At 72.7% G+C, this 55,023-nt stretch carries 61 protein-coding genes and 2 pseudogenes (1 of these 63 only partly in view); 23 read left to right on the top strand and 40 right to left on the bottom strand.

Going from position 1 to position 55,023, the window contains the following annotated elements:
• The 6 genes from OM076_RS35720 to OM076_RS35695 form a co-directional block, all read right to left on the bottom strand.
• Positions 1 to 1,207, bottom strand: partial view of a phytoene desaturase family protein gene (locus OM076_RS35720; protein ID WP_270044954.1) — the 5' portion only. It extends 200 nt beyond the left edge of the window; the window shows 1,207 of its 1,407 coding nt (coding positions 1-1,207); the start codon lies at positions 1,205 to 1,207; the stop codon falls past the left edge of the window.
• A gap of 64 nt (positions 1,208 to 1,271) precedes the next feature.
• Positions 1,272 to 1,994 (bottom strand): carotenoid biosynthesis protein, encoded by a 723-nt coding sequence (locus OM076_RS35715; protein WP_270044953.1) that lies wholly within the window; start codon positions 1,992 to 1,994, stop codon positions 1,272 to 1,274.
• Positions 1,982 to 2,803: a phytoene/squalene synthase family protein gene (locus tag OM076_RS35710; RefSeq protein WP_270044952.1), complete on the bottom strand. Its 822-nt coding sequence runs from the start codon at positions 2,801 to 2,803 to the stop codon at positions 1,982 to 1,984. Before OM076_RS35710 ends, OM076_RS35715 begins: the two co-directional genes overlap by 13 nt.
• Positions 2,800 to 4,260, bottom strand: coding sequence for a phytoene desaturase family protein (crtI, locus tag OM076_RS35705; protein WP_270044951.1), 1,461 nt, complete (start codon positions 4,258 to 4,260; stop codon positions 2,800 to 2,802). Before crtI ends, OM076_RS35710 begins: the two co-directional genes overlap by 4 nt.
• An 81-nt stretch (positions 4,261 to 4,341) precedes the next feature.
• Complete coding sequence (locus OM076_RS35700) at positions 4,342 to 5,010, bottom strand: response regulator transcription factor (protein WP_270044950.1); 669 nt, start codon at positions 5,008 to 5,010, stop codon at positions 4,342 to 4,344.
• An 86-nt stretch (positions 5,011 to 5,096) separates the two neighbouring features.
• Complete coding sequence (locus OM076_RS35695; RefSeq protein WP_270044949.1) at positions 5,097 to 5,258, bottom strand: hypothetical protein; 162 nt, start codon at positions 5,256 to 5,258, stop codon at positions 5,097 to 5,099.
• Positions 5,259 to 5,469: 211 nt separating this feature from the next.
• Here OM076_RS35695 and OM076_RS35690 point away from each other — a divergent pair, with 211 nt between their 5' ends.
• Positions 5,470 to 6,711, top strand: coding sequence for an acetyl-CoA C-acetyltransferase (locus tag OM076_RS35690; RefSeq protein ID WP_270044948.1), 1,242 nt, complete (start codon positions 5,470 to 5,472; stop codon positions 6,709 to 6,711).
• A 19-nt stretch (positions 6,712 to 6,730) separates the two neighbouring features.
• On the opposite strand, the gene OM076_RS35685 is transcribed toward OM076_RS35690, so the two are convergent.
• The 12 genes from OM076_RS35685 to OM076_RS35630 form a co-directional block, all read right to left on the bottom strand.
• Positions 6,731 to 7,444, bottom strand: a complete 714-nt coding sequence (locus OM076_RS35685; protein WP_270044947.1) for a hypothetical protein — start codon at positions 7,442 to 7,444, stop codon at positions 6,731 to 6,733.
• 407 nt (positions 7,445 to 7,851) lie between these two features.
• Positions 7,852 to 8,160 carry a gas vesicle protein K gene (locus tag OM076_RS35680; protein WP_272598838.1) on the bottom strand — a complete coding sequence of 103 codons (309 nt, stop codon included), beginning with the start codon at positions 8,158 to 8,160 and terminating at the stop codon, positions 7,852 to 7,854.
• Between the two features lie 41 nt (positions 8,161 to 8,201).
• Positions 8,202 to 8,813 (bottom strand): GvpL/GvpF family gas vesicle protein, encoded by a 612-nt coding sequence (locus tag OM076_RS35675; RefSeq protein WP_270044945.1) that lies wholly within the window; start codon positions 8,811 to 8,813, stop codon positions 8,202 to 8,204.
• Entirely contained in the window at positions 8,810 to 8,980 is a 171-nt protein-coding gene (gene gvpJ, locus OM076_RS35670) for a gas vesicle protein GvpJ (protein WP_270044944.1), read from the bottom strand. The genes OM076_RS35675 and gvpJ (OM076_RS35670) overlap by 4 nt, the downstream gene beginning before the upstream one ends.
• Positions 8,977 to 9,699: a GvpL/GvpF family gas vesicle protein gene (locus tag OM076_RS35665; protein ID WP_270044943.1), complete on the bottom strand. Its 723-nt coding sequence runs from the start codon at positions 9,697 to 9,699 to the stop codon at positions 8,977 to 8,979. The genes gvpJ (OM076_RS35670) and OM076_RS35665 overlap by 4 nt, the downstream gene beginning before the upstream one ends.
• Positions 9,692 to 10,021, bottom strand: a complete 330-nt coding sequence (locus tag OM076_RS35660; RefSeq protein ID WP_270044942.1) for a gas vesicle protein — start codon at positions 10,019 to 10,021, stop codon at positions 9,692 to 9,694. The genes OM076_RS35665 and OM076_RS35660 overlap by 8 nt, the downstream gene beginning before the upstream one ends.
• A gap of 1 nt (position 10,022) precedes the next feature.
• Positions 10,023 to 10,283 (bottom strand): gas vesicle protein GvpO, encoded by a 261-nt coding sequence (gene gvpO, locus OM076_RS35655; protein WP_270044941.1) that lies wholly within the window; start codon positions 10,281 to 10,283, stop codon positions 10,023 to 10,025.
• A 1-nt stretch (position 10,284) separates the two neighbouring features.
• Positions 10,285 to 10,530 carry a gas vesicle protein GvpG gene (locus OM076_RS35650; RefSeq protein ID WP_270044940.1) on the bottom strand — a complete coding sequence of 82 codons (246 nt, stop codon included), beginning with the start codon at positions 10,528 to 10,530 and terminating at the stop codon, positions 10,285 to 10,287.
• Complete coding sequence (locus tag OM076_RS35645) at positions 10,531 to 11,304, bottom strand: GvpL/GvpF family gas vesicle protein (RefSeq protein ID WP_270044939.1); 774 nt, start codon at positions 11,302 to 11,304, stop codon at positions 10,531 to 10,533.
• Positions 11,301 to 11,600: a gas vesicle protein GvpJ gene (gene gvpJ, locus OM076_RS35640; protein WP_372518120.1), complete on the bottom strand. Its 300-nt coding sequence runs from the start codon at positions 11,598 to 11,600 to the stop codon at positions 11,301 to 11,303. The genes OM076_RS35645 and gvpJ (OM076_RS35640) overlap by 4 nt, the downstream gene beginning before the upstream one ends.
• Positions 11,573 to 11,785, bottom strand: coding sequence for a hypothetical protein (locus tag OM076_RS35635; RefSeq protein WP_270044937.1), 213 nt, complete (start codon positions 11,783 to 11,785; stop codon positions 11,573 to 11,575). The genes gvpJ (OM076_RS35640) and OM076_RS35635 overlap by 28 nt, the downstream gene beginning before the upstream one ends.
• Positions 11,786 to 11,827: 42 nt before the next feature.
• Positions 11,828 to 12,082, bottom strand: coding sequence for a GlsB/YeaQ/YmgE family stress response membrane protein (locus OM076_RS35630; RefSeq protein ID WP_270044936.1), 255 nt, complete (start codon positions 12,080 to 12,082; stop codon positions 11,828 to 11,830).
• 160 nt (positions 12,083 to 12,242) lie between these two features.
• Between OM076_RS35630 and OM076_RS35625 the strand changes: the two genes are divergently transcribed.
• Positions 12,243 to 14,351 (top strand): GAF domain-containing sensor histidine kinase, encoded by a 2,109-nt coding sequence (locus OM076_RS35625; protein ID WP_270044935.1) that lies wholly within the window; start codon positions 12,243 to 12,245, stop codon positions 14,349 to 14,351.
• Between the two features lie 72 nt (positions 14,352 to 14,423).
• Entirely contained in the window at positions 14,424 to 15,395 is a 972-nt protein-coding gene (locus OM076_RS35620) for a zinc-binding dehydrogenase (RefSeq protein ID WP_270044934.1), read from the top strand.
• A gap of 7 nt (positions 15,396 to 15,402) precedes the next feature.
• Here OM076_RS35620 and OM076_RS35615 read toward each other — a convergent pair whose 3' ends face one another.
• The 7 genes from OM076_RS35615 to OM076_RS35585 form a co-directional block, all read right to left on the bottom strand.
• A complete protein-coding gene (locus tag OM076_RS35615; protein ID WP_270044933.1) occupies positions 15,403 to 15,945 on the bottom strand; it encodes a dihydrofolate reductase family protein in 543 nt (180 codons plus the stop codon).
• A 10-nt stretch (positions 15,946 to 15,955) separates the two neighbouring features.
• The gene (locus OM076_RS35610; RefSeq protein ID WP_270044932.1) at positions 15,956 to 16,450 is read right to left on the bottom strand and encodes an SRPBCC family protein; all 495 of its coding nucleotides are present in this window, start codon (positions 16,448 to 16,450) and stop codon (positions 15,956 to 15,958) included.
• Positions 16,447 to 16,806 carry an ArsR/SmtB family transcription factor gene (locus tag OM076_RS35605; protein ID WP_270044931.1) on the bottom strand — a complete coding sequence of 120 codons (360 nt, stop codon included), beginning with the start codon at positions 16,804 to 16,806 and terminating at the stop codon, positions 16,447 to 16,449. The genes OM076_RS35610 and OM076_RS35605 overlap by 4 nt, the downstream gene beginning before the upstream one ends.
• A 52-nt stretch (positions 16,807 to 16,858) precedes the next feature.
• Positions 16,859 to 18,100, bottom strand: coding sequence for a GAF domain-containing sensor histidine kinase (locus OM076_RS35600; RefSeq protein ID WP_270044930.1), 1,242 nt, complete (start codon positions 18,098 to 18,100; stop codon positions 16,859 to 16,861).
• 25 nt (positions 18,101 to 18,125) lie between these two features.
• Positions 18,126 to 18,860: a class I SAM-dependent methyltransferase gene (locus OM076_RS35595; protein ID WP_270044929.1), complete on the bottom strand. Its 735-nt coding sequence runs from the start codon at positions 18,858 to 18,860 to the stop codon at positions 18,126 to 18,128.
• Between the two features lie 257 nt (positions 18,861 to 19,117).
• Positions 19,118 to 19,381: a hypothetical protein gene (locus OM076_RS35590; RefSeq protein WP_270044928.1), complete on the bottom strand. Its 264-nt coding sequence runs from the start codon at positions 19,379 to 19,381 to the stop codon at positions 19,118 to 19,120.
• Between the two features lie 142 nt (positions 19,382 to 19,523).
• Positions 19,524 to 20,414: a patatin-like phospholipase family protein gene (locus tag OM076_RS35585; protein ID WP_270044927.1), complete on the bottom strand. Its 891-nt coding sequence runs from the start codon at positions 20,412 to 20,414 to the stop codon at positions 19,524 to 19,526.
• 378 nt (positions 20,415 to 20,792) lie between these two features.
• Between OM076_RS35585 and OM076_RS35580 the strand changes: the two genes are divergently transcribed.
• A complete protein-coding gene (locus OM076_RS35580; protein ID WP_270044926.1) occupies positions 20,793 to 21,581 on the top strand; it encodes a hypothetical protein in 789 nt (262 codons plus the stop codon).
• Between the two features lie 129 nt (positions 21,582 to 21,710).
• Complete coding sequence (locus OM076_RS35575; RefSeq protein WP_270044925.1) at positions 21,711 to 21,935, top strand: hypothetical protein; 225 nt, start codon at positions 21,711 to 21,713, stop codon at positions 21,933 to 21,935.
• Positions 21,936 to 21,940: 5 nt separating this feature from the next.
• On the opposite strand, the gene OM076_RS35570 is transcribed toward OM076_RS35575, so the two are convergent.
• Positions 21,941 to 22,591 carry a response regulator transcription factor gene (locus tag OM076_RS35570; protein WP_372518119.1) on the bottom strand — a complete coding sequence of 217 codons (651 nt, stop codon included), beginning with the start codon at positions 22,589 to 22,591 and terminating at the stop codon, positions 21,941 to 21,943.
• Between the two features lie 182 nt (positions 22,592 to 22,773).
• Positions 22,774 to 23,481: pseudogene (locus tag OM076_RS35565) on the bottom strand (LuxR C-terminal-related transcriptional regulator); the annotation flags it as partial.
• 183 nt (positions 23,482 to 23,664) lie between these two features.
• Here OM076_RS35565 and OM076_RS35560 point away from each other — a divergent pair.
• Complete coding sequence (locus tag OM076_RS35560) at positions 23,665 to 24,021, top strand: response regulator (protein WP_270044923.1); 357 nt, start codon at positions 23,665 to 23,667, stop codon at positions 24,019 to 24,021.
• A gap of 3 nt (positions 24,022 to 24,024) precedes the next feature.
• Here the strand turns inward: OM076_RS35560 and OM076_RS35555 are convergent, their stop codons facing one another.
• Together OM076_RS35555 and OM076_RS35550 are read right to left on the bottom strand one after the other, a co-directional pair.
• Positions 24,025 to 24,471 (bottom strand): hypothetical protein, encoded by a 447-nt coding sequence (locus OM076_RS35555; RefSeq protein ID WP_270044922.1) that lies wholly within the window; start codon positions 24,469 to 24,471, stop codon positions 24,025 to 24,027.
• 493 nt (positions 24,472 to 24,964) lie between these two features.
• Positions 24,965 to 26,209: a PucR family transcriptional regulator gene (locus OM076_RS35550; RefSeq protein ID WP_270044921.1), complete on the bottom strand. Its 1,245-nt coding sequence runs from the start codon at positions 26,207 to 26,209 to the stop codon at positions 24,965 to 24,967.
• A gap of 126 nt (positions 26,210 to 26,335) precedes the next feature.
• On the opposite strand from OM076_RS35550, the gene OM076_RS35545 reads away from it, so the two are divergent.
• The 13 genes from OM076_RS35545 to OM076_RS35485 all read left to right on the top strand — a co-directional run bounded on the left by OM076_RS35545 (position 26,336) and on the right by OM076_RS35485 (position 38,289).
• Positions 26,336 to 27,502, top strand: a complete 1,167-nt coding sequence (locus tag OM076_RS35545) for an extracellular catalytic domain type 1 short-chain-length polyhydroxyalkanoate depolymerase (RefSeq protein ID WP_270044920.1) — start codon at positions 26,336 to 26,338, stop codon at positions 27,500 to 27,502.
• A gap of 280 nt (positions 27,503 to 27,782) precedes the next feature.
• On the top strand, positions 27,783 to 28,652 hold the full coding sequence (locus OM076_RS35540; RefSeq protein ID WP_270044919.1) for a conjugal transfer protein: 870 nt from the start codon (positions 27,783 to 27,785) through the stop codon (positions 28,650 to 28,652).
• Positions 28,653 to 28,654: 2 nt separating this feature from the next.
• Positions 28,655 to 28,957: a hypothetical protein gene (locus OM076_RS35535; protein ID WP_270044918.1), complete on the top strand. Its 303-nt coding sequence runs from the start codon at positions 28,655 to 28,657 to the stop codon at positions 28,955 to 28,957.
• A complete protein-coding gene (locus OM076_RS35530; RefSeq protein WP_270044917.1) occupies positions 28,947 to 29,513 on the top strand; it encodes a TcpE family conjugal transfer membrane protein in 567 nt (188 codons plus the stop codon). Before OM076_RS35535 ends, OM076_RS35530 begins: the two co-directional genes overlap by 11 nt.
• A complete protein-coding gene (locus tag OM076_RS46500) occupies positions 29,510 to 31,924 on the top strand; it encodes an ATP-binding protein (protein ID WP_270044916.1) in 2,415 nt (804 codons plus the stop codon). The genes OM076_RS35530 and OM076_RS46500 overlap by 4 nt, the downstream gene beginning before the upstream one ends.
• Entirely contained in the window at positions 31,921 to 34,005 is a 2,085-nt protein-coding gene (locus tag OM076_RS35520; RefSeq protein WP_270044915.1) for a type IV secretion system protein, read from the top strand. The genes OM076_RS46500 and OM076_RS35520 overlap by 4 nt, the downstream gene beginning before the upstream one ends.
• On the top strand, positions 33,998 to 34,594 hold the full coding sequence (locus OM076_RS35515) for a hypothetical protein (protein WP_270044914.1): 597 nt from the start codon (positions 33,998 to 34,000) through the stop codon (positions 34,592 to 34,594). The genes OM076_RS35520 and OM076_RS35515 overlap by 8 nt, the downstream gene beginning before the upstream one ends.
• Before the next feature lie 3 nt (positions 34,595 to 34,597).
• Positions 34,598 to 35,647: a lytic transglycosylase domain-containing protein gene (locus tag OM076_RS35510; protein ID WP_270044913.1), complete on the top strand. Its 1,050-nt coding sequence runs from the start codon at positions 34,598 to 34,600 to the stop codon at positions 35,645 to 35,647.
• Positions 35,648 to 35,710: 63 nt separating this feature from the next.
• Entirely contained in the window at positions 35,711 to 36,925 is a 1,215-nt protein-coding gene (locus tag OM076_RS35505) for a cytochrome P450 (protein WP_270044912.1), read from the top strand.
• Between the two features lie 17 nt (positions 36,926 to 36,942).
• Complete coding sequence (locus OM076_RS35500; RefSeq protein ID WP_270044911.1) at positions 36,943 to 37,137, top strand: ferredoxin; 195 nt, start codon at positions 36,943 to 36,945, stop codon at positions 37,135 to 37,137.
• Between the two features lie 122 nt (positions 37,138 to 37,259).
• Positions 37,260 to 37,613, top strand: coding sequence for a hypothetical protein (locus OM076_RS35495; RefSeq protein WP_270044910.1), 354 nt, complete (start codon positions 37,260 to 37,262; stop codon positions 37,611 to 37,613).
• A 113-nt stretch (positions 37,614 to 37,726) separates the two neighbouring features.
• Entirely contained in the window at positions 37,727 to 38,026 is a 300-nt protein-coding gene (locus OM076_RS35490; RefSeq protein ID WP_270044909.1) for a hypothetical protein, read from the top strand.
• On the top strand, positions 38,023 to 38,289 hold the full coding sequence (locus tag OM076_RS35485) for a hypothetical protein (protein ID WP_270044908.1): 267 nt from the start codon (positions 38,023 to 38,025) through the stop codon (positions 38,287 to 38,289). Before OM076_RS35490 ends, OM076_RS35485 begins: the two co-directional genes overlap by 4 nt.
• 78 nt (positions 38,290 to 38,367) lie before the next feature.
• On the opposite strand, the gene OM076_RS35480 is transcribed toward OM076_RS35485, so the two are convergent.
• The 4 genes from OM076_RS35480 to OM076_RS35465 are packed head-to-tail and all read right to left on the bottom strand — an operon-like array spanning position 38,368 to position 41,600.
• On the bottom strand, positions 38,368 to 39,135 hold the full coding sequence (locus OM076_RS35480) for a hypothetical protein (RefSeq protein ID WP_270044907.1): 768 nt from the start codon (positions 39,133 to 39,135) through the stop codon (positions 38,368 to 38,370).
• 36 nt (positions 39,136 to 39,171) lie between these two features.
• Complete coding sequence (locus OM076_RS35475; protein WP_270044906.1) at positions 39,172 to 39,981, bottom strand: ABC transporter permease; 810 nt, start codon at positions 39,979 to 39,981, stop codon at positions 39,172 to 39,174.
• Positions 39,978 to 40,961 carry an ATP-binding cassette domain-containing protein gene (locus OM076_RS35470; protein ID WP_270044905.1) on the bottom strand — a complete coding sequence of 328 codons (984 nt, stop codon included), beginning with the start codon at positions 40,959 to 40,961 and terminating at the stop codon, positions 39,978 to 39,980. The genes OM076_RS35475 and OM076_RS35470 overlap by 4 nt, the downstream gene beginning before the upstream one ends.
• Positions 40,962 to 40,979: 18 nt before the next feature.
• Positions 40,980 to 41,600, bottom strand: a complete 621-nt coding sequence (locus OM076_RS35465; RefSeq protein WP_270044904.1) for a hypothetical protein — start codon at positions 41,598 to 41,600, stop codon at positions 40,980 to 40,982.
• Between the two features lie 265 nt (positions 41,601 to 41,865).
• On the opposite strand from OM076_RS35465, the gene asnB reads away from it, so the two are divergent.
• On the top strand, positions 41,866 to 43,701 hold the full coding sequence (gene asnB, locus OM076_RS35460; RefSeq protein WP_270044903.1) for an asparagine synthase (glutamine-hydrolyzing): 1,836 nt from the start codon (positions 41,866 to 41,868) through the stop codon (positions 43,699 to 43,701).
• Between the two features lie 725 nt (positions 43,702 to 44,426).
• Here the strand turns inward: asnB and fabG are convergent.
• From fabG to OM076_RS35440, 4 genes are read right to left on the bottom strand one after another with little or no spacing between them, the layout of a single operon-like run.
• Positions 44,427 to 45,236, bottom strand: a complete 810-nt coding sequence (gene fabG / locus OM076_RS35455) for a 3-oxoacyl-ACP reductase FabG (RefSeq protein ID WP_270044902.1) — start codon at positions 45,234 to 45,236, stop codon at positions 44,427 to 44,429.
• Positions 45,237 to 45,241: 5 nt separating this feature from the next.
• Positions 45,242 to 45,511, bottom strand: coding sequence for a hypothetical protein (locus OM076_RS35450; RefSeq protein WP_270044901.1), 270 nt, complete (start codon positions 45,509 to 45,511; stop codon positions 45,242 to 45,244).
• A 16-nt stretch (positions 45,512 to 45,527) separates the two neighbouring features.
• On the bottom strand, positions 45,528 to 46,211 hold the full coding sequence (locus tag OM076_RS35445; RefSeq protein ID WP_270044900.1) for a response regulator transcription factor: 684 nt from the start codon (positions 46,209 to 46,211) through the stop codon (positions 45,528 to 45,530).
• Positions 46,212 to 46,216: 5 nt separating this feature from the next.
• Positions 46,217 to 47,095 (bottom strand): SDR family oxidoreductase, encoded by an 879-nt coding sequence (locus OM076_RS35440; RefSeq protein WP_270044899.1) that lies wholly within the window; start codon positions 47,093 to 47,095, stop codon positions 46,217 to 46,219.
• 252 nt (positions 47,096 to 47,347) lie between these two features.
• On the opposite strand from OM076_RS35440, the gene OM076_RS35435 reads away from it, so the two are divergent.
• Together OM076_RS35435 and OM076_RS35430 are read left to right on the top strand one after the other, a co-directional pair.
• The gene (locus OM076_RS35435; protein WP_270044898.1) at positions 47,348 to 48,511 is read left to right on the top strand and encodes a hypothetical protein; all 1,164 of its coding nucleotides are present in this window, start codon (positions 47,348 to 47,350) and stop codon (positions 48,509 to 48,511) included.
• A gap of 169 nt (positions 48,512 to 48,680) precedes the next feature.
• Complete coding sequence (locus tag OM076_RS35430) at positions 48,681 to 49,868, top strand: S1 family peptidase (protein WP_270044897.1); 1,188 nt, start codon at positions 48,681 to 48,683, stop codon at positions 49,866 to 49,868.
• Between the two features lie 4 nt (positions 49,869 to 49,872).
• Here OM076_RS35430 and OM076_RS35425 read toward each other — a convergent pair whose 3' ends face one another.
• Both OM076_RS35425 and OM076_RS35420 read right to left on the bottom strand, forming a co-directional pair.
• Entirely contained in the window at positions 49,873 to 50,373 is a 501-nt protein-coding gene (locus OM076_RS35425; protein WP_270044896.1) for a CAP domain-containing protein, read from the bottom strand.
• 51 nt (positions 50,374 to 50,424) lie between these two features.
• On the bottom strand, positions 50,425 to 52,065 hold the full coding sequence (locus OM076_RS35420) for a hypothetical protein (protein ID WP_270044895.1): 1,641 nt from the start codon (positions 52,063 to 52,065) through the stop codon (positions 50,425 to 50,427).
• A gap of 109 nt (positions 52,066 to 52,174) precedes the next feature.
• Between OM076_RS35420 and OM076_RS35415 the strand changes: the two genes are divergently transcribed.
• Positions 52,175 to 53,479: an acetyl-CoA C-acetyltransferase gene (locus OM076_RS35415; RefSeq protein ID WP_270044894.1), complete on the top strand. Its 1,305-nt coding sequence runs from the start codon at positions 52,175 to 52,177 to the stop codon at positions 53,477 to 53,479.
• A 215-nt stretch (positions 53,480 to 53,694) separates the two neighbouring features.
• On the opposite strand, the pseudogene OM076_RS35410 reads toward OM076_RS35415, so the two are convergent.
• Positions 53,695 to 55,023 (bottom strand): annotated as a pseudogene (locus OM076_RS35410) (hypothetical protein); the annotation flags it as partial.

Genomic DNA, 55,023 nt, shown 5'->3' with positions numbered 1-55,023 from the left:
CGAGGTCGGCGGGTGAGCGGCGAAGGCATTCGACGAGTCTGTCCCGCACGGACAGGCGGTCGAGCAGCGCCGACTCGGCGTCCTCCCAGTCGCCGGCCGCACCGATCGCGGGCGCGTTGACCAGGACGAACCAGGCCTCATCGCCCGGCGGCGCGTCCCCGGGATCCGTCACACCCGGCGCGCAGACGTAGATCGTCGGGTCGCGGACCGGGCGCCGGTGGACGAAGAGGTCGTCGAGCTCGGCGTCGGGGTCGGCCGGAAACCGGATCGCATGATGGGTCACGCCCGGGGTGGCGCCGCGCAGGCCGAGCAGCAGCGCGAGGCCGGACACCGAGCGAGCGGTGCTCCGGGCGGCCGGCAGCGCGAGCAGGGACCCGCGCACCACCGCACGGTCGACGTCCGTGATCACCGCGTCCGCGGGCACGCTGCCCGCCGAGGTGTGCACGGCCCGTACGCGCCCGTCGCGCACGGCGATGCGTTCGACGTGCGTGCCGAGGCGCAGCTCGCCGCCGACCGCGGCCAGCCGGCGCGTGAGCGCGAGCACGAGCTCGTTCATCCCGCCCCGCGGATGCCAGGCGCCGAACGCGTGCTCGACGTACCCGGCGACGGCCAGCGCCGCCGGCATCCGGCGGGGATCGCCGCCGGCGTAGCTCGCGAACCGCTCGATGATCATGCGCAGACGCGGGTCGCGGGCGTGGACGCGGGCGAAGTCGCGCAGCGTGCGCGACGGCCGGATGCGCGCGGCGGCGGCCGGGTCGGGCCGCGCGCCGCTGCGCCATGGCGGGTGACCGCTCAGGAACGCCTCCGACGCCGGCCAGATCGCGGCGCAGGTGGCGAGGTACCGCGCCCAGTCGGCACCGGCACCGCGCGACCACGTCTCCAACGCCTCGAGCGCGCGCGGCAGGTCCGCGGAGAGCTCCACGCTTGAGCCGTCGGCGAACGTGTAGCGGGTCACGGGCTCCACGCGCAGCAGCTCGAGCTCCTCTTCCAACGGCGCGCCGGTGGCGGCGAAGAGCGCGCGGAACACGTGTGGCAGCGTGAGCAGCGACGGGCCCGCGTCCCACCGGAACGGCCCGCGGACGACCCGCGCGCACTTGCCGCCCGGCACGTCGCGGCGCTCGAGCACCGTGACGTGGTGCCCGAGATGGGCGAGTTCGACCGCGGCGGCCAGACCGCCGACGCCCGCGCCGACGACGGCGATCCTCACCCTCGCCACCTCGCCCAGCGGGCCGGCCCACCGGTGCCATACGGGTGCCGCCCGAGCGCGGCGATCACGCGCGATACCTCGCATGCAGCGCCGGCGCGGCGATCGCGCCCATCGCCAAGGCGCCCGCCACCGCGACGCGCCGCCGACGCCAGAGCACCGCGTTGGCGACCGACTCGCCCACCCACGTCCAGGCGTACAGCGCCAGCGCGCCGTCGTCGCGCGCGTCCGGCGGCGCGTCGTCGAGCACGGCGACGAGCGTGAACGCGGCGAGCCCGCAGGCGAACCAGCCGGCGAAGTTCGAGGCGGGGATGCCCTCGTAGGCGCCGCCGTCGCGCCAGGTCCAGTAGCCCTCGCGCACCATCCGCGGGTCGAGGAAGACGTCCCACGCGGTCAGCGCCGCGGCGGCGAGCGGCACGCGCACCGCCGGGCGCGCGTCCACCCAGCCGGCGGCGACCCAGGCGGGACGACCGAGCAGCGCCCACGCGGCCGCGGCCAGCAGCGGCACCCCGCGCACACGCGGGCCGAGGCGGCTCGAGTACGCGTACCGACCGAACGGCCGCCCCGTCGCCACGCCGACGAGCTCGGCGCCGAAGCCGACCGTGCCGCAGATCGCCCCCACGAGTACGCCGCGCCGCCCGCGTGCCTGCTTCGCCTCGATCGTCGAGAGCGCGAACATCGCCAGCACCAGCGCGCGCGTCTGGGCGGGCGAGCGTGGTTCCGGCGCGCGGCCATAGGCCACCTGCGCGGCGGCCACGGCGGCGAGCAGCGCGGTCGTCAGCCGCGGCATGCCGCGCGCCCGGCGACGGCGAGCTTGCGTGGCGTGGGGACGCTCGAGCGACCTGCGCTCACGCCGTAGCCATCGCGCTCGAGTTGGCGCAGGATCTCGCGGTACGCCGCGCCGGCGGCGGCGATCGCGCGCCGCCCGCGCCCGAGGGCATCGACGCCGGCGAGCCCGACCTCGTAGAGGCGGTCGGCGTACGCGATCTGCTCGCGCAGCAGCGCGGAGCGCCGGCCGGGCAGCAGCGATCCGTGCCGCTCCAGCGCTTCCTGGGACACGTAGATGCGCCCCCGCGCGAGGTCCTCGTCGATGTCACGAAGGATGTTCGTCCGCTGCATCGCCATCCCGAGGGCCACGGCCGCGGGTCCTGCCCGCCGCTCGTCGCGCGCGCCGAGCACGGCGGTCATCAGCAGCCCCACGGTCCCGGCCACCCGGTAGCAGTAGCGATCGACGTCGGCCTCACCGGCGAACGTCGCGCGCGCGAGATCCTGGTGCATGCCGGTGCAGAAGTCCGCGACGGCCCGGCGCGGGAGCGGGTGACGGGCGGCGAGGGCGTCGAGGATCGCCACCTCGCGGGTACCCGGACCCACTTGGCCCGCCGCCCAGGCGGCGACCGCGTCGACGCGGGCGCTCGCCTCCATATGGCCGTCGTCCACCAGGTCGTCGAGGGTCCGTAGGACGAGGTAGAGCAGGTACACGTCATCGCGCACGGCGCGCGGGAGCAGCCGGCAGGCGAGCGCGAACGTGCCGGCGACGCGTCGCGTCGTGGCCCGCGCCTCGCGCAGGTCGGCGCGCGGCGCGGCCGCGGCGCCGGTCACGCCCGGCCTCCACCGCGCCGGCGGGCGTCGGCCAGCACGAGCTCCGAGGTGATGGCGGCGCCGATCAGGACGCCGGGGATGCCCGCACCCGGGTGCGTGCCCGCGCCCACGTGGTACATCCCGGCGACGCCGGCCACGCGATTGGGCGGTCTGAACGCCGCCGATTGCAGCAGCGTCGGCTCGAGCGAGAACGCGTTGCCGTCGACGGCGCCGAGCTCGTGCGCGAAGTCCGGCGGCGTCATCCGGTGCTCGACGGTGACCGCGGCGTCGAGTCCGGGAAGCCCGAAGGAGCGCTCCAGATCGGCGACGAACGCGGCTCGCAACCCGTCGGCCTCGCGCTCCCAGTCGAAGCCGGCGCGCAGGTTGGCGACCGGGAGCAGGAAGCTCAGCGCGTCCGCGCCGGGCGGGGCCATCGACGGCTGCGTCCGGGCCGGGGCGTGCACGTACGCGCAGAAGGTCCGCGGCGGCCGGCGCCCCTGCGTGACGCTCTGCACGAAGTCGCGGTAGTCGGGCCCGACCAGCAGCGTGTGGTGCGCCAGTTCCTCGAACCGGCGGTCGAGCCCGAGGTGGAGCAGAAAGCACGACATCGTCGAGCGCCGCGCCCGGCCGGACGCCGGGCGGTCCAGCAGCGCGTCCGTCCGGAGCACGTCGGCGTTGGAGACCACCACGTCGGCCGCGATCCGCTCGCCATCCTCGAGCCGGACACCGCGCACGCGGCCGCCCGCCGTCTCCACCGCGACGACCCGCGCGCCGCAGCGGACGTCGAGGCGGCGGGCGATCGGCTCGACCAGCGAGAGGACGCCGCCGTCGGCGTACCAGCCGCCGTCGAGGACCTGCAGGTACACCAGCGAGGCGTAGATGGCCGGCACGCGAAACGGATCGCCGCCGATGAACAGCGAGTGGAACGAGAACGCCTCGCGGACGCGCGGGTGGTGGAAGAAGTGCGAGACGAAGCGGTGCAGCGGCATGAGCGCGTCGAGCCGGAGCAGCGCGGGCAGCTTCGGGGTGAGCGTGCGCAGGTCGCCGCAGGGGCGCCGCCCGACGTCGAGCACCGCGTGCTCGTAGATCCGGCCCGCCGCCTCGAGGAAGTCGCCGACGCGCCGGGCGTCGCGCGAGGAGAACTTCGCCACCTCCTCGCGCAGCCGCTCCGCGCAGTCGGCGAAGTGAAACGTCCGCGGATCGCTGGCCCAGCGCAGCCGGTAGAGCGGATCCAGGCGCCGCAGCGAGACCTCGCTGTGCAGGTCGATCCCGCCGGCGGCGAACGTCTCCTCGAGCAGCCAGGGCATCGTGATCAACGACGCGCCGGTGTCCCACGTGTAGCCGGCGTCCTGCAGGCGACCGATCCGGCCGCCCGGGACCCCGCGCTGCTCGAGCACGGTGACCTCGCAGCCGGCCGCCTGCAGGCGCAGCGCCAGCGCCAGGCCGCCCAGGCCCGCTCCGATCACGGCGATCCTCATCGCCACCACCTTGCGAGGACGCGCGGAGGCGAACGACTGTCCCGGCGCAGCGATCGCGCCGTCCTTTCGGCGCGGGGCGGATCAGGCGGCGCGGCGCTGCAGCTGCTCCACCGGGAGCTCCGCGGGCCATTGCGGCTCGGAGACCTCGGGTGCCAACACCCCGAGCCGCTGCGCGCGATGGACGGCGGCGGCCCGGTTGCTGACTTCGAGCCGCCGATAGATCGCGGTCGTGTGGTGCTTGACCATGTCGACGGAGAGGTCGAGCGTCCGGGCGATCTTGCTGTTGGTCGCGCCGCGCGCCATCAACTCGAGGATCTCCTGCTGGCGCGGCGAGAGCGCACCGTGCACCGGCTCCGGCTGCCGCGTGAACCGGGTCTCACCGCTGGCCGCGCTCCGCAGCGCGTTCAGCAGGTCCCAGACCGAGCCGTCCTTCGGGACGAAGCCCGCCGCCCCGGCGGCGCGCGCGGCGTCCTGCGTGAGCGAACGCCCACTCGAGGTCAGCAGTACCTGTACCGCGGGTGCCGCGTGCCGGATCGCGACGCAGATCTCGGTTCCGAATTCCTCGCCCACGAACAGGTCGACGAGTGCGACGCGCGGCTGGTGGCGCACGGCGAGCATGATCGCGTCCGAGCGTTGTCGCGCTCCGATGATGCGCGTCACCCAGTCCTGGCGCTGCAGCACGAGCCGGAGGCCGATGTGGACCAGATCCTGATTGTCGACCAGCAGCACGCTGCCCCGCACCGTCGGCACAGGCGTCTCCCTTCGCTAGGACCGTTGCCCGGGTCGGCACCGGGCAACGTGAAGGTACTTTTGGGGCCGCCCGAAGGTGGCTGTACCTAGGGTCGGCCGGACCTGTACCAGCGACGGGGGGCGAGCGTACGTAGGGCCGCGTCCGGCTGGTGCGCGTGGATCTGCTTGATCGCGTCGCGGAAGCGGCGGCGCCGCTCGGCGAGTTCGTCGGTGTTCGGGCCGGCGGGCGGCTCCGTCTGGCGGGTCATCGGCAACTCCTCGTTTCGGGACTCCAAGCGCTCCGACAATCGATGCGATGGCGCACCACCGGAAGTGGACCGAGGCCTAGCCCTGCCCGTTCCGGGGGACACCCGCCGGGCGCCGCTCGCCGTCGCCCGTCACCGACTGGCCCGACGACCGGCCACGCTGCGCGCGCCCGGACAGAGGTGGGCGCCGGAGGCCGCACTTAACGTGCGCCAGATGGATCAGCCCGTCATCGTCAGCGCCCTGCGCACGCCCATCGGCGTGTTCGGCGGCGCGTTCAAGGACATTCCCGCCCCGCAGCTCGCCGCGCGCGCCGTCCGCGGCGCGCTCGATCGTGTGGGCCTACCCGCCGACGCGGTGGACGAGGTCATCCTCGGCTGCGTGCTGCAGGCCGGCCTCGGGCAGAACCCCGCGCGCCAGGCGGCGCTCGCGGCCGGCATCCCGCAACAGGTGCCGGCGACGACGATCAACATGCTGTGCGGCTCGGGCCTGAAGGCGGTGGCGCTGGCCGCGCAGGCGATCCGCGCGGGCGACGCGGACATCGTGGTGGCCGGCGGCATGGAGAGCATGTCGCGCGCGCCGTACCTCTCACCGGCGGCGCGCTTCGGCGCGCGCATCGGGCACGCCGCGCTGGTCGACTCCGTGCTGCACGACGGTCTCACGTGCGCGTTCGAAGACGTCCATATGGGGATCACCGCCGAGAACGTCGCCGAGCAGTTCGCGATCACGCGCTCCGAGCAGGACGCCTTCGCCGCCGCGAGCCAGCAGAAGGCCGAGCGCGCGCTCGCCAAGGGGGTGTTCCGCGACGAGATCGTGCCGGTCGAGGTGCCCGACAAGCGCGGCACGCGCATCGTCGACGCCGACGAAGGGCCGCGGCCGGGCACCACGGTGACGGCCCTGTCGAAGCTGCGCACCGCGTTCCGGCGCGACGGCGGCACGGTGACGGCGGGCAACGCGTCGACGATCAACGACGGCGCGGCCGCGGTGATCCTGATGTCGGCCCGGCGCGCGGCCGAGCTCGGGCTCGAGCCGCTCGGTGTGGTCGAGAGCCATGCCTCCGTCGGCGTCGACCCGGCGATCATGGGCACGGGCCCGATCCCCGCTGTGGCATCCGCGCTCGCGAAGGCCGGCCTCCAGCTCGACGACATCGACGTGTTCGAGCTCAACGAGGCCTTCGCCGCCCAGGCGCTCGCGGTGAACCGCGCGCTCGGCGTCGCCGACGAGCGCGTGAACCCGCACGGAGGCGCGATCGCGCTCGGGCACCCGATCGGCGCGAGCGGCGCGCGGATCCTCGTCACGCTGCTGCATCAGATGCGCCGCACGAACGCCCGGCGCGGCGTTGCGGCGCTGTGCGTCGGCGGCGGCCAGGGCCAGGCCGCGGTGATCCGCAGCACCGCGACCCATGCCCTGGCCTCCCGCGTCGGCGCCCGCGACGCAGCGCTCGCGCACGCCGCCTGACACATCGCTTCCGACGGCCTCAGCTCTTCGTGAGCGAGGCCTTCGGCCCAGCAATATGCGCGGTTGCGCCCGTGACCGCGTCGGGCACGGTGACTACGGGCGTGATCGTGACCGGGCCGTTGTCGAGGGTGCCCAGCTGCACCGTTGCACTCCAGGTGCCGTTCGCGGCCGGCGTGGCCTGCACCGCCGGAGTGGTGTGTGCCCCGTCGGTCGCCGTGAGCGCGACTTGGGTGGCGAACTTCTGTGCGACGCCGTTGAGCACGACCGACGCGCCGGCGGTGGCCGGGGGATTGAGGATGGCGTTGCGCGCCCACGGCGCGAGCGCGCTGCATACCGGGACGGGACCGGGCGATCCCACCGGCGCGCCCACCGTGATCGTCGTCCGGGGCGGCTGGCCGAAGATCGCCGTACCGACGAACGCCAGCTTGTCGCCGGTCTGCAGGTCCGGCGTCAGCGCCGACGACCACGCGCTCTTCTGCCAGCAGTCGCCCGTCGGCTTGAGCAACGTCGGAGCGGACGTGTTGATCGTGAACGGCTGGAACGTCATCGCCGACGCGGCGAACGTGCCGACCGCGACCGGCGCGCCGGTCACCGCGTCAGCGCGCGTCGCAGTCACCGTCGTGCGCCCGAACGGCAGGCCCGAAGCGATCACCGAGTCGCCGATCACGGTGATCGTCGGTGGGGCCGAGGGGAACGGGAACTGCGCGTGCGCGGCGGCTGGTAAGGCGGCCATGGATACGGCGACCAGCATCGTGAGCGTGAGTCCGTACGCCGCCCGCCGCCGGCGCGCTGCATGAGGGTGCTGACGCACTTCTGTGCCTCCTCGCAACTTGAATTCAGGGGCGACTAACTATTTCTCTCGCGCCGAGGACCGCGATAGCGGCCGTCGGGTCAGGCGCGCCTGGTCCTGGGACCGGCGACGGCCCATACGGGAGTAGGGCAAACCCCCGGGTGAGGGCGGGATTGTTGACCACACGAATCCGGTCCTCCCGTCTGATAATCCCCGGCGTGCGCTGCGAGACTGCATGGCGTGACCGTAAAGATCACCACCCGGCGCCGCCTCTCCGTCTCGCACGCATTCACCGTTCCGGTGGTGCGCGAGACGCATCCGCATCCGCCCGGGCCACGGTCGCGACGGCCTTAGAGCAGTCGCCCGAGTGGCCCGAGGTCGAGGTTGAGGTCCTCGTCGCGCAGGCCGAAGACGCGCTTGAGCTCGTCCATGCGCTGCTCGAGCGCCATCAGCGTGCGGCCCAGGCGTTCGACGGTCTCGTCGTCGAGCCCGCCCGCCTCGACGCGCCGGATCGCCTGACGCTCCATCAGCTGACGCAGGAGCTCGACGATCGTCAGCACGAGCTGGGCCAGGCCGCGCTCGACGTTCTCGGGATCGGCGTCGATGCGGCGCGAGACCGCGTCGTCGAGCCGCCGGGCCTCGCGGGCGAACGGCTCCAGGTCCGCCGGGCCGGCGAGCAGCTTGTCCTCGGGCGCGTCGCTCACCCCGGATCTCCCACGAACGAGTAAGCGGGCCACGGTCCCGTGCAGACCAGCGAGGCCTCAGGGTGCTCGCGCTGGAGCGTCTCGACGGCGGCGGTGAAGGCCCGCAGCGCGGGCCGCTCGACGAGGTAGGCGCCGCGCAGCAGCTCCTGGCCGCCGCGTTCGGGCCGCCTGACCTCGGCCACCGCGAGCGCCGTGAGCGCGTCGTGCAGGGCCGCGGCCTTGCGGCGGCGTGCGAGATAGGCGCGGCCGTCGAGCGCCTCGCCCGGCTCGATCACCCGCATGGCGAGCTCGACCCGCCCACGGACGCGCTCGAGCGCCGCGAGCAGCTGACCGCGCCGCCCGGCCAGCGCCGCGCGGACGCGGTCTGGATCGGCGTGGCGCGTGCCGAAGCGCACCGGCACGACGGCGCGCTCGCGCTGGATGCTCTCGACCACGCGCTGGTGGGTCCACAGCGCATCGGCGGCGGTCGAGTCGGGGACGTGGTCGTGACGGGTGGCGACCGCGAGCAGCGGGCCGTCGGGGATGCCCTCGAGCGGTGCGCCGCCGAGACCGCTGACGTCGGGGAGCGGGCGCTGGGGGTCCTCGCACACGGCGTAGAGCCAGATCATTGCGTTCGCTCCCCGGACACGGGCGTGATCAGGAGTCGCAGCGAGAGCTGCACGAGGTCGACGTCGGCGAGCGACAGCATGATCTCGCCGCCGAGGACGACGCCGCCGCCGAGCAGGCGGTCGAGCAGGTCGACGAGCGCGACGTTGCGCTGCGGGGACACGCTCACCGGCTGAAGTGGTAGGCGGGCCAGGGTCCGGTGACCTCGAGCGGCACGTGGTGGCGCGCGACGAGGTCGGCGACGAGCGCCCGGAAGGCGAACACGTCCGCGTCGGCGACGAGGTAGACGCCGTTGAGGACCATCTCCTCGGTGCGGCCGGCCAGCCGCGGGTCCTGCAGCGGGCTGAGGGTCGCCGCGTCGGCTGCCGCCGCGAGCGCCTCGTGCACGGCCGCGACGGCGGCCTCGAGCGCGTTGCGATCCCGCTTGACGGCGCTCTTGCGGGCGAGATACTCCGCCCCGGTCGTCGCTTGCGCCGCCGGCGGCGCCGGGGTGGCGGGCGCGAAACCCTTCACACCCCACTCCGACCGGCCGCGCAGCCGCTCGAGCGCTCGCGCGAGCGACGTTCGCTCGCGTGCGAGCATCGCCCGCACGCCGTCCAGGCTCGTGTAGAGGGTGCACATCGAGAACGGCACCAGGGCGCCGGCGCCGAGGGCTTCGCCGAGCACGCGATCGTGGGCACGCGCCAGCGCGCCGAGCGTCTCGAGGTCCTCGAGCGACTCGCTCAATGCGTCCGCGCCGAACCGCGCGAGATCGATCCGGCTCGCGACCGCGGCGAGCCCCGCGTGACGGACCTGCTCTACGGGGTGCGCGGGATCGACGCCCGGTCCCGCGGGCGGCCGCGCGGCCGCCGCGTCCTGGACGCCGTAGACCCAGATCGCCTCAGCCATCGTGTCCTCGCCCGTCCGGAAGCTCGCGCTCGAGCCGGTCGAGGCGCTCGCGCAGCCGCCGGTGCTCGGCCGCGAACCCCGCGGCGGCACTGTTGAGCGCCGGATCGCTCTCCCACCAGTCGATCCCCATCTCCTTCGCCTTGTCGATCGAGGCGATGACGAGCCGCAGCTTGATCGTGAGCAGCTCGATGTCGAGCAGGTTGATCTGGATGTCGCCGGCGATCACGATGCCCTTGTCCAGGACGCGTTCGAGGATGTCGGCGAGGCTGTCGCCGGAGTGCTGGACTCCCAGCCCGGCGCGACGCGACTCGAGGGATGACATGTCAGCTTCCTCCGTGGTCGGTGGCGGATCGGCGGTGGCGGCCGACATGGCGCAGGCCAAGCAGCCGGCCCTCGTCGGAGAGCGTGATCTCATAGGTGCCGAGCACGTCCATCGTGCTCGGCACACGGGCGAGCTCGAGCGCCTCGACGGTCACCGTCCAACCGCTGTCGTCGCGCCGCAGTCCGGTGACGGCCTCGGCCGGCATGCCGGTGAGCTCGGACACCTGCTGCCGTGCCTGCTGGACCAGGGAAGCCGGCTCCACATCACGGCCCCCCTGAAAGTCCGTGGCGGGCGAGCAGCTGCTCAATCAACTCCGCCTCCAGCGCTTCGGCCTCCGCGTCGCTGAGCTCGCCGTTGGCGCAGCGGGCGTCGAGGTCGGCCAGCCGCCGTTGCGGCGACTCGCGCTCGGCGAGCTCGCGCTCCGCCTCGCCCACGAGCACATCGACCACCCACCGGACGCCGTTCACCGGTCCGAGCGGGAGCAGCAGCAGGCTCTTGACGAGTCCCACTCACCGCTCGCGGCTCTCGGTGGCTTGCGCCGACACCTCGGGCTCGAGCCGCAGCGCCGTGAACGAGTACGGCGGCAGCGGCCCGATGTACCGCAGGCCGAGATAGCCCTGCAGCGCCGCGCCGAGGTGTGCGATCTGGGCGTCGAGCGCGGTCCGGGCGTCGCGGCGGACGAGCACCTGCGCGCTGAGCGCGACGCGCTCGCCGCCCGGCGGGTCGACCCGTAGGTCGCTCACGACCGGGCGCAGGCGCGCGAGCAGCGCCTCCTGATCACGCTCGCGCCGCTGGTCCATCGCCTCGGCGACGCGCTGGCCGAGCGCGATGCGCTGATCGCGCGTCTCGAGCTCCGAATGCCCGTTGACGAACGTGTGTAGGCGCTGGATCTCCGCGTCGCCGGCGGTGGCGGCGCTCACCAGCGCGTCCTCGGCGTAGAACGCACGGACCGTCATCTGCACGTGTCCGTCGAGCTCGGCCAAGAGGTCGCTCAGCTGCTCGCCGTGGAGCTCGAGCAGCCGCTCGCTCACCTCCGTGTCGTCGGCCATGACCATGCCGAACCGCATCGGGATCACGGTGCCGAGCTCGATCGCCCGCCCGAGGACGCGACGCTGCGCCTCGAGATCGTCACGGGTCCCCGGTCGTACGTCATCGGAGATGTCACTGACGAGCGCCGCGATGTCTCCGCGGACGAGTGCTCGCACCGGGCCGCCGATGCCGCCGTCCTGGGGCCATGACGCCGCATCCTTGGCGTCGATGACGCCGTAGACGTACCTGCTCATTGCTTCTCCTTGGTCGGCTCGGGCATCACGCCGAACAGCTCGCCGAGCTTGTCCGTGGCCGCTTCGATCGCGCCGGCCGTCTTGCGGCCCTCGATCAGATCGGGCACGCCGCGCTTGGGCGTGTCGAGATTCACCCGGCCCACAGCTTCGGCGTAGCGAAGGTAGGTGCCGACGCTCGCAACCACGACGCGGGCGTCGATCGTCAGCACCTCGATCCCGACCAGGGACACCCGCACGAAGACGTCGATGACGACGCCGCGATCCAGGATCAGTTCGAGGACCTCGGTGCTCCCGATGCGGGATGCCTGGTGCGCGCCATCAGCGCGCCGGCCGCGGTGCCGATCGCGAAGCCCGCGCCGCAGCTCGCGAACGCGATCGCGGCGGTGTGCTGGGCATGGCCATTGCGGTGCAACATGGGCAGGGCTGCGCCACGGATCGCGAAACGCGATCCGCTGTGCCGCGCCGGAATTCCGGAAAGCATGAGAAGACCTCCTGAAGGGGCCGTGCTCGGCCCGAAGAACTACTAGCGGCGCTGCGCGCGGATCAGGCGGAAGCCGCCGAGGATGATCAGCACGCCGATGATCGCCGAGACCAGACCGCCGAGATCGAACACGTCTGTGTCCCCGATCCCGAGCAGGCCGGTGAAGATGAGCCAGCCGACAACCGCCCCGGCGAGCCCGAGCGCCACCGTGGCGATGAGGCCCATCTTGTCCCTGCCGGGCATGATCAACCGCCCGGCGAAGCCGGCGACGATGCCGAGGATGATGGCACCGATCATGGTCGTCCTTTTCTTGCGACGGTCGACATGCTTCAGGACTATCCGACGGCCATCCGACGACCCGTGCGCCGCACCGGTACCCGGCACCAATGGGCTAGTGCGCGGCGCGCGTACGATAGGCCGATGGGGGCGGCAGCGCGACTGAGGGAAGCGAGCGCAGTTGAGCGGTGACGAGCTGAACGCGCTGCGCCGGATCGCGCGGCGAGTGGCGAGCGGAGCGCCGCAGGACGCGGTGTTCGCGACGGTGCTCGAGGAAGTCGGTCGCGGGCTCGCCGTCGACTACGCGCGCATCGGTCGCTACGAGCCCGACGACACGCTCACCGTCGTCGCCTCCTGGGGCGACGCGGGCGTGACCATGCCGCGGACCGCGCTCGGAGGGCGCAACCTCGCCACGATCGTGTTCGACACGGGCCGCCCGGCCCGGATCGACGGCTACGGGGACGCTTCCGGGGCGCTCGGGATCGCCGCCCGCGAGGCCGGTGTGCGCGCGGCGGTCGGAACGCCGGTCATCGTCGAAGGGCGTCTCTGGGGCCTGATCGTCGCCGGCTCGCGCGGCGTCCAGGCGCTCGCCGCCGATGCCGAGCTGCGACTTGCCTCGTTCACGGAACTCGTCGCGACCACGATCGCGAACGCGGACAGCCGCGCCGGTGTCACCCGGCTGGCGGCGGATCAGGCGGCGCTGCGGCGCGTGGCGACGCTGGTCGCGCGCGGTGTGGCACCGGAGGAGGTGTTCGCGGCGGTCGTCGAGGAGGTCGGCCGCCTGCTGCCGGTCGACTTCGCGGATCTGGGTCGCTGCGAGCCGGACGGGACGATCACCTTCGTCGCCGGCTGGGGCAAGACCCGGGCCGTGTTCCCCGTCGGCGCCCGGCTCAAGCTCGGCGGGAAGAACGCCACCACGCTGGTCGCGCAGACCGGTGGCCCGGTCCGGGTCGAGAGCTATGCCGATGCCTCCGGGGAGATCGGGGGCCCGACCGCCCAGACCGGCGTCCGTTCCGCCGTCGGTACCCCCGTCACCGTCGACGGGCGCCTCTGGGGCGTGATGGCGGCAGGCTGGAGCCTCGAGGAACCGATGCCGGCGGACACCGTGCCGCGGCTGGCCCAGTTCACGGACCTGTTGGAGACGGCGGTCGCGAACGCCGAGAGCCGCGCCGCGCTCGCCCGGGTGGCCAACGAGCAGGCGGCGCTGCGGCGGGTGGCGACGCTGGTGGCCCGTGGCGTAGCGCCGGATGAGATCTTCGCGGCGGTCGCCGAGGAGGTCGGGCGGCTGCTCGCCGCCGATCTGGCGACCATGTGCCGCTACGAGCCCGACCGCACCATGACCATGCTCGCCGCCTGGGGGAGCGGCGGTGAGCACTTTCCCGTCGGTAGCCGGTGGCCCCTCGGTGGTCGAAACCTCGCCACCCTCGTGTTCGAGACGGGCCGTCCGGTCCGCCTCGAGCCGTATGCCGAAGCCAGCGGGCCGGTCGGTCTCGAATCCCACAACGCGGGCATCGACTGCGCGGTCGGGACGCCGATCGTCGTCGAGGATCGCCTGTGGGGCGCCGTCGCGGTCGCCTCGACCACGGGCCGGCGGCTGCCGCCGGACACCGACGAGCGCCTGACCTCGTTCACGGAGCTCGTGGGGACCGCGCTGGCGAACGCCGAGAGCCGCGCCGAGCTGATGGCCTCGCGGGCGCGGATCGTGGCGGCTGCCGACGAGGAGCGCCGGCGCGTCGTTCGCGATCTGCACGACGGCGCGCAGCAGCGTCTCGTCCACACGATCGTCACGCTCAAGCTGGCGTCCGGAGCGCTCGAGCACGACCGGGAGGCCGTCGACGATCTGGTCCGCGACGCGCTCGACAACGCGGAGCAGGCGAATCGCGAGCTGCGCGAGCTCGCCCACGGGATCCTGCCCACGGTCCTGGTCCGTGGCGGGCTGAGCGCGGCGGTCGACGCGCTCGCGTCGCGCATGCAGGTGCCGGTCGAGACCGACGTCGCCGTCGACCGGCTTCCCGCCACGGTCGAGGCGACCGCCCACTTCGTCGTCGCCGAGGCGCTCACCAACGTCGCCAAGCACGCCCGTGCCGGACACGCCGCGGTCGCGGCGCGGATCGAGGGCGGCGCGCTCGTCGTCCAGGTGCGCGACGACGGCGTCGGAGGCGCGCGGCTCGACGGCAGCGGTCTCATGGGACTCGCGGACCGGCTCGCCGTCCTCGAAGGCCGGCTGCGGATCGAGAGCCCGGCCGCCGGCGGCACCCTCGTGTCCGCCAGCATCCCGCTCCCCAGCTGAGCGCGGCCCGTTCGGGTGGCGCCACTCGCGCCGCGGAGAGCGACGGCGTCCGCGCGGACACACTCGGTGCTGATGCGCGCCATCGTCATCGACCGCTTCGGCGGGCCCGAATGCCTCGTCTTCCGCGAGCTGCCGGACCCGGAGCCGATCGCCGGCCACGCCGTCATCGCGGTCAAGGCGTTCGGGATCAACCACGCCGAGATGCACATGCGCAGGGGCGAATGGGCCGAGGCGGCGCAGGTCAGCGGGATCGAGTGCGTCGGCCTCGTGCACGCCTGCCCGGGCGGGGAGTTCCCGCGCGGCGCCAAGGTCGCGGCGCTGATGGGCGGGCTCGGACGCACGATCAGCGGCAGCTACGCCCAGTTCACGCGCGTGCCGGTCGCCAACGTCGCGCCGATCGAGTCGGACCTGGGGTGGGCGCAGCTCGCGGCGATTCCCGAGACCTTCGCGACGGCCTGGACGTGCCTGTTTCGCAACCTCGAGCTCGAGCGCGGCCAGTCACTGGTCGTGCGCGGGGCGACCTCTTCCTTCGGCCAGGCGGCGGTCAAGCTCGCTGTCGGCGCCGGCGCGCGCGTGATCGCCACGAGTCGCAACCCGAAGCACTTCGCCCTGCTCCAGCGGCTCCGCGCCGAACGCGTCGAGCTCGAGGGACCGCAACTGTCACAACGCGTCGCGGACGCCGGGCGGGTCGACGCCGTGCTCGACCTCGTGGGCAACAGCACCATCCTCGACTCGCTGACGATGCTGCGCCGGGGCGGTCGCGCCTGCTTGGCCGGCTGGCTCGGTGGGCTTGACCCGATCGCGGAGTTCAATCCGCTGATGGAGATGGCCAGCGGCGTCCATCTCACCTTCTTCGGCAGCTTCGTCTTCGGAACCCCGGGCTTCCCGCTCTCCGACGTCCCGCTCCAGCGGATCGCCGACGACATCGCCGCCGGCCGCCTGGACGCGGCGCCCGCACGCGTGTTCGGCTTCGACGAGATCCGTGACGCGCACCGCGCGATGGAGGCGGGCGCGGCCGGCGGCAAGATGGTCATCGTCGTTTAGCGCCTGATCACGGGTGGGCCGTGAAGACGTGGGCGACGGCTCCGCCGCTGAAGACGGTGGTGCTCGTCGGCTCGATGGTGAGGGGTGCCGTGAAGAGCCGCTCGCCCGCGCCCAGGACGGCCGGGTGGATGACGAGGCGATACTCGTCGATCAAGCCGGTCTCGACCAGCGATCGAGCGAACCGCACCCCGCCGTGGGCGAGCAGGTATCCGTCGGAGCGCTCCCGCTTGAGCCGCGTGATGGCGGCGGTCAGGTCGCCGGTGGCGATCGTCGTCTCGCCCCAACCGGCGGACGCGAGCGAGTCCGAGAACACGACCTTGGGGATCTCGTTCATCGGCTTGGCGAACGGCCCGGAGGCGCCGGGCCAGTAGCCGGCCCAGCCGGCATACGTGGTGGCCCCGATGAGGTGCGCGCCGGCGTTGCTCAACGTCTCGAGCGTCCAACTGGCGCCGTCATCGGAGCGTCCCGCGGCGACCCAGTCGGTGCTGCCGTCGAGTGGTGCGACGAAGCCGTCGAGCGAGACGGACAGCTTCAGGATCAGTGAGGCCATGGTGCCGTGCTCAGGCGGCGTGGACGGGCTCGAGCAGGGCGTCGATCTGGTCGATCGCGATGCTCATGCCCTCCTCCATGCCGGTTGCGAGTTGCTCCATCACCTCGGCGTCGGGGAACCGGCACAGGACGGTCATGCGAGTGCCGGTGGCGATCGGGTCGAACGTGACGACGCCGACGATCGGCTCGAGCCCCGGCACCGGCTCGCCGTCATCGCCGGCGAGGCCGTTGACGAACTCGATCCGGCGTGGCGCATCGAGCGCGTCGATCCGCCACCAGCCGTGGTGCAGGAAGTTCTCCGGCCCGGTCATGGAGTAACGGCACTGTCCACCGGGCTGGAATTCGTAGCGTGTGAACGTCGCCGGATACGGTGACGGGCCGTACCAGCGCTCGAGCTTGCGCGGGTCCGCCCACACGTTCCACACGCGTTCCGGCGCGGCGTCGAATTCGGCGACTAACGTCATCGACAGGTTCTCCGCGTCGCTGCTGCTGGTGATGAGCGTCATGTTCGTGCTTCTTCCTCCGCGAGGATTTCGGCGATCTTCGTCGCCCTCTGGACCCACAGCCGCTCGAATCCGGCGAGCAACCGCGTCGCCTTGCGCAACGTCTCCGGGTTGGCGGCCACGTGCTGTTCCCTTCCACTTCGGTGCTTGCTGACGAGCGCCGCCCGCTCGAGCACCGCCACGTGCTTCTGTACGGCCGTCAGGCTCATCTCGTAGCGCCGCGCCAGCGCCGAGACAGACTGCTCGCGCTCGATCGCGCGGGCGAGGATGTCTCGTCTGGTCGCGTCAGCGAGCGCCCGGAAGACACGGTCGGCCTCGGGCTCTGAGAGCGCTCCGCCGGCCAGCAGATCCACAACCATATGGTTGTAGGTTACGGGACTATGCCCGACATCGCAACCGCAGGCAGGCGCGTCAATCCGCGCCGTGGGCGCGGAGCGGCAGGCTCGCGGCGATCCGCGTGCCGCCTCCGCGGGGACTCTCGACTCTGAGCCGACCGCCGAGCGCGTCGACGCGGTCGCGCAGCCCGGTCAGGCCGTTGCCGTCCGAACGGGCGCCGCCGACGCCGTTGTCGCGCACGTCGAGGTGGAGCAGACCGTCGGTGACCCAGGCCCGCACGTCCGCGCGCTGTGCCCGCGAGTGCTTGGCGACGTTCGTGAGCGCCTCGGCGACGATGAAGTAGGCGCTGGCCTCGACGTCGGCGGCGAAGCGCTCGCCCGGCACGTCCGCGTTGACCGGAACGCGCATGCGTGAGACGAGCGTGCTCACGCCTGCCTGCAGCCCGCCGCGGGCCAGGATGTGAGGGAGGATGCCGTGGGCCAGCTCACGCAGCTCGGCGTTGGCCGCCTCGGCCCCGGCGAGCGCCTCGCCGACGAGCGTCCACGACTCGCCGTCGTCGCTCGCCCTGGTGAGCTGCGCGAGCTTGAGCGCGGCGATCACTCCTACCAGCCGCTGCTGCGCGCCGTCGTGGAGGTCTCGCGCGACGCGCCGGCGCGCGTCGTCGGCGGCCGTGACCAGGCGCACCCGCGAGGCGATCAGCGCGGAGCGTGCCTCGCCGTTCGCCACGGCGGTCGCCACGAGCTCGGTGAACTCCGCGATCCGGGATTCCGTGTTCGGGGGAAACGGCGTGTCACGCGTCGTTGACGCCGCGATCACGCCCCAGATCCGACCACCGACGACGATCGGACAACCGACCGAGGAGCGGATGCCCAGCGTCTCGGCCTCGTGCGCGATCGGACCCGAGGCGCCGGCGAAGCTGTCCACGCGGGCGGCCTGCGACGTCTCGTAGACCTGTGCGGCGATGCTCGCCCCCTGGAGCTCGAACCGCGTGCCGACCGCCAGCCGGCCCTGACCGTCGCGGCTCCAGGCCGCGATCGCGGTGACCGTCCGATCGGCCTCGAAGCGCTCCATGCGCGCAAGATCGGCGTCGCAGAGCAGCCCGACCTCACGCACGACCGCCTCGAAGACCTCTTCGGTCGACTCCGAGCGCGCCACCAGCGTGGCGACGCGCCGCAGTGCCGCCTGCTCGTCGGCGAGCCGTCGGCGTTCCTGTTCGGAGGCCTGCAGGCGCCGCGCCGTCAAGAACAGCGCGGCGGCGGCCGCGGAGGCAATGGCGATCGCCCTCGCGGGGGGCAGGCTGCTTCTGCGCCCACTCACGCACGGAGGCTAGCTGACGCGCACCTCATCGGTCAGCGCGATCGCACCGCGCCGAGGCGACGTACCCGGCCCCGCCGTAGCGCTCGTCCACGTGCAGGTCTTCGACGAGCTCCGCGAGCCGGCTCCAGGGCGTGATGAAGCCCTCGAAGGTGCTGACGCAGTCGCGGTTGAGTCGCCACGTGGCGAGGTTCAGCGCGATCGTCTGCGGCCGCCACGCCACCCACTTCGGGCCGCCGGCCGCGATCCGGCCACCCTGGCGGACGTGCCCGAGGATGTTGGTCAGGGCGCGAGGCGAGCGCATGACGTCGTGCACCGCGCAGAGGATCGCGGCGTCGACCTGGGTCGGGATCGTCGCCTTCTCGGCGGTGGCGCAGATCAGTTCGACGTTCGTCCATCCGCGCCGCCGGACGAGGGCGCGCGCCTGGGCGAGCATCTCGGGGCTCGGCTCGACGCCGATCAGTCGCCCGCTGGGGCCGATCCGCCGCCTGATCTGGTCGAAGTTCCGGCCCGAGCCGCACCCGACGTCGAGGATGACCTCGCCGGAGCGCGGCGCCAGGCACTCCACGAGCTCACGCCGCCCGTGATCGCCGCTGGAGGTGCGCAGCTCATAGATCTGGGCCATCGCTCCGTAGCTGCGCTGGGAGCGGCGGTGATCCGGTGCCGCGTGGCCGAGCGTCTGGCGCACGGTCTGGAACGCGGCGACGAGGGCCCGCGGCTTGGCAGCCATCAGCAGGCCTTGGAGAACGTGATGGGAGCTCATAGGCGGGAATACCGTCGTGGCGAAGGGGGTTGGCTCGCACTGTCCTTGCGGCGGGTTCGCGCTGGCCGGCCCGCTCGGTCGCGCGAGAGCGCAGCGCTGCGGCTTCGGCGTGCGCACAGCACCGCGGCGCGGCGGCGGCCTCGGCGGCGGCGAACGGCGGCGGAAGCTGGACGTCCGCGTCGATCAGCTCGGCTTCGCAGTGACGCAGCGCGGCTGCGTCGGCAGTCGCGGAACGGCGCACCCGCGGAACGCGCTCGTCAGGCATCGATCAACCCGCGCATTGCCGTCACGTAGGCGTCCGCGACGTCGCGATGGAGCGCGGCATGGCTCTGGGCCAGCGGGACGAGCGCGGGGACGTTGGTCGCGCGCGTCGTCTCGACCTCCGCATCGGCGAAGCGGCCGACCGCGGCCGCGTAGAGGTCGAGGTAGCGATGCGTGACCCCGCGCGCCGTCCGCTGCCAGGACCGCAGGGTCGCCTGGCAATCGAACGGGAGCGGTGCCGAGGAGGTCTGGGTCGTCATCTCGTTCTCCCTTGTCCGGGCTGACGTGGGCAGGAAGGTCAGCCTGCGGCCGGACGTTAGACACCCGCGTCGACCCCGGCCATTCGCCGCGGGACACATCACCCGAATGGGTGACGCGAGCAGCGGGTGACGAGCCGCTCGGTCAAGCGCGGCTGAAGCCGAGGCTCGCGCGAAACGGCTCGCCTTGCCCGTCGAGCACCTCGTCGAGCCGGAGATGCGCGGCCGCCGTGGCGTCCGCGATCAGGCGCCCGGCGTGCGCGAAGTCGACGGACGAGACGTCGAGTGGATTCGGCGCCGGCAGCGGCACGATCTCGGCGGAGTAACGCGCGAGGTGGGCGGCGAGCCGGCGTGCGGTGAGGGGCGGCAGCCCGTCGGCGCTCGGACCGAGCCCGCCGTGCCGGTAGCGAACGCCAGGCGTCGATGCCATCCGCGTCGGTAGCACGAAGATGCGCCGCGCGCCGAGGGCGAGCGCGCGCGAGATCGGGATGTTGTTGACCACGCCGCCGTCGACGAGCCGGCGGTCGCCGAAGGTGACCGGCGGGAGGACGCCGGGGATCGAGGCGGCCGCCGTCAGCGCGTCCACCGCAGGGCCCGAGGAGAGCACGACCTCTTCGGAGCGCTTCACGTCGAAGGTGACGATGTGCAGCGGGATCGCGGAGTCCGACAGATCGTCGAACTCGATGTGGTGGGCGATCAGGCGGCGCAGCCGGTCCGGTGCGATCAGGTGGTCGCGACGCGCGAGCATCCCTGCCGCGATCGCCCACGGCCGGACGGGGAAGATGTCGTCGCGGCGCATGCCGCGCCACACGTCCGCGAGGGCGTCCGCGGTGGCAAGGGTCTGCGGCCGCGACGCGACGAACCCCGCGTTCAATGCCCCCGCCGACGTGGCGACGAGCATGTCCGGCACGATCCGGCGTTCGTAGAGGGCGCGCAGCATCCCGGCCTGGAGCGCGCCGAGGCTGCCGCCGCCGGAGAGCACGAAGGCGGTCGGCGCGACGGCGCGACGTTGCCGCAGCCGCGCTACCGCTCCCACGGAGCCTGCCTCACGCCCCCGGTGAGCGCGCGCGAGTACGACTCGGCCGCGCGCTCCTCGTCGTCCAGCGCGCGGAGGTACGCGGCGTGAGCAAACGCACACTCATCCAGCGGCGCCGCTCGCCACAAGCCGTACGCGTACCCCACGTGGGCGCAACTCGCACGCCAGACGAGGTAGCCGGACGCGGCATGGTGGACCCGTGACTCGCGCGATATCCAATCGCTCATGGCGGGAGCGTCGCCGGGCCGAGCCCGCGCCGCGACTGGACGCCCGGCCAGCCGCGACCGGCCGGAGGGTGCCGCGTCGCCCGAGGGTCATCTGCGTCTGGCAGGACGGACAGCTTGCGGGCCGCCCGGGCCGGGCGACGCTGTCGCGCCGATGCAGCGAACCGTCACACAGATTCCCGGATGGCACATCGAGACCTGGGAGCAACCATCCGGTGCGGACGCGTCGCAGGACGCCCATCTCGTATGGCGCGATCCCGCCGCTCCGCGGCTCCGCGTCGCCGTCCTCGACGGCGTCACACCGACGCGCCGCTGTCGCACCGTGGCCGGGGTCGCCGGCCCGATGTATGCGGCGGCGGTGACGCGGATCGCCCTGCAACGCTCGGGGCGCGGGCTGGTCGAGAGCCTGCGGGCGGCCAACCACCACCTGCACGACCGCTCGCTCCCCCGTTCGCGCGACCAGACCCAGACGTGCGTGACCGCGGCCGACGTGTTCGACGACGGCCGGATCGAGTTGGTCCGTGCCGGCGACTGCGAGGCGTGGGCCCGCACGTCGGCGGGCTGGACCCACCTCGGGACCGGGACGGCGCTCCGGCCGTCCGTCGAGGTGGCGTGGGAACGCTGGCAGGACTCCAATCGCACCTGCGGGCGTGATGAGCGCCATGACGCGGAGGAGCGCTACCTGGGCCGTCCGGCGGCATGGACCTCGACCGCCCTGGGTCGGTTCCCGCAGCCCGTGATCAGGAAGTTCACGTTCCACGACGCGCACGAGTTGGTGCTCGCGAGCGATGGGGCGCGCCTGCGCGAGGACGTGCTCGGCGAGCTGTCGGCGTGGCTCGCCGGCCTGCGCCGGTGGGAACGCCGGCGCGCCGCGACGCGCCGGGCGGCCGAGAAGGTGCACGACGACGTGACGGTCATCCGCATGATCTCCGGGCGCGGGTAGGGACATCCCGACGCCGCCGTCCGGCGAGCCGGAGAACCCTCTCCGGCCTGGGGGCATGGGCGTGCGGACGGCCGACCGGGACACTTGACGTACTCGATCCGCGCCCAACGCCACATAGAGGAGCCGCCGATGCCACCCCTGGACCTGAGCCTCCCACACTCCGCCACCGAGCACGCGTACCGCACATGGTCGTCCGCCCAGCGGGACTGCGGTGAGCACTTGCGCATGTGGCGCGAGGCGGGCGCCTCTTCGGCGCGCACCGAAGCCTTTCTCTCCTACCGCTTGGCGCTCGCCCGCGAAGAGCAGGCTGCCGGCGAGCTCGAGCGCGTCGTCTCGCGCCGCCTCGCCGCCTGAATCGATCAGGTGATCGAGCGCAGGAACGTCAGGACGGCGTGGACGCGCCGGTGCTCGGCCGCCGTCGGCGAGAGCCCGAGCTTGTTGAAGATGCGCGTCACGTGCTTCTCGACGGCGGCCTCGGTCACGCACAGCGTCTTGGCGACGCCCTGATTGGACTTCCCCTCCGCCATCGCGGCGAGGACCTCGCGCTCACGCGCGGTCAGCAGCGCCAGCGGGCTGTCCGGCGACCGGCGTCCCAGCATCCGTCCGACGACCTCCGGGTCGAGGACGCTGCCGCCCCCCGCGACGCGGTGGACCGCTTCCAAGAACGCGTCGAGGTCGCCGACGCGCTCCTTGAGCAGGTAGCCGACGCCTTCAGCGCGTTCGCCGATCAGATCGAGCGCAAAGCGCGGCTCGTAGTACTGCGAAAGGACGAGCACGGCGGTCTCGGGGCGGCGCCGGCGCAGCTCGACGGCCGCGCGTAGGCCGTCGTCGGTCCACCCGGGCGGCATCCGTACGTCGACGATCGCGACGTCGACCTTGTGTGCGACGGCCTTGCGGAGGAAATCATCCGCGTCTCCCGCCAGCGCTACGACATCGAAGCCTGCGTCGTCGAGCAGCCGCCCGATGCCCTCGCGCAGCAGCACGTCGTCCTCCCCGATCACCACCCGCACGCGTTCGGGCACCAGCGCGAACCCTACTCCGCCGGTCGCCTCAAGCGAATCTCCGATGCGGGCCGGTGGCGGTCGGTTCATGCGGCGACGCCACGCAGTCCGCCGCGCGGGCGCGCCGCGCGGGCACGGCCGATGGGCGTCACGGTCCCACCCACCGGTGGGTGCGCGGGGACGGGGGCTCCACCCGGCCGCACGATGCCGCTCTCGTAGGCCAGCACGACGAGTTGCGCGCGGTCGCGCACGTCGAGCTTGCACAGGATCCGGCTGACGTGCGTCTTCGCCGTCGCGCGCGTGACCACCAGCCGCTTCGAGATCTCCTCGTTGCTCAGCCCGTTGGCCACGAGCTCCAGGACCTCGCACTCGCGCGCCGTCAGCTCCGGCAGCTGCTCGAGGACGTCGGCCGGGCGCCGCGGGCGCGCCGCGAAGTCCTCGACCAGCCGGCGGGCGATCGCCGGTGCAAGCATCGCGTTTCCCGCCGCCACGGCGCGGACCGCCGCGGCCAGCTCGTCCGGGCCGGCGTCCTTGAGCAACAGTCCCTTGGCGCCGGCGCGCAACGCGCCGAAGACCGCCTCGTCGGCGGCCGAGTTCAGCAGCAGGACGACGTCCGCGCAGCCGGCCTGCAGGATTCGCTGCGTCGCCGACAGGCCACCGTCGGCCGGCAGGCTCGCATCGATCACCACCGCGTTGGGACGGGCCGCGCGTGTCACCTCGACGGCCTCGTCGCCCGAGGCGGCCTCGGCGACGACCTCGACGTCGGCGTAGCTGTCAAGCAGGGCGCGCAGACCGGCCCGTGTAAGCCCGTGCGCGTCGGCGATGACCACACGCAGCGGGCGACTCGGGGACGCGGACTTTGCGTTGGGGACCGGGAAGCAGTGAAGTGGCTCGGCCATGTCGCCTCCTATGCGATCGATCAGCCCGTCAAGACTGTCGCGCACGGCACTGTCTGCCTAGAGCCCTCGACCCCACTCCCGTTTCCAGGCTGCCCCAGCCGAGTGTCGGGGTAGCTCTACCCTGCCGCTCTGTCTGGTTGGCACTACCTCTGCCGTCGTGTGGAGTTGGCATGATGGGTGCCGATGGGCCGCAACGTGCTCGTGGTGGACGACGACGCTGCGTTTCGCAGCTTGGCGCGTCGCCTCCTCATCACCTTTGGTTTCGCTCCCGCCGGCGAAGCGGACAGCGTGTCTGCTGCGCTTGCGGTCGTAGGTTCCCTGCGGCCTGATGCCGTCCTTGTCGACGTCGGGCTGCCCGACGGCGACGGCATCACCCTCGCCGGGCTGCTCACGGCGCTCCCCTGGCGACCGCGCGTGGTCCTCACGTCAAGCGACGCTGACGCGGCGACGCCGGAAGACGTGGAGCGCAGCGGGGCCGCCGCGTTCGTGCCGAAGGACCAGCTGCCGAACGCGGAACTGCACCTCCTGCTCGGCGATTAGCTGCTAACGCTGGCGTCTGCGGCAAGCGGCGGTACGTTCGCGACGCCGCCGGGGGCGGGATCGCGACGCGCGCCGATCGCCCGTCCGGCGACGCGGTGAACGCGAAGGCGCACACGCTTGATCCGCCCGGGCGCGCGCGTTCGCGGGGCTGTCCGCCGTTCCGGACTCCGTGGAGCGCACGGCCGCGGCGTAGTTGGCGAATTCGCGCTCGAACTCCGGCCACCAGGCCGGATCGCCGCCGCGGGTGGGGCAGGGAGGGTCGGGGCGCGGGCTGCCCCCGCCGCGGTCGTCCGCGTCGGAGCCAGGCTCGTCAGGCGGATCGCCGCGCCGGATCAGATGAGCGATCCCCGCGAGCGCACCGCCCACGGCGAGGGCCGCGATGGCGATCACCACGAGGATTGACAGGAGTTCGATCAGGGGCTCGCCCCCGCTGTACATCCAGCGCGTCATGTACCGATGATCGCCGGGGCCCGGATCGGCCCGAGTCGGTCTTTGGGCGGGTGTTCACCTGGCCTTGGCACTGAGGACACCGAGCGGGGGCCCGGAGGAAGTTTGGACGCCGCGGTCTCGACAACCCGCGGCGCACCGTCAATCTTTCCGTACATCGGCGCGCGCGTCGTCAGGCTGCGGACGACTCTTGCGCCTACGCCCCGAGGCGTACACGCGGCGTCGTCACGCGCGTGAACGGCGAACCACGCCCGGCATCGGCACCCGATGGGCGATCCCGGCGGCGATCACCGGGGTCAGGAGCGCCTTTCGCGTGACGGAGATCTGATGGCCGCACCTCGGGCATTCGGGCCGCGCGACATGGGCGACGGCGATGTACGGAGATGCGCCACAACGCTCGCAGCGGATCACTGGCATCGCGTCCATGCTCCGCGACACCTGGCCCGGCCAGGGCCGCCCCATCGGGACAGGCGTCGCCGTCCCTTGGGCCAGGCACCTAGTCGGTGCGTGCGCTCAGATCGCGCAGCCTCAGTGCGAGGAAGAGGACCTGCAGGTCGGCCATCGAGCTCGGGGCACGGCCTGAGATCTCCGCGATGCGGCGCAGCCGGTACACGACGGTGTTCGGGTGCACCTTGAGCGCGGCGGCGCTGCGCGTCAGGTTGGCGCCGGACTCGACGTAGGCGCGCAGCGTCAACAGCAGTTGACTGTTGTGCGAGTCGTCGTAGTCGGTGAGCGTTCGCAGCGTCCGCTCGAGGATCCGCCGCGCGTGGGGGCTCGCGCGGAGCATGTGGTCGACGAGCACGTCGTCCAGCGTCACCGCGCGGCCGGTGATCCCGATGCCGGCCGCGATGTCCAGCGCCTCGCGGGCCTCGGCATAGGCGGTTGCGACCGCGCGCGGCCCCGGCTGCCACCCGCTCACGCCGATGCTCATCTCGAAGGGGACGGTGCGGTTGAGCTGCTCGCACTCGTGCCTGACGGTTTCGAGCTCACTGGGTTCGGCGGCCGGGCGCAGCGCGACCACGTCGCCCTGGCGGATCCCGACCAGCAGCGAGGCCTCGCTCGGGCGCAGCGCGGCGCGCACGGCCGGGAGCATGTGATCGACGGCGCGATCGTTGCGCAGGGCCCCGTTCTCGAGCGGCTGCTCGAAGCGGATCAGCACGACGACGTAACTGTCCGCGAGGCGCCGGTGCAGCACCCTGGCGATCCGATGCACCGCCTCCTCGTCGCCGCGCCCCGCGAGGAGCCCGTCGAGCAGGTCGTGGCCGAGCAGGCCGCGGTCGGTCATCTCGTCGAGATACGCGTGCCCCATGGCGGTCGTCAGCGTGTCGAAATGGCGCCACACGCGACCGGCGATGGCCAGCGCGGCCTCGCGCTCTTCGGGACACTCGGGCCGCGAAGCGGCGAGCACGGAATCCCACAGCGTCTCGGCCGCCAGCCGGCTCGCGCGCAACAGCCCTTCGAAGGTGACGCCTTGGTGAAAGCGCCGCGCCGCGACGGCGCGCGCGGCCTGCAGCAGATCGTCGCCGACCGGCTCGCCACGCTCGAGCTCGCTGACGAACGCCTCGATGTTGCGCAGCATGAACACGCGCGTGGCCGCCATGATCTCGTCGTCGACGTCCTGCCAGCCCACCAGCTCCTCGCGGAAGCGGTTCAGCGTGCGGCGGACGATGCGCTCCTTGTCGGCGAGGACGCGGTCGCCGAGATCGCAGAGCGCGCTGTGGCGCGGCCGACTCACCGCCATGTCCGCACCCACCCTCTTGTGGATCCTACGAGCGCCGCGCCGCAGAGTCCTCGCTTTGCCGAATGGTTCAGGTGGCAAACCGCACATAGCGTCCTAACCATGCACATCAGCCCCTGTAGGGCTGGCGTGGCGATTGCCTGTGCGATCGTCGCCTCGGCCGTAGCACTGCACCCAGCCGTCACGCAGGCGGAACCGCTCAATGGCAACCTCTCGATAGGCGACACGTACAGCAACCCCGCCGGCGCGATCGGCTACGAGTTCTACGTGCCGCCGAGCTACCAGGCCGGCACGCCGATGCCGCTCGTCATCGCCCTGCACGGTTGTACGCAGACCGCGGCCCAGTTCCGCACGCTGAGTCATCTCGACGATCTGGCGGCCGCCGACGGGTTCATCGTCGCGTATCCGGAGCAGACCGAAGCCAACAACTCGCTCCGGTGCTGGAACTGGTTCACGGACGCGAACGTCAACCGCGCCGCGGGCGAGCCGTCGCTGATCGCCGGCCTCACCTTGCAGCTGGAGTCCCAGTACAGCGTCGACCCGCGGCACGTGTCCATCACCGGCCTCTCGGCCGGCGGCGCGATGGCCTCCGTGATGGCGGCCACCTACCCGGACCTCTACTCGGCCGTCGGCGTCGGGTCGGGTTGCGAGTACACCGCCGGAGCGGCCTGCGCCGGATACAAGAGCGCCGACCCGGAGCAGGCGGGCAAGCGGGCGTACGAAGCGATGGGCGCGTTCGCGCGGCCGGTGCCGTTCATCGTCTTCCAGGGCGACCAGGACAAGACGGTCCCGCCGGTGAATGCCGATCAGCTCGTGCGCACGCAGCAGATCACGGCGGATTGGGCCGACGACGGCCAGGAGAACCACTCGGTGCCGAGCGCCGCGGTCAAGACGGTCAGCGGCAAGTCCAAGGGCGGCCGCTCGTACACGGTGAAGTACTACTCCGACGGTCACGGACACGAGCTCGGCGAGTACTGGGTGATCAAGGGCATGGGTCACGCCTGGTCCGGCGGCGATCCGTCCGCGCAGTACTCCGACGCCGCGGGCCCGGACGAATCCGAGGCGATGTACGACTTCTTCGCCACGCATCCGCTCGGCGATCCCGGCCCGGCGCTCGGCGGCAACACGCCCACGGGGCCGATCACGTGGCCGCCGACCGGCTGGCCCACGTCACCGACCACCGGCACGCCGACGGCTCCCACCGGCTGGCCGGCGCCGCCCACCGGCTGGCCCACGCCGACGCAACCGGCGTCGCCGCTTCCTTGGCCTCCCCACAGCCTCTCGAAGCGCCCGTAGCCCACGCGCTCGAGTAGGCGCTCCCAGCGCGACGGCGCGCCGTTGGTCACGGCGCGCCGTCGCTGTGCTCCCGCGTAATGGACCATGCGCTCAGCCTGGCGATCGGGCCCGCTCGCATCTGCGCCCCTCCGGGACAGTGACGGTCGTCCCCTAGTCCGGTTCGCCCGATCGCCCGATTGGGCGAATCCGCCTGGCGGCGTTTGGCATCGCCGCGGCGGCCTGGCCACCGTGTGGCGATGCAGACGCTGCAACGTCACGTCGACATCTCGCCTTCGTGCCCATGGCGCATCTGAGGTTCGGCGCAAGCCGGCCCGATCGTCGCTCGGCACGCGCGCTCCGGACGCCGGCGGACCTGTTCAAGCGCATCGGCCGCGGACTCCTCTGGATGCTCGTGATCGTGGTGCTGGCGCGCGGGCTCGTGAGCCTGCTGGCGACCGACGGCGAAGCGTCGCCCACCGTCGTCAAGCCGCTGGCGCACCCGATCGCGACGTGGCCCGACGAGGAGGCGCGCGCGTTCGCCGCGGATTTCGCGCGGGCGTATCTGACCGCGCCGGAGCCGTCGCTCGAGCGCTACGTCACGCCTGATCTGGCGCCGGCGATCGCCGCCGAGTACGCCGCGCACTCGCGCCAGGACGTCGGTGCCGTCTCCGTGGCTCGGGTCGCGCAACTCGGCCCCTCGCAGGCCTTGATCACCGTCGCGGCGGCGGTCGGCGACGGCACGCGCTATCTGGCCGTCCCCGTCGCCCGCGACGCCCGCGGCGGGCTCGTCGTCAGCGACCTCCCGGCGCTGGTCGGGCCTCCGGCGCGCGCCGTCATCGAGGCGCCGTCCTACGACCCCGTCGACTCGAGCGAGCGCGCGGCGATCGAAGACGTTCTCAAACGGTTCCTCACCGCGTACCTGGCCGGTGACGCGAACGGGCTCGAATACCTCGTCCCGCCTGGGACGAGGATCTCGCCCGTCGGCCAGCCCTACGAGCTGGTCGGCATCACGTCGCTGATGCTCGCGGCGCCGCCCAAGGGAGACACGCGCGCCGTGTGGACGAGTGTTCAGGTGCGGGACGAGCAGTCTCGCGCGACTTATGGGCTCAGGTATCGCCTGCAGCTCGTTCGACACGACCGCTGGTACGTGGCGGCGGTCACAGGGGGTTGATGATGCGCAAGCTGCTTTACGGAATGGGAACGGCCGTGTGGGTGTGGGTGCTCACCGCGCCGGCGTACGCGGGAGATGGCGAGCGGGTCGGCGAGAACATCAGCCACATGCTCGGCACATGGGCCAAGAGTCTGTACATCGGCGTCGCGGCGATCGTGGCGATCTTGTTCCTGATGACCCGCAAGTTCACCGACCTGGCGGTCTTCATGGGCGCCGCCGTCCTCGTCGGCGGGTTCGTGCTCGCGCCCCACGAGATCGCCAACACCGTGCAAAGCATCTGGCAGACCGTGACGAATGGCACGTGACCGCCTGCTCATCCGCTCCTATCGGCGGGTCTTCGAGGTCGACCGGAGGATCTATCGCATCGACCGCTGGGCGCTTCCGGTGCCGGGCGGGATCCCGTTGCGCGCGGTCGGGTACTTCGCGGCGACGGTGGTTCTCACGGTCCTCCTCAGCGTCCTCCCCGCGACGGGCGAGCTGATCGGCGCGATCTCCGCGCCGCTGCGCTACGTCATCATCCCGCTCGCGGTCGCCGTGCTCGGCTCGCAGGCCGCTCCCGACGGCCGCGCCGCGCACCGCTTCGCCGCCGAATGGGTCGGTTTCAAGCTGCGCGCGCGCCGGCGCTCCGCGGGCCGGGTCATGCCGCTGGAGGGTGAGCGGGTGCTGTGGCACGGCGAGCTCGGCGTGACCTGGGATCAGCACGGCACGCGGCTCGCGCGCGGGCGCGTGACCGGGCCGGCGCGCATCACGTTCAACGTGCCGCTGCACCTGCGCGGGCTGGTGGCGCGTCCCGCCGCTGAGGGGCCGCGCGGCGAGGCCGTCGTGCTGTGCCCGGGCGAGCGACTCGAGGTACGCCCGTGAACGGCTTCCCACTGCGCTACGTCCACCAGAATCTCCTGATCGGCGACGGCGAGGCGTACGCCGCGCTGTACCGCCTCGACACCGTCTCCTATCCCTTCCTCGCGGCTGCCGACAAACGCGAATGGCTGCGCCGGATGGCGCGGTTCGCCTTCTCCGCCGAGGCGGACTTCTCGCTGTGGCGCGTGTGCCGCGCCTACCCGGCGGACGAGTACGCGGCGCAGGCGCAGTCCCTCCTCGACGACCGCGGACAGTCGTCGATCGCTTGGCGCCAGTACCTGAAGGGCCATGAGACGCACCTGCGGCAGCTGCGCGCGTTCGTGCCCGAGGTCTACCTCGCCGTCTCGCTCACGCCTCCGGGCGGGTCGGGCGTCAAGCGCGGGCTCGGCCGCGCGCGCCAGCGTGTCGAGGGGCTGTTCGGCGTCCGGCGTACCCTGCCGATCGCGGCGGCGGAGCTCGAGGCGCTGATCGTGGCGGAGGAACGCGCGCTCCGGCGTGCCGAAGCGTGCCTGCCGCTGCGCCGCGCCACCACGCGCGAGCTGCAGTGGCTGCTGCGCCGTGCCTCAAGCCGCGGCGTCGCCGAACCGGTCGTGGACCCGCATTGGGAGCCGGCCGCGCTGATCGTCGAGGCGAACGGGCGGCCGGCGTACGAGCCGCTCAGCAACGACCTCATCCGGCACGTCAACGCGCCCGTGTACGAGCACGAGCGCTCGCTGGTCATCGACGCGGAGGCCGGCCGCTCGCACCAGGCGCTGCTCGCGCTCGGCGCGCTGCCCGAGGAGGTCGAGTTTCCCGGCGGGGCCGAGTTGCTCTTCTCACCGCTGGAGGCGGTGCCGTTCCCGGTCGACGCGGTCGTACACGCCCGCTGGCTGGGCAACCGCGAGGCGATCACCCGCGTGCGCCGGCGGATCATCGACGCCGACGTCGCCTTCTCGGAGCAGCTGCATTCCTCGCACGGCCCGCTCTCGTACTCGGTCGAGGAGAACCGGCAACTGGCGCGCGAGCTCGATGCCTACCTGCAGTCGCACGAACGGCCGCCGCTGCTGAACTGCGCGATCTCGCTGGCCGTCGGGGCGGAGTCCCGCGATGAGCTCGAGCACCGCGTGGCCGCCTTGGTCCACCAGTACGGGACGGTCACGCTCCACCGCCCGCTGGGGCTGCAGCCGGCGCTCTTCATGGACCATCTGCCTCGGGCCGACGGCGGCACGGTACGCGACTACGCGGATGTGCTGACGATCGAGCAGTTCGGTGCGCTGATGCCGATCGGGACCCACCAGGCGGGCTCGGAGCGCGGTGTGTACCTCGGGCGGACGCTGACGGGCGGCGCGCGGCCGGTGCGCTTCGACATCACCGAGGCATCGCGGACGGGGCGCCCGCCGTCGATCCTGCTGGCGGGCACGCTCGGCTCGGGGAAGACGATCGCCGCCGAGCTGCTCGCGTACCAGGCCGAGCGTCGAGGCAGCCTGATCGTCGACGTGGACCCCAAGCCCGACCACAATCTCGAAGGGCTGCCGGAGCTCGACAAGCGCGTGCACGTCATCGAGCTGTCCGGCCACGATCGCTACCGCGGGCTGCTCGATCCCCTCGTCGTGGCACCGGACGCGCTGCGCGAGGATCTCGCCAGCTCGTACCTGATGGAGCTGCTGCCGCAAGCGCCCGCCGCGTGGGAGACGCAGGTTCGCAAGGCGGTGCGAACGGTCCTCGAGCATCGGCAGCCGAGCTGCCTGCGCGTCGTCGACACGCTGCTGCACGGGGCCGACTCCGACGCGCGAGCCGTCGGCGAAGCGCTGGCGGTGTGGTCGGACTCGGGCGTCGCGCGCCTCGGGTTCGGCGACGGGACGACCGAGCGGATCTCCGCCTCGCGCCCGGTCACCACCATCAAGGCGCGCGGCCTCGCGCTCCCCGTGCCGGGCGTCCCGCGCACGGACTACGACCAGGCCGAGCGGCTCGGGGTCGCGACGCTGAAGTTGATCGCCGCGTACGCGATGCGGCTGGTGAGCGGTGACCGGTCCGTGCACAAGGTCGTGCTCTTCGACGAGGCGTGGTTCCTGCTCGCGTCGCGCGACGGGCGCCGGTTGATCGACCGGCTGAACCGGCTGGGGCGGACGGAGAACGCGACGCTGATCCTGGCCACGCAGCAGCTGACCGACGTCGGGGAGATCGAGAACCTGATCGGGACGCGCTTCATCTTCGGCCAGGAGACGGTCGCGGAGGCGCGGCGCGCGCTGGAGCTGCTCGGATTGGACCCGGAGGACCGGGCCATGGTCGAGCGCCTGCGCGCCTACCGGCGCGGGCGCTGTCTCATGCGCGACATCGACGACCGCGTCGCCGAGTTGCAGATCGAGCCGGTCTACGAGCACCTCCTGCGCGTGCTCGACACGTCCCCGGGCATGCGCTTGCAGGAGGCCGCGTGAGGGTTCGCCGGCGGTGGCTGCTCACCGCGGCCGTCGGCTTCTTCCTCCTCCTCGCTTCACCGCTCGCCTCCGCCGAGTACCGCGGCAGCGACGTCCTCGGCAACATCGGGCCCGAGTCGCAGGTCGCGGGAGGGCTCGTCGACCGCTACCCGCTGTCGGCTTACACGCTCGACTACCACGTGGACGTCGGCGTCACCAACCCCGACGGCATCCCGCCGATGATCGCCCAGTGGGCCGCGGCGCAGCTGTGGAACATCACCAGCTTTCTCGTGAAGTCGGTGATCGACCTGTTCACGTGGGCGTTCTCGCTGGATCTGCTCAACGGGTCCGGCGGCGCGCTCGGGCCTGTCTCGAACGCGATCACCAGCCTGTACGAGAACGTGATCGGCCAGTCGTGGACGGTCGCCGCGATCCTGATCGCCGGCGTCTGGGGGATCTGGAAGGCCCTGATGCAGCGCCGCTACACGGAGACCGCGGGGGCGTTGGCCCTCTCGCTCACCTACGTGCTGGTGGCGCTGTTCTTCGTCTACCAGCCGGCGCAGACGATCGGGCAGGCGAGCAAGTGGACGAACCAGCTGTCGCTCGCGTTTCTCTCGGGGACGACGCAGGGCTCGCTCGACGATCCGCAGGGCGCGAAGCGCCAGGTGGCGGACCAGCTCTTCGACACGCTCGTGTACAAGCCGTGGGTCGTCCTCGAATTCGGCGGCCTGTCGCACTGCGTCGACACCGGCAAGCGCGACTCCGACGGGTTCCCGACGCCCGTCGGGCCGCACGATCCCGCGCGCGACGTGTGCCGCAATCACCTGCGCGCGAGCGCCGACGGGTTCGGCGGCTACGCGCCGCGGTTCCTCAGCCAGGCGCCCGGTTCGGATGCGCGCGATGCGGAGTACGAAGCCCTCAAGAAGGGCGAGCTGCCGGCGCTGGGGGGGACGCAGTTCAAGGGCTACCACGTCGACAAGTCCGACGCGCCCGCGGTGGACATCCAGCAGGCGGGCGGCGCCTACCAGCGATTGACCGTCACGATCGTGATCTTCGCCGGGGCACTCGGCGCGGTCTGCCTGCTCGGGTTCCTGTCGCTGGCGGTGATCCTGGCGCAGGTGGTGGCGCTGGTCCTGCTGGGGTTCGCGCCGATCGCGCTGATCGTGGGCATCTTCCCGGGAACCGGCCACGACGTGTTCCGCGGCTGGTTGAGCAAGCTCGCCACGGCGATCTTCATCAAGGCGCTCTATTCCCTGACGATCGCGATCGTCGTGGCGGTCGCGGCGGCGTTGACGAGTGCGACCGCGTCGCTCGGGTTCCTGTTCGCGTTCGCGCTGGAAGCGATCTTCTTCTGGGCGATCTTCCTCTATCGCAAGCAGATCACCGCGCGGCTGGTAGGGGCGACGTCGGGCGCGGGAGGCGGGCCGTCGATGCCGCCGATGACGGTCGCGCAGCGCGCCGGCGCGGCCGCCGCGGCCCCGTTCGTCGCGCTCGTCGGCGTGGCCCGCCGCGACCGCGGCGAGGACGAGCGCGGGTCCAAGCAGCAGGAGAGCGCGCTCGGCGGCGGGTCGATCGTCACGTCCGATCCGGCGCATGCGGGTGAGCCGGCGAATGGCGCGGGACCCGTCCACTCCACGAACGGCGCGGGACCCGGCCACTCCGCGAACGGCGCCGGACCCGGGCGCTCCGCGAATGGCGCCGGACCCGAAGGCTCGGCGAACGGCGCGCCGCCGGTGCGCAGCGACGCGCACGCGCACGTCGACGTGCACGCGAACGGCAACGGCGCCAATGGCGTCGCCCCGCACACCGGGCCCGCCGCTCCGGATGCGTCCGCGGCTCGCAACGGGTCCGCGACCCCGGCTCGCGACGGGTCCGCGACCCCGGACGGCTTGTCCACCGGCGAGCGGCCGGCGCGCCTCGTGCGAGCCTCATGGCGCTCCCGCGGCAACTCCGCGGCCGAGGCGCCGGCCCACGCGTATTCACCCGCCGAGCCGGCCGTGCACGCCGACACGACCCCGCGCGGGTCGCACGACGATGTCATGCGGCGGGCGCGCGAGCTCCGGCAGCGTGACGACCAGAGCGACGAGGAGCGCGATGCTTGACGCGCTCCGTCAGGCCGCCAACCGGCCGCTGCGCGACGGCGACCGGCTGCGCCTGTTCGCGTGCACGGTCGCCGTCGTCGTCGCCGTCGTCGCCGTGATGGCCCTGCTCGACGGCGCCGGCGCGTCGCGGCAGGGCAAGACGGAGCCGCACGCGCAGCAGACCGCGACCGCGACGAGCGACGCGGGTCCGCCGCCGCAGGCGACCCCGACGCCCGCGGCCCCACCGAGCGAGGAGGGCCAGGCCGAGCCCGCGACCGCCGCGTCGCCCGCAGAGGTCCGCGCGGCCAAGGGCGCCGCGCGTCGCTTCCTCACCGGCTACCTCGCGTTCTCCTATGGCCGTGGGCGTGCACGCGCGATCCGCGGCGCAGCGCCGGCGCTCAAGCACGACCTGACGCAGCAGCCGCCGCGGGTGCCACGACGCATCCGCGCGCACCATCCGCGGGTGCGGCTGCTGCAGAGCAACGGCGTCGACGCGCGGGCGGCGACGCTGACCGCGCTCGTCGCCGACGGCTCCGGCGTCTACACGCTCGCGCTCGAGCTCGCCCGTGCCGCGGGCGGGCGCTGGACGGTCACCGGCGTGGAGAGCTGACGCGTGGCGCTGCCGCTGGCCATCGCCGTGGAAGTGGTCCGGCGGCGCCGCCGCCTCGGCCCGAAGGTGCTCGCGGCGCTGTCCGCGCTCGGCGTGATCTTGTTCGTGTTCCTGATGGGGATCATCGGCGCCGTCTTCGGCCTGCAGCCGCTGCAGACCGGCGGGTCCGGCCCGTCGTCCCTCGCGCGCGGCGACATCCCGTCGCTCTACCTCGAGCTCTACGAGGCCGCGGGTGAGCGCTATGGCATCGACCCGTGGATCCTCGCGGCGATCGGCTCGATCGAGACCGACCACGGCCGGTCCACGGCGCCGGGCGTCAGCTCGGGCGTGAACACCTACGGGTGCTGCGCGGGCCCGATGCAGTTCTCGGTCATCGGCTCGCCGAGCACGTGGGACAGCTACGGCGTCGACGGCAACGGCGACGGCACGAAGTCCCCGTATGACCCGGCCGACGCGATCCCCGCCGCCGCCCGCTATCTCGTCGCCGGCGGCGCGCCCGACGACTACCGCAAGGCGATCTTCGCCTACAACCACGCGGTCTGGTACGTCAATGAGGTCCTCGCCAAAGCCGACCAGTACCGGTCCGCGACACCGCTGCCCGGCGGCGGCGGAACGGATGACGTTCCGCCACCGTCGGTCACGGTGCCGGAGATCCTCGACGACCGGGGGATCACGCTGACGCCGATCCAGCGTGGGGACGTGCGCTCCGGCACGCTCGACCCGCGGGTGCTGGCGATCATGGCCGACATGGGCAAGCGCCATGCGATCGTCGTCACCGCGCTGAAGTCCGACCACTCGACCTACACCGTCGACGGCAACGTCTCCAACCACTCCGCCGGGCGCGCGATGGACATCGGCGCCGTCGACGGCGAGGTCTGCCGCGGCATCCGGACCGGGCGCTGCGCCAACCTGGTGCACGAGCTCGCCGCCATGACCGGGCCGCTGCGATCGACGGAGCTCATCTACTGCTGGGACCCGGATGGCCCGGACGACCCCCGCGGCTTCGCGCGCGCCGACCACTGCGACCACATTCACGTGGGCTGGGACGGATGACCTGCGTTTTCCGTCCCTGGAGTCAGGCGGCGCGGTAGCCGGTGGACGGAGACTCGAACCACCATGGCTGCAGAGACACGACGCCTTCAGGCCTTTCCGATGTCGCGCGCGGCGAGCTGTCCGTTTGATCCACCGCCCGCGCTGCGCGCGCTCCAGGTGGCATCGCCGCTGACCCGCGTGCGGCTCTGGGACGACAGCATCGCCTGGTTGGTGACCCGCCACGCCGAGCAGCGCAAGCTGCTCGCCGATCCGCGCCTCAGCGCGGACGCCTCACATCCGCACTACCCCCATCGCGGCCCGGCGCAGAAGGAGCTGCTCGCGGGGGAGCGGAGCTTCATCGTCATGGACGACCCCGAGCATGCCCGCATGCGCCGGATGCTCACCGCCGCGTTCGCGATCAAGCGTGTCGAGACGTTGCGTCCGGCGATCCAGCGGATCGCCGATCGGCTGATCGACGACATGCTCGCCGGACCGCCGCCGCTGGATCTGGTCACCGCCTTCGCGCTGCCGCTGCCGTCGTCGGTGATCTGCGAGCTGCTCGGCGTCCCGTATGGCGACCACGAGTTCTTCCAGGCCAACAGCAGGATCCTGCTCAACAACGCGACGACCCCGCAGCAGGCGCGATCCGCCCGCGAGCGGCTGACCGACTACCTCGACGGACTGCTGGGCCAGCGGCTCGCGGACCCGCGCGGCGACCTGCTGTCCGACCTCGCCCGGCACGTGAACGACGGCGAGTTGACGCGTCACGCCGCGGCGGTGATGGCGAGCCTGCTGCTGGTCGCCGGTCACGAGACGACCGCGAACATGATCGCGCTCGGCACGCTGGCCCTGCTGCAGCATCCCGAGCAGGTCGAGGCGCTGCGCGCGACCGACGACCCGGCGCTGATCGCCGCGGCCGTGGAGGAACTGCTGCGCTATCTGAGCATCGTCCAGAGCGGGCGGCGCCGGGTGGCGCTCCAGGACATCCCGATCGCCGGGCAGACGATCCGCGCCGGCGAGGGCGTGATCCTGGCCACCGAGGCGGCCAACCGCGACGCCTCCGTGTTCGCCGACCCCGACCGGCTGGATGTCCACCGCGACGCTCGCGGCCATATGGCGTTCGGCTTCGGGGTGCACCAGTGCCTCGGTCAGCCGCTGGCCCGCGTCGAGCTGCAGGTCGCCTTGGGAACGCTCTTCCGCCGCATCCCCACGCTGCGGCCGGCCGTCGGCCTCGACGGGATCCCCTTCAAGCACGATTCATTGGTCTACGGCGTCTACGAGCTGCCCGTCGGCTGGTGAGCAGCAAGGAGCTTCACATGCGTGTCAGGGTCGACCAGGCCAAGTGCGTCGCCTCCGGCAACTGCGTCCTCACGGCGCCCGAGGTGTTCGATCAGCGTGTCGAGGACGGCATCGTCGTCCTGCTCGACCCGTCCCCGCCGGCGGAGCTCGCCGAGCGCGTGCGCCGCGCCGAGGCGCTGTGCCCGGCGGGCGTCATCAGCATCGAGGACTAGGCGCGGCTCCCTGCACCCCGCTGTCCCTGAGCAGGGGGGTGACGGGCCGGGCGTCCGATGCCCGCGACGACCGGTGCGATGAGGATTCAGAGCTCACCATTTCCTACGAAAGGAAGCAACTGATGCTGTCACGCCGTACACCGCTCCTCGCACCGCTCGCTCCGCTCGCGGCAGCCGTTGCGCTCGCCGCCGGCGCGCCCGCGGCGCACGCATACACCGCACCGAAGCTCAACTTCAAGATGCCGACCGCCTACGCGGGTCTTCCCGCGTTCCCCGCCGGGTCGATGTGCGGGAACCAGTTCGGCGCCGAGGGCCAAGGGCGGACGGGCGGCAACGACGTGACCCTGTGCGGGAACGGCCTGACCTTCGTCGGGCCGCAGACCTCGATCACCAACACGATCGGCCCGACGATCATCACCGCGGGCTTCGCGGGCACCGTCATCACGTCCGCCGGCAACGTCTCGATCCTCCCGTAGCGCCGGAGCTCACGCTGTCCATCGGCCCGGCCGCCACGGTCCCGGCGTCCGGGCCCGTGGGCGCCGGGCGCGGTGAGCATTGAACCCGCACCGCTTCCTACGAAAGGAACCAAATGATGCTGTCACGCCGGACGCTGCGGCTCGCGCCGCTCGCGGCCGCCCTCGCGCTCGCTGCGGGCGCGCCGGCGGCCGACGCCGCGCTCCTGGAGGAACCTGGTGGGGCGATCTGCGACAACACGATCGGCGATCAGGGGCAGGGCCAGACCGGAGGCAACGACACGATCGTCTGCGGCTCCGGCGTCAATCAGATCGCACCCGCGACCTCGATCACGTCCGCTGCCGGACCCGTGATCACGGGCGCGGCGGGCGGCGTCGTCGTCACGTCCGCCGGCAACGTCGTCATCGTCCTGTGAGTCGGACCTTCAAACGCGCGCTGGCGACGGCGGCCATCGGCGCCGGCGCCGTGCTCGCTCCCGCGGGCGCTGCGCACGCTGCCGCTCCCGTGACCACGGCGAGCTCTCCGTGCACGCTGACGTTCGTGCCCCCGCGGATGGGCCGGGTCGTGGTGGTGATCGGCCCCGTGATCATCGGCGGCAAGGTCATCAGCCCGGGCGTGCACGTGGAGAACGCGCCCTTGGAGCTCCCGACGCTGACGGTCACGCTGCCCGGCTGCTAGCGCGGCCGTCACTCGCACGCAAACGGGCCGGCGCTCTGCGCCGGCCCGTTGTGCTGCGTGCGGTGCGTCTGAGTCAGGTCAGCCGAACGCGATGACGTCGAGCTTCGCGCCGTTGACCGCGTAGTCCTCGCCACCCTTGGTGCACGAGTTGGCGAACGAGGCGGTCATCGTGTGCTGCGTGTCGCCGTCCGTCTCGGACATGGTGCCGACGACGATCGGCATCGTCACCGTGGTGCCCGCGGGGACGATCGGCGCGAGGGCGAACGTGTTCGCCTGGCCGTCGACCGAGATCACGAGCGAGTTGCCGAACGAGCCCGTGCACGACGAGGGCACCGCGAGCGTGACCGTGCCGGCGAGCAGGTTGATCTGGCCGGCGCTCTGCGTCCAGCTCCCGCCGCTCAGCGGGACGGACGTCGACGACCCGTGCGGGGCGGTGACGGTGTTGCCGAGACGGATCTTGGCCGCGATGGCGCCGTTGCCGTCCTTGCCGGCCGGCCCCTGCGGTCCCTGCGGGCCCGCGTCGCCCGCGTCGCCCTTGAAGCCCGAGAGCCCGTCGAGCCCGTCGGAGCCTTCTCCGCCGGAATCCCCCGAGTCGCCCTTGAGGCCCTGGAGGAACGTACCGGCCTTGAAGTCACTGGGCGTGAGCGTGCCCTTGGCGACGTTGGCGCTCGTGACACTGTTGCGTGCGAGCTTCGCGTGCGTGACGGCGCGCTTGGCGATCGCGGCGCTCTTGACGCTGCCGGGGGTCAGGCGCACGGCGGCGTAGGACGAGCCGCCGAGCGCGATGAACAGGGCCAGGTAGCCGACGGCATTGCCGCGTAGATGGCCCGTGAAACGATGGATCATGCAGACCTCTCGAGGTCGAGGGACGGATGGGTGCAGTCAGAGTCGGCGGAAGCGCCACGTGGCCAGCACGGCGGACACGACCACGATCCCGAGCGACCACGCCAGCGCGGACTCGACCGAGTGCAGGCTCGCGGTGCCGGCGCTCAGCCCGCGCAGCGCATCGGTGACGTGCGTCACGGGCTGCGCCTCGGCGAAGGTCTCGAGCCAGTGCGGGAACGTCGCGGGCGCCGTGAAGATCGACGACGCGAAGACGAACGGGAACGTGACGAGAAAGCCGGCCATGGTCGCGCTCTCGGCGTCTCGCACCACGAGGCCGATCAGCGTGAACAGCCACGAGCACGCGTAGCCGAACAGCAGCGTGATCGTGAGCCCGGCGGCGACCTCGAGCGGGGTACCGCCGAACCGGAAGCCGACGAGATATCCGAGCGCGATCAGCAGCGCGATCGTGTAGGCGAGGCGGAGCAGGTCGGCGAGCGTTCGCGCGGCGAGGATCGCGGTGCGGCTCGTCGGGAGTGCGCGCAGGCGATCGGTGACGCCCTTGGTCATGTCCTCGGCGACGCCGACGGCCGACGACGAGCCGCCGAACAGCGACGTCTGGACGATGATCCCGGGGATCAGATAGTCGACATAGCTCGGGTATCCGGGGACGTGGATCGAGCCGCCGAAGACGTACCGGAACAGCAGCACGAACATCGCCGGTGTGATCGACGCGAGCGCGAGGAGCTGTGGCGTGCGCAGCGCGAGCCGCACGTTGCGCCCGGTGAGCAGCAGGGTGTCGGAGAGGAACGTGCGCGGGCCGGTCGGCCGGGCGCGAACGATCAGGGGGGCGGGGAAGTTCTCGCTCATGCCGTCGCCCGCATCTCAGGCTCGCTCACGGCGCGCAGCGGCTTTGTGCCCGTCAGTGTGAGGAACACGTCGTCGAGCGAAGGCCCGCGCACGCCGAGGTCAGCGACCGGGATCTCCGCCTCTTCGATGCGCCGTGCGGCGGCGAGCAGCGTCGGAACGCGCTCCGGCGCCGGCAGCGTCACGCGCTGCGCGCGGACATCGGCGAGCGGCTCGCCCGGACCGAGGCCGCGCAGCAGCCGCGCCAGACGCTCGAGGTCGCCGGGGCGTGCCGGGCGCACCTCGAGCACGTCGCCGCCGATCCGGCGCTTGAGCTCGTGCGGCGTCCCCTCGGCGATGATCTTCCCGCGCTCGACGACCGCGACGCGATCGGCGAGCCGGTCGGCCTCCTCGAGGTACTGCGTGGTCAGCAGCAGCGTGCTGCCGTCGCCCACGAGGTCCTCGATCAAGCTCCACAGCTCGGCGCGCGAGCGCGGGTCCAGACCGGTGCTGGGCTCGTCGAGCAGCAGCACGGGAGGCCGCCCCGTAAGGCTCGCCCCGAGGTCGAGCCGGCGGCGCATGCCGCCCGAGTACGTCTTGACGAGACGGCTGGCGGCGTCGGTGAGCCCCAGGCGTTCGAGCACCTCGTCGGCGCGTGCTCGCGCCTCCTGCTTGTTCAGCCCGTACAAGCGGCCGACGAGCTTGAGGTTCTCGCGGCCGGTGAGCATCTCGTCGACGGCGGCGAACTGCCCGGCGAGGCCGATCACCGACCGGACGGTCGCGGCATCGCGGACGGCGTCGACGCCGGCGATCCGCACGATGCCACTGTCTGGCGCGAGCAGCGTCGAGACGATGCGGACGAACGTCGTCTTGCCCGCGCCGTTGCGTCCGAGCACCGCGAGCACGGTGCCGCTCTCGACGCGCACGTCGATGCCGGCGAGTGCGGTCACGGAGCCGAAGGACTTCTGCAGACCCTCGGCGAGGATCATCGGGGTACTGGCCACTTGGTTGGTTCCTTCGCGTCAGCGGGCGCTGCAGCCCTGGGAGGTCAGCACGCGACCGGACGGGCGCCAGATGCTCAGCATCCCGTTGCGCTGCACCCTGATCCGCAGCGGCACAGGCTTCGCCGTCGCGTCGCTGCCGGCGCCGAGATCGAGCACGCCGACCTGGCGGCCGTTGACGCGCACGATCAGCTGCGTGCCGCGCGGCAGCCGCACCTGCGTCTGCATGCGTGCGAAGCGGTCGCCTGCGGCACCGCTCTGGCACCCGCGCAGGTTGATCTCCATCCGGCCACGCTTGCGCTCCGTCTGGGCCCCTGGCGCCGGAGCCGGGGCCTGGGTGGTGGAGCTCGTCGAGTTGTTCGTCGTGTTGTTGGTGGCGTTGTTGACGGTCGTCGTGATCGGTGCGGCGACGACGGTGATCGGCGCGGTGACGGTCGTCGTGGTGACCGTGGTGGTCACCGTGACCACGTAGATGACCGAACCGGCGACGTCGGGGAGCTCCGGCAGACCAGGCGGCACTGTGGTCGGGGTCGGCGTCGGCGTCGGGTCGGTTCCAACGGGGTCGGTGGCCGACGCCGTCGCAGTATGAGCGACCATCAACGCGGCAGCGGCCGTCGCGACGGCCCACGGGCGTACAGGCATCGCCACAGCTTGCGGGCCACCGTCCGGGCTCGACGCTGGCCGCATTGACGGCACGCGCTGACCGCCGGAACGGCTCGGTGGGTCCGACTCGAACGTAGATACCGCGAGGCGGCGGCGGGCCTGCACGCGCACCCGTCCGAGCACCTTCAGGCGCCGGCGGATGCGGGGGACAGTCCCCTTCCCGGCCTTTGGCCAGCGTCCGCGCGCCGCGGGCGCGTCATGGTGATTTCAGAGAGGGCGGGACCCGTCGCACGGAGGTGCGCAGATGTGTGGAATCACCGGATGGATCGCCTTCGAACGCGAGCTCGCGAGTGAGCGGCCGATCGTCGAGGCCATGACCGAGACGATGGCGTGCCGCGGGCCCGACGCGTGCGGGATCTGGATCGACGGGCAGGCTGCCCTCGGGCACCGGCGGCTCGCGATCATCGACATCGAGGGCGGCGCCCAGCCGATGTCGGTCACCACGCCCGCCGGCGAGATCGTGCTCGTCTACAGCGGCGAGGTCTACAACTACCGCGAGCTGCGCGCCGAGCTCGAGGCCGCCGGCCAGCGGTTCACGACCGAGAGCGACACCGAGGTCGTCCTGCGCGCCTACCAGCACTGGGGCGAAGGCCTCGCGGAACGGCTCAACGGGATGTTCGCGTTCGCGATCTGGGATGCGGGCGCGCGCAAGCTCGTGCTCGTCCGCGACCGCCTCGGGATCAAGCCGCTGTACTTCTACCGCACCGTCGACGGCGTGCTCTTCGGCTCCGAGCCGAAGGCGATCCTGGCCAACCCGCTGGCGCGCCGTGAGGTCTCCGCCGACGGGCTGCGCGAGCTCTTCGCGCACGTGCGCACCCCTGGGCACGCCGTCTGGGCGGGGATGCACGATCTTCAGCCGGGTACGGTCGTCACGGTCGACGCGGACGGTGTCCGCGAGCGTCGCTACTGGCGGCTGGCCACACATCCGCACGAGGGCGGCTGCGAGCGTTCGGTCGCGCACGTGCGCGGGCTGCTCGACGACATCGTGCGCCGCCAGCTGATCTCGGACGTGCCGCGCTGCGTCCTGCTCTCCGGCGGGCTGGACTCGAGCACGGTCACGGCCCTGGCGGCCCGGTTCCTCGGCGAGGACGGCGAGCGCGTGCGCAGCTTCGCGGTCGACTTCGTCGGCCAGACCGAGCACTTCCACCCGGACGAGCTGCGCGGGACGCCGGATACGCCGTACGTGCACGACGTCGCCCGCCACGTCGGCGCCGAGCACCAGGACATCGTGCTCGACAACGAGACCCTGTCGGACCCCGAGCTGCGCCGGCGCGTCACCGCCGCCAACGATCTCCCGACCGGCCTCGGCGATATGTACGCCTCGCTGTACCTGCTCTGCAAGGCGATCCGCGAGCACTCGACGGTCGCGCTCTCCGGCGAGTCCGCCGACGAGCTCTTCGGCGGCTACCGGCAGTTCCACGACCCGGCGATCCAGCGCGCGCACGAGTTCCCCTGGCTCGCGACGAAGGACGCGTTCGGCATGAAGCCGGACGTGATCCTCGCTCCTGCGATCGCCGAGGCGCTCGACCTTCCCGGCTACCGCCGCGACGCATACGCGACCGCGGTGGCGGAGGTCGAGCACCTCGACGGCGAGGACGCGCTCGAGCGGCGGATGCGGATCTCGAGCTACTTGCACCTGACCCGCTTCCTGCGCTACCTGCTCGACCGCAAGGACCGCATGAGCATGGCGGTCGGGCTCGAGGTGCGCGTCCCGTTCTGCGACCACCGGCTGGTCGAGTACGTCTACAACGCCCCGTGGGCGCTGAAGACCTACGACGGGCGCGAGAAGAGCCTGCTGCGCGGTGCCGCCCGCGACGTGCTCCCGCGCTCGGTGGTCGAGCGCGTCAAGAGCCCGTACCCGTCGACCCAGGATCCGCACTACGTCGCGGCGCTGCAGCGCCAGGGGCGCGAGGTGCTCGACTACTGCGAGAACGGCGTGACCGACCTCGTCGATCGCGTGTGGCTGGAACGCGCCACGCGCCCCGCGGCGGTGGTCTCGACGGCCGACCGCCAGGGGCTGGAGTGGACGCTCAACCTCGAGGCGTGGCTCGAGCTGTACCGCCCGCGCTTGAACCTCTAAGAGGGCCGTGGGGACGAACGTCAACTCCCTCACACGCCGTGTCTGTCGCAGTGATCGACCGTACGGGTTTGAGGGTTCCGGCGCGGGTTTCGATCAGGTTCGCGCTGTTCGATGTGGCGCGGTGATGGGGGTGCTTCACGTTTGTACCCGCAGGGGGAACGTTTGTGCAGCACCCCCCTCGCGACCGGTGGTCGTTTGCCCGGAGCCTTGACGGTCAGTCTCGACCACCACCCCAGTCGTGGACCGCCTCACTTGAGCGTCGCGGCTGCCGGCGCGGGGTGAAGGGCCGTGGCCACGCTCATTCGCCTGGGGGGACGAACGTCAACTGCGCCGGGTGGGGGAGGGGGGAGTGGCGAGCCACCCGCCCCTGGGCTGCCGCCGTCCGCCTCGCGGCTCGGCTCTGTTGGCACGGGTCGCCGTGCCGGGATACCGACAGTTACGGGCTACGGAGAAGGAAAGTGTGTCCCGCACACGCCGGGTCCCGGTCGCCGCGGTCGACCGTGCGCGTGTACCGGTCTGAACGTGTGCTCGATCAGGTTCGCGCTCGCGACGCGAGCGTCGAGTTTCTCGCGCTGTGCTCACGAAAGTCGACGCTCGCTCACCTTCCCACGTGTCTTGGGGCCGAATGAGGTGGGAAGGCCGGCCGCCACGTGGACTCACGGCCGGGTCGCACGCGCCTAGCGAGGGAGGTGTGCCCGGGCGCCATTGGCGCCCGGGCGGGACCTTCACATGTCCATGCCGCCGTTGACGGCCCAGACCTGGCCGGTGATGTAGGACGAGGCGTCAGCCGCGAGGAACTCGACGACGCGCGCGATCTCGTCCGCGCGGCCCAGCCGGCTGAGCGGCACCTGCGAGCGGATGCCGTCCAGCACCTTCTCGGGCACCGACGCGAGCATGTCGGTCTCGATGAACCCGGGCGCGACCGCATTGACGGTGATGTTGAGGCCGTCGGGCTCCAGCCGGTCCTGGCGCTTGAGCGCGAAGGCGGCCTCTTTGGCGAGTGACATCGTGAGCCCGAGCAGGCCGGCCTTCGACGCGGCGTAGTTCGCCTGGCCGATGTTCCCGGTCTGCCCGATGATCGAGGAGATGTTCACGATGCGACCGCTGCCGCGCTCGATCATGTGCCCCAGCGCCGCTTGCGCGGTGAAGAAGGCGCCCGAGAGATTGACGGCGAGCACCCGGTGCCAGTCGTCATCGCTCATCTTCAGCGCGGTTCGGTCGGCGGTGATGCCGGCGTTGTTGACGAGGATGTCGAGCCGGCCGTAGCGCTCGATGACCTCCTGAACCGTCCGCCGGCACGCCTCCGGCGAGCCGACGTCGCCCTGATGCACGGAGATCGCGGACTCGGCCTCGAAGCGCGCGGCGCGCTCGCGGTCGCTTCCGAACCCGGCCGCGACGACCGCGCCGCGCGCTGCCAGCGCGCGGCTGATCGCCGCGCCGATCCCGCGCGTGCCGCCCGTCACGAGCGCGACGCGGCCGATGAGCCTGTCGTCGCGCTCGAGGGCGGCACTGTCCTGCATCTCGATAGCGGACATCCTGTCTACGGCGTCAGCAGTTCGCGGGTGAAGCGGCTGGACGCGCTGAGCAGGTCGCGAGTGAACGACGCGCGGGCGTGAAGCAGACGCGTCATCCAGTCGATCTCGGTCGCCTCGGCGAGCTTGTCGTCGGCGTCGGCGAACATGCCGAGCGTCTGTTCCAACGCTTCGGCCGCCTCGATCATCGTCGTGCGCCCGGCCGTCAACAGCTCTTCCTGGCCGTCGCGGATGCCGGCCACGATCTTCTCGGGGTCCTGGGTGGATGTAGCGGTCATGATGGTCTCCTTCTGGTCACGCAGCGCGTTGCAGCTCCCGCGGCGTCGCCGCGGCCTCCGTGTGGCGCTGAGGCACACGGATGGCGGGTTGCACGAGCCCGAGCCGCTGGCCGCGATGAACGGCGGCCGCGCGGTTGCGAACGTCGAGCTTGCGGTAGATCAGCGTCGTGTGGTGCTTGACGGTGTCGACGGACAGCCCGAGCGCCTCGGCGATCGTGCGGTTGGTCTCGCCTTCCGCCATCAGGTCGAGGATCTGCCTCTGGCGCTCGGAGAGCTGCCCGCGTCGCACCTCGGGGCGCCACACGAAGGGGTCGTCGCCGCCGGCGACGGCGCGGAGCGTGTCGACCAGCTCCGCGGCCGTGCTGTCCTTGGGCACGAACCCGCACGCACCCGCCACGCGCGCGGCGTGCTGGGTGATCGAGCGAGCGCTCGAGGTCAGCAGCACCCGCACCGTGGGCGCCTCGCTGCGGATCGCCGCACAGATCTCGGCTCCGAACTCTTCGCCGACGAACAGGTCGACGAGCGCGACCCGCGGCTCGTGGCGCGCGGCCAGGAGCACCGCGTCCTCGCCGCGGCGCGCACCGATGATGCGCGTCACCCAGTCCTGGCGCTGGAGCACGACGCGCAGGCCGATGTGGATCAGGTCCTGGTTGTCGACCAGCAGCACGCTTCCGCGGAGTGCCGTGTTGGGGACGCTCATAGTCCTCACGTGTAGGTGAGGAGGTCGCCGCGATGCGCGATCAGGACGTCGCGCATGCTTGTCGGGTCGTGGCCGGTGATCGTGGCGGCGGCGGGATCGACGACTTCGTAGTACCCCTCGCGGATGGCGCGGCCGAACGCCGCGATCGCCTTCGCGACCGGCTTCGGCGCACCGTTGCGGGTCAGGCCCCAGGTCAGCACCCGGTCGCCCAAGGGGACCAGCTTGACCGCGCGACCGCTCACCTCGGCCAGCAGCTCGGCGAGCTCGCGCTGCGAGAGCGTCTCCGAGGCGGTGACGTCATACGTCATGCCTTCGTGGCCGTCGCCGGTCAGCACCGTCGCGGCGACACGCGCGACGTCGCGCCGCGACACGTAGCTGAGCCGGCCGTCGCCTGCGTTGGTGTAGAGCTTGCCGCCGGCCACGGCCAGCGCGCCGGGCTGAACCTGCAGCTCGGCGAACGTCGCGTTGCGCAGGATCGTCCACCGCAGCGGGCTCTCGCGCAGGAGGGCCTCGGTGTCGCCGTGTTCGGTCGCGATCGCGCCGACCGGGTGGCGGGCGACCGGGTTCAGGAACGACGTGTAGACGACGTGCTCGACGCCGGCCGCGGCGGCCGCGTCGATCGCGTTCTGGTGCTGCGGGATGCGCCGGCCGACGGCCAGCGTGCTGATCAGCAGCATGCGCGTCCCGCCGGCGAACGCCGCCGGCAGGGACCCTGGCTCGTCGAAGTCGCCGTAGCGGACGCTCGCGCCGCGCTCGGTCATGTCCTCCAGGGCCTCTGGATGACGCGTGACGAGTATGAGTTCGCTCGCGGGCAGCCGCTCCAGCAGCTCCTCCGCGACGAGGCGCCCGAGGTGTCCGGACGCCCCCGTGACGATCGTCGGCACCGGGGATTCTCCGTTTCTTGTACGAGGGTGCGCCGAGGCGGCGCTCGAAACGGTGAAGCTAGGTCCGGCCCAGGGTCCGAGGCACTGGCCCGAGCGCCAGCGCGACCCGCCCAGGGGGTCGGCACGGCCGCCCGCCGGGTCGCCGGGGAGCCGAAGGACCGGTCCGGTCCTGACCTCGGGTCAGTGTCTCGAAGTCCGGCGCGCGGCGACCGTTCTGCGGCAGCCTGACCCCCTACCGACAGGACACTCTGCATGCACATCCTTCCGCCTTCCGAGCGCTTCACGGCCCGGCGGCTCGCGCCGGCGGTGACGGCGGCGCTGGTCAGCGTCGCGGTCGCCGCCCCCGTCGCCGGCGCGCAATCGGCGATCACCGTCGATGCCGCGAAGGACTCGGTCCAGGTCTCCGGCCTGCCACTGGGCATGGCGACGCTTCAGATCACGCGCCCAGACCTCAAGACGGGCGCGCCGGTCGTGACCGGCCAGTACCAGGGCCTTGCGCTGTTCGGCCTGCCGTTCGGCGTCAACACGACCGCGCCGAGCTTGTTGAACCCGGCCGGGGATTGCTGGCAGAAGGGCGCACTGTCGCTTTCCGGCGACCTCGGCCTGACGCCCGACATCCTCCCCGGTGACACGGTCTCCGTCACCGGCGGCGGCCCGACCCTGACCGTTCCCGCGCAGACCGCCGCCGGCGACGGCACGACGGGCGGCCCGATCGCCGGTTGCGACACCCTGTCGCTCTGGGGCCGCAACGAGGTCAAGACGGCCTCCTTCGCGTCCGCCGGCGGGGATCTCGCGGTCACCGGCCAGGCCCAGCCGGGCACCAAGAGCGTGACCGTGAAGGCCACCGATTCCGCCGACCTGTCGACGGACGAGGTCGCCGCGACGCTCGCCTCCGACGGCTCGTACACCGCGACCATCCCCGCCGCAGCGCTCGCGGAGCTGGCCGACGGCGCGCTGAACGTCTCCGCGGACTACAACGTCCCGGACGTGGCGACGGGCAACCCGGCCGACATCGGCGGCCCGACGCTGAGCGTCGACAAGCAGACGCCCGCGACGCCGGCCGATCCCGAGCCCCAGCCCGAACCGCAGCCGGCGGCTCCGTCCGCGCCGAAGATCTCGCTGCACGGCCTGCTGGCCAAGAAGAAGATCACGCTGCGTTCGCTGCGGGCCGGCAAGCTGCGCGCTTCGTTCATCGTGCCGACCGGCGCGAACTACGTGCGCGTGCGCCTCTCGAAGAACCGCACCACGAAGGCGAAGGTGATCGCCCAGGCCGCGGCCGCGGGTTCGCGCCAGACCATCGCGCTGACCGGCGTGCGCAACGCCAAGCGCGGCGTGTACACGATCACGGTTCTGGCCAGTCCGGTCGGGACGATGTTCGTGGGCGACGTCCTGCGGGCTCAGGTGCGCGTGCGCTGAGCCGCGCTCGCACACCGCTCATGAAGTGACGGCGACGGCCCCGGCTCACGGGGCCGTCGCCGTGTGCGCGCGCCCGAACGTGTCGCATCTCGCGCGCGCGCGTCCGCGCGCGAGGCCGTCGGCTTACGGTCGATATGTGAACACGAAACACTTGACTTTGACTGCAATAGTGGCGTTCTCATGTGTATTTTCGGCTCCGCAGATCGCCGGCGCTCAAGGCCTTCCGCTGATCGTCGGCGGCGCTGCCGCCGCGCCCGGCGCCTGGCCCTCGATCGCCTATCTGAGGGGCGCCTATGTCGGCCCCGACGGCGAGCACGGCTTCGCGTGTACCGGCAGCGTCGTGGCGCCGCAATGGATCATGACCGCCGCGCACTGCACGCGCGGGCCGCAGGGTGAGACGCTCGAGTCGCTGAGCGTGACCCTCGGTACGACCAAGCGCGACGATCCCGACGCCGAGGTGATCGCCGGCGACAGCGTCATGACCGACGACTACGACCCGCAGCGCAACCACAACGACATCGCGCTGGTGCACCTCGCGCAGCCGACCGCGCAGCCGCCGATCCGCATCGCCCAGAGCGGCGACTCGCTCGTGAGCCCTCAGGGCAAGCCGAACGCCGCGGGATGGGGGGCGATCGACGAATCCGGCCAGGTCTTCACACCCGAACTGCAGGAGGGGTATCTGCAGATCCGGTCGGCGGCCGACTGCGCCACCGTCGCCCAGGACTTCGACCCCCTGACCCAGACGTGCGCAGGCACGCCGGATCAGACCGGAGCCTGCTTCGGAGACAGCGGCGGGCCGCTGCTGGAGTTCGACGCGAGCACCGGTGAGCCGGTGCTGTGGGGCGTGACGAGTTACGCGCCGCAGAACGGGGGCCCGCCGTGCGCGCCGGAGCTCCCCGTCGTCTACACGTGGATGCCCGGCTTCACCAACTTCATCAACACCACGCTCGGCACCCAGCCGGCGCCGTCCATGCAGCCGCCGCCCCCGCCGCCGTCGCCGTCCGAGCAGCCGGCCGATGATCCGGCCGCGGACGGCGTGCCGGCGCTGCCGGCTGACGCGCTGCGCAGGTTGCGGGTGCGGTCGCGGATCTCGTTGCGCGCCGCGCGCGCCGGCAAGCTGCACGCTTCGGTCGTCGTGCCGGCCGGCGCGCGCTTCGTGCGCGCGCGCCTGGCGCGGCACGGCCGCACACGAGCGTTGACGATCGTGCGCGCCCAGCCGGGTACGCGACAGACGGTCCGGCTGGCCGGCTCGAACCTCGTGCCGGGCGTCTACAAGCTGACGGTGGGCGCGATCCCCACGCGCTCCGCGCCCGCCGCGGAGGTGCTGCGCGCGTCCGTGCGCATCCGCCGGCGGTAGTCGGTCAGGAACCGAAGTCGGCGGTGTACGTGCGGCCGTGCGGGCCGTGCGCACCAGAGACGGGGACGCCCCTGACCTGCCCGACGCCGACCACGCGGAACCGCGGGTCGAGCACGATCTGGCGGTGCGGTGGGCTCTGCATCCAGGCGGCCACGATCCCGGCCGGCGTCCCGCGCCGGCCGGTTCCCCACGCGAGCGTCTCAGCGGCCGACCAGGCCGTGTGCCGCCGTGCCCACGAGCTGTGCCGGATCCGTGCTTCGAAGTCACCGTGGCTGAAGTGCCGGCGCGCGACCATGTGGGCCGAGTGGGCGCGGGCGAGCGCGGCCAGCGAGCGCTCCCGCCTCACCGGTCCAAGGCCGTTCGCGGCGCGCTGCGCGTTGATCTCGCGGATGACCGCGGCGGCCCTGTCCGCGGCCTGCGCGGACGAGGGGGCGGGCGCGGCGAGTGCCGCGGTCGCCATGGGGAGCGCGGCCAGGCGTCTAAGCCCGTGCACGGCGCGTGTCATCGGTACCTCCTTCGTCGGGGGTGATGGAAAGCTCGATCGCCGGCGCCGGTCTCAGCGCTGCCGGCTTGCGCGCGCGGTCAGCCGCACCGCGGTCTGAAAGAGCGCACGCTCCTGCCGCGCGCCGGTCACGCGGAAGCGGACCGTGACCGCGAGCCGGCGGCTGTGACCCAGCCGTTTGCGACCGCTGGGCGAGAGCGCGAGCCGCAGGCGCACGGCGTCACCGGCCGCGAGCCGCGAGCTCGCCGTACCGACGCGCACCGTATGGCCGCGCACCTTCGCCGTGTAGGTGCCCGCTGCGGTGCACGCGCGGGCACAGCGCAGCGACACCGCGCCGAACCCGCCGCTCGCGTCCGGGCGCTTGGCCAGTCGCCCCCAGCGCGCGGTCGCGAGCGCCGGCCGTGGCGGCACGGCCGGCGGCGGCGCGGCGACGGGTTGGTCGGCGGGCGGCGGATCGGCCGGCGGAGCGGGCTCGACCGGGGCCGCCGGAGCGCTCTCGAACCCGTCCAACGGCGTGACCGCGGCCTGGCTGCCGTCCGGCCGCGACGTGAAGAGGAACGGCCGGCGGGAACCGGGGTAGCCCGCGGTTCCCGTCCCGGTGATCCCGTCGGCGTTCGCGGTGACGGCGGCGAAGCCGGACGGGAGATACGGGAAGGGGTTGAGGACCTGCGCGCCGAGGGGGGCGAACACGGTCGTGTCCGCGGCGAGCGCCGTCGGCGCGACGGCGGCGAGCGCGGCGCGCGCCAGAAAGCCGGCGGGCGCCGCCCACCCGAGCTGGGAGCCGGCGACGAGCCAGCCACCCGACGCCATGCGTGCGAGGGCCACGCTCCCCACCGGTGCGCCGGTGCCGGAGCCGAAGCTGAGCGTCCGCCGTCCTCCCGCTCCGCAGGCCGGAGCGGCGCTCAGCGCGGGGAGGGTGAAGCACTGGCCGGTGAGGGTCGTGCCCGCGAGGGCGACCGCGACGCCGCCGTCCGGCCCGGCGGCCAGCCCGGTGAACGCCTCGCCGAGCAGGCCGCCGAGGTCGAACGTGCGCGTCTGCATCGGCGTCAGGTCGGGCGCGAAGCGAAACAGCGCCGCGTCGCTGCCCGAGAAGCCGGCGGCGACCGGATGGCCGGTCGCATCGATCGTGACCGTGGTGAAGCCGACGCTGGACTGCGGATCGGCCGCGCCGATCATGGCCGACGTGCGGACCGTGCAGTCGCTGCCGTCGACGATCGCGATCACGCCGCGGGTCGGGAGCGCGAGCGTCCCGCCGACGACCACGAGATCGTTGCCGAGCGCGGCCGCTCGGCCGGGCAGGATCGATGCGGCGAGCCCGTTGACGGTGACGCCGCCCGCGCCGCATGAGCGCTGCAGCGTGCCAGTCGAAGGGTCGATCTTCGACACGACGAGTCCGCCGTTGCCGTAACCGATGCCGTACACGTAGCCGCCGGCGGATACGACGTCGGTGATCCCGTCAGCCGCTCCCGCGGCTCCCTCGACGCGCTCGAGCCAGTCGAAGGCGCCGGCCGCCGGATTGAAGCGACCGATGACGCTCGAGCGCAGGTCACCGGTCGCGAAGGTGGACCCGCCGACGTACACGTTGCCCGACGCCACGGCGACGGCGCTCGCGTCAGCATCACCCGCTCGGGCGACCGACGGCGCGCCGGCCAGCGCCGCGATGCCGGCGAGCGCCGCGAGAATCCGTTTCTTCATTAGCGGCAGAGTGCGGGCGGGCCGGAACAGGCACGACTGTCCCGACGGCCAGAGGCGCAGTCCGATCGGCCAGCCTGGCGTTCCCGGGGGCTGCCTTAGCGTGAGATAAATGGACCGGCCCGTCATCGTCAGCGCTTTGCGCACCCCCGTCGGCAGCTTCGGCGGCGCATTGAAGGACATCCCCGCACCACAACTGGCGGCGCACGCGGTGCGCGCCGCGCTCGAGCGCATCGGCCTTCGCGCCGACGCCGTCGACGAGGTGTTGCTGGGCTGTGTGTTGCAGGCCGGCCTCGGACAGAACCCGGCGCGCCAGGCCGCGCTCGCGGCCGGCATCCCGAACGCGGTCCCCGCCACGACGGTCAACATGCTGTGCGGCTCGGGCCTGAAGTCCGTCGCGCTCGCCGCGCAGGCGATCCGCGCCGGCGACGCGGACATCGTGGTCGCCGGCGGCATGGAGAGCATGTCGCGCGCTCCCTATCTCGTGCCGGAGGCGCGCTTCGGCGCGCGTCTGGGCGACGCCGCGTTCATCGACTCGATGGTCCACGACGGCCTGACCGATGCCTTCCACGACATCCACATGGGGATCACCGCCGAGAACGTCGCGGAGCAGTTCGGCATCACGCGCGAGGACCAGGACGCGTTCGCCGCGGCCAGCCAGCAGAAGGCCGAGCGCGCCCTCGACGCCGGCGTGTTCCGCGACGAGATCGTGCCGATCAGGGTGCCGCACGGGCGCGGGACCCGCCTCGTCGACACCGACGAGTCCCCGCGGGCGGGAACGACCGTCGAGGCGCTCGCCCGGCTCCGCACCGCCTTCCGTGCCGACGACGGCACGGTGACAGCCGGCAACGCGTCCGGCCTCAACGACGGTGCGGCGGCGCTCGTGGTGATGTCGGCCCGGCGGGCGGCCGAGCTCGGGCTGGAGCCGTTCGGCAGCGTCGAGAGCCATGCGTCCGTGGGCCTGGACCCCGCGATCATGGGCCTCGGGCCGGTCCCCGCGGTGCGCGCCGCCCTCGCCAGGGCCAGGCTCAGCCTGCGCGACATCGACCTGTTCGAGCTCAACGAGGCGTTCGCCGCGCAATCGCTCGCGGTGATCCGCGAGCTCGGCCTCGAGGCGGAGCGGGTGAACCCGCACGGCGGCGCAATCGCCCTCGGGCACCCGATCGGCGCGAGCGGCGGACGAATCCTCGTCAGCCTCTTGCACGAGATGCGCCGGACGAATGCCGGACGCGGAGTCGCGGCGCTGTGCGTCGGCGGCGGTCAGGGCCAGGCGGCCGTGATCCGCAACGGCGCGCATCGGACCGCGGCCTCGAGCCGTTCCCGCCCGCGTGCCCTCCGCGGCCGCCGCACCCCTGTCGGCGCCGACTGCGACGCCGGCCCAGCCAACGCCCCACGAACCCCCCGAGGTGCCGCATGACCGCGACCGATCCAACCGCAGGCATCGACCCCCTGAGACGCCCGGCAGGTCGCGAACGACGCGCGGCCCGCGGCTTCCAGCTTCCGATCGTGCGCGAGGTCGCGCCGGTCGCCCACGGTACCGCTGACGGCGAGTTCGGCCGGCACCAAGCGCATCACGCGCCGGACCGGCGCTGAGCGACTCAGCGCCGGGCCGGCGCTGAGTCGCTCCGAGCCTCAGGCTCGCGGCCGCGCCCGGCGCGATGCCACCATCGGCGCCACCACGAGCAGGATCAGCGCCAGCACGGCGAACGGTGCGATGTCCTTCGCGCGCTCGGCGGTCGGCCTGAGCAGTCCGAACGGTCCGACGGGCCCCTGGTCCGGGTCTCGTCGCGGCGTATGGGGGTGACGCGGGGCGGTCCGCGACGGTGATCGGGGAGCGCGCGACGCCGGCGCCCCGCCGCGATGGGTCTGCGGCGCCGCCGGACCGGGCGGCGTGCTCGTGCCCGTCCGCGTCGCCTCGCCGCTCACCGGGACCGGCCGCGGGTTCGCCGCGCTCGGCGCCCCGCCCGTCGTAGTCACGGGGCGATCGGTGGGCACGACCCGGCGTGACGGCGGCAGCACCGGCGGCGCTGACGGACCCGCGGTGGGGGAGGGCACGGCCGGGCTGGGCGCCATGCCGCCACCGGGCACGGCCGGGCCGGGCGTGGGGACAACCGGGTCGGGTGTCGGAACGGTAGGACCGGGCACGCCGCCACCGGGCGTGGGTCCGATCGGCCCGGGCGCGGGCACGATCGGCCAGGGCAGGCCGCCGCCGGGGATCGGCACGATCGGCCAGGGGAGGCCGCCACCGGGCGTCGGGACGGTCGGCTCGGGGACACCGCCACCAGGAGTCGGAACGGTCGGCTCGGGCATGTCGCCTCCACTCGGCGGGGCCGGGGCCGGGTCCGGGGTCGGGGTGGGGGTCGGCGGCTGCGGGACAGGGGCGCGACCACGGCCTCGTCGGTGGCGCGAGCCCGCGCCGCCACCACGCCGCCGACCGCCACGCTCACGCGGACCGGGCGCGGACTCACGCCGGTCGCCCGTCCGCCCATTGCCACGGCGGCCGGTCACGGACGCGCCGTCACCACCCGCGCCCGTCCCGCGCTTGTTTGCACTCCCTTGCCGCCCGGGCGCGGTCCCGCCGCCGTTTCCGCGCGGGTTGGCTGCGCCGCCGTTGTTGCCGCGCGAGTCGCGAGCACCGGAGCCGCTGTGGCCACCACCCGCGCCAGCGCTACCCGACCCGCCGTTGCCGCGCGGGTTGCCCGCGCCGCCGGAGGGGCCGCCCGCGCCGCCGTTGTTCCCGTGGCCGGCGTTGCCGCCGCGGCGGCCATTGCCGCGCGAGTCGCGAGCGCCGGAACCGCTGTGGCCACCACCGGCACTGCCGTTGCCGCCGCCCGCGTTGCCGCCGCGGCCGTTGCCGCTGCCGCCGCCCTTGTTTCCGTGGCCGCCGTTGCCGCGCGAGTCGCGACCGCCGGCGCCGCCGTGGCCACTGCCCGCGCCGGCACGACCCGCGCCGCCATTGCC

The sequence above is a fragment of the Solirubrobacter ginsenosidimutans genome (assembly GCF_027587205.1).
This window is presented reverse-complemented; position numbering and strand designations above follow the sequence as displayed.

Coding starts and splice junctions, on each gene's coding strand:
- OM076_RS35715 (WP_270044953.1), bottom strand. CDS start 1,994: ATGCCGCGGCTGACGACCGCGCTGCTCGCCGCCGTGGCCGCCGCGCAG.
- crtI (WP_270044951.1), bottom strand. CDS start 4,260: ATGAGGATCGCCGTGATCGGAGCGGGCCTGGGCGGCCTGGCGCTGGCG.
- OM076_RS35695 (WP_270044949.1), bottom strand. CDS start 5,258: ATGACCCGCCAGACGGAGCCGCCCGCCGGCCCGAACACCGACGAACTC.
- OM076_RS35690 (WP_270044948.1), top strand. CDS start 5,470: ATGGATCAGCCCGTCATCGTCAGCGCCCTGCGCACGCCCATCGGCGTG.
- OM076_RS35685 (WP_270044947.1), bottom strand. CDS start 7,444: ATGGCCGCCTTACCAGCCGCCGCGCACGCGCAGTTCCCGTTCCCCTCG.
- OM076_RS35675 (WP_270044945.1), bottom strand. CDS start 8,813: ATGATCTGGCTCTACGCCGTGTGCGAGGACCCCCAGCGCCCGCTCCCC.
- OM076_RS35665 (WP_270044943.1), bottom strand. CDS start 9,699: ATGGCTGAGGCGATCTGGGTCTACGGCGTCCAGGACGCGGCGGCCGCG.
- OM076_RS35660 (WP_270044942.1), bottom strand. CDS start 10,021: ATGTCATCCCTCGAGTCGCGTCGCGCCGGGCTGGGAGTCCAGCACTCC.
- OM076_RS35645 (WP_270044939.1), bottom strand. CDS start 11,304: ATGAGCAGGTACGTCTACGGCGTCATCGACGCCAAGGATGCGGCGTCA.
- OM076_RS35635 (WP_270044937.1), bottom strand. CDS start 11,785: ATGCTTTCCGGAATTCCGGCGCGGCACAGCGGATCGCGTTTCGCGATC.
- OM076_RS35630 (WP_270044936.1), bottom strand. CDS start 12,082: ATGATCGGTGCCATCATCCTCGGCATCGTCGCCGGCTTCGCCGGGCGG.
- OM076_RS35620 (WP_270044934.1), top strand. CDS start 14,424: ATGCGCGCCATCGTCATCGACCGCTTCGGCGGGCCCGAATGCCTCGTC.
- OM076_RS35615 (WP_270044933.1), bottom strand. CDS start 15,945: ATGGCCTCACTGATCCTGAAGCTGTCCGTCTCGCTCGACGGCTTCGTC.
- OM076_RS35610 (WP_270044932.1), bottom strand. CDS start 16,450: ATGACGCTCATCACCAGCAGCAGCGACGCGGAGAACCTGTCGATGACG.
- OM076_RS35605 (WP_270044931.1), bottom strand. CDS start 16,806: ATGGTTGTGGATCTGCTGGCCGGCGGAGCGCTCTCAGAGCCCGAGGCC.
- OM076_RS35595 (WP_270044929.1), bottom strand. CDS start 18,860: ATGAGCTCCCATCACGTTCTCCAAGGCCTGCTGATGGCTGCCAAGCCG.
- OM076_RS35590 (WP_270044928.1), bottom strand. CDS start 19,381: ATGACGACCCAGACCTCCTCGGCACCGCTCCCGTTCGATTGCCAGGCG.
- OM076_RS35580 (WP_270044926.1), top strand. CDS start 20,793: ATGCAGCGAACCGTCACACAGATTCCCGGATGGCACATCGAGACCTGG.
- OM076_RS35575 (WP_270044925.1), top strand. CDS start 21,711: ATGCCACCCCTGGACCTGAGCCTCCCACACTCCGCCACCGAGCACGCG.
- OM076_RS35560 (WP_270044923.1), top strand. CDS start 23,665: ATGGGCCGCAACGTGCTCGTGGTGGACGACGACGCTGCGTTTCGCAGC.
- OM076_RS35555 (WP_270044922.1), bottom strand. CDS start 24,471: ATGACGCGCTGGATGTACAGCGGGGGCGAGCCCCTGATCGAACTCCTG.
- OM076_RS35550 (WP_270044921.1), bottom strand. CDS start 26,209: ATGGCGGTGAGTCGGCCGCGCCACAGCGCGCTCTGCGATCTCGGCGAC.
- OM076_RS35540 (WP_270044919.1), top strand. CDS start 27,783: ATGGCGCATCTGAGGTTCGGCGCAAGCCGGCCCGATCGTCGCTCGGCA.
- OM076_RS35535 (WP_270044918.1), top strand. CDS start 28,655: ATGCGCAAGCTGCTTTACGGAATGGGAACGGCCGTGTGGGTGTGGGTG.
- OM076_RS35530 (WP_270044917.1), top strand. CDS start 28,947: ATGGCACGTGACCGCCTGCTCATCCGCTCCTATCGGCGGGTCTTCGAG.
- OM076_RS35515 (WP_270044914.1), top strand. CDS start 33,998: ATGCTTGACGCGCTCCGTCAGGCCGCCAACCGGCCGCTGCGCGACGGC.
- OM076_RS35505 (WP_270044912.1), top strand. CDS start 35,711: ATGGCTGCAGAGACACGACGCCTTCAGGCCTTTCCGATGTCGCGCGCG.
- OM076_RS35500 (WP_270044911.1), top strand. CDS start 36,943: ATGCGTGTCAGGGTCGACCAGGCCAAGTGCGTCGCCTCCGGCAACTGC.
- OM076_RS35495 (WP_270044910.1), top strand. CDS start 37,260: ATGCTGTCACGCCGTACACCGCTCCTCGCACCGCTCGCTCCGCTCGCG.
- OM076_RS35490 (WP_270044909.1), top strand. CDS start 37,727: ATGATGCTGTCACGCCGGACGCTGCGGCTCGCGCCGCTCGCGGCCGCC.
- OM076_RS35480 (WP_270044907.1), bottom strand. CDS start 39,135: ATGATCCATCGTTTCACGGGCCATCTACGCGGCAATGCCGTCGGCTAC.
- OM076_RS35475 (WP_270044906.1), bottom strand. CDS start 39,981: ATGAGCGAGAACTTCCCCGCCCCCCTGATCGTTCGCGCCCGGCCGACC.
- OM076_RS35465 (WP_270044904.1), bottom strand. CDS start 41,600: ATGCCTGTACGCCCGTGGGCCGTCGCGACGGCCGCTGCCGCGTTGATG.
- asnB (WP_270044903.1), top strand. CDS start 41,866: ATGTGTGGAATCACCGGATGGATCGCCTTCGAACGCGAGCTCGCGAGT.
- fabG (WP_270044902.1), bottom strand. CDS start 45,236: ATGTCCGCTATCGAGATGCAGGACAGTGCCGCCCTCGAGCGCGACGAC.
- OM076_RS35450 (WP_270044901.1), bottom strand. CDS start 45,511: ATGACCGCTACATCCACCCAGGACCCCGAGAAGATCGTGGCCGGCATC.
- OM076_RS35445 (WP_270044900.1), bottom strand. CDS start 46,211: ATGAGCGTCCCCAACACGGCACTCCGCGGAAGCGTGCTGCTGGTCGAC.
- OM076_RS35435 (WP_270044898.1), top strand. CDS start 47,348: ATGCACATCCTTCCGCCTTCCGAGCGCTTCACGGCCCGGCGGCTCGCG.
- OM076_RS35425 (WP_270044896.1), bottom strand. CDS start 50,373: ATGACACGCGCCGTGCACGGGCTTAGACGCCTGGCCGCGCTCCCCATG.
- OM076_RS35420 (WP_270044895.1), bottom strand. CDS start 52,065: ATGAAGAAACGGATTCTCGCGGCGCTCGCCGGCATCGCGGCGCTGGCC.
- OM076_RS35415 (WP_270044894.1), top strand. CDS start 52,175: ATGGACCGGCCCGTCATCGTCAGCGCTTTGCGCACCCCCGTCGGCAGC.